The sequence below is a fragment of the Streptomyces sp. NPDC048172 genome, from assembly GCF_043202595.1.
Taxonomy (GTDB): domain Bacteria; phylum Actinomycetota; class Actinomycetes; order Streptomycetales; family Streptomycetaceae; genus Streptomyces.
The window spans coordinates 1-57138 of sequence record NZ_JBIDAT010000002.1 but is presented as its reverse complement, the minus strand read 5'-3'; the positions used below and the strand labels follow the sequence as shown (position 1 = coordinate 57138).

The window sequence follows — 57138 nt, the reverse complement described above, 5'->3', positions numbered from 1 at the left end:
CGTAGGAGCGTTGTCGAAAAGCAGGGCTGAATTCGGCCTTTTTGGGGTGCCACATCCTCGCCCCGAGGGGAATCCGGACATGGAAAGGCCCCCAAGTCCCGCGCCGACCGAATGGCAGCACACCAGCCCCGAACAGGGCGCTGTTCCCCGCCGCTTCACCGGGCATGTTTCCTACCTCACCGGCGCCGAAGGCGAACGCCTCCGCGCCGACCTCGCCCTCGTCCTGCGCGACCTGCTCGCATGGGCCGAGGGCGCTCGCGCGTCCCTCAAGAGGTGATCGTGAACTTCACCGCGAAGCTGTCCGACCTCGCCGTATCCCCGTTCGCCCTGCCCACAACCCTGCTGCGCGGCGAGGTCCGCGCGGCCTGGGTGGGCCGGACCTCCACCGAGGAGCAGCAGGACCCGCGTCAGTCGATGATCCGGCAGTTGGAGCGTGCCAGGTCGGCGCTGCCGGAGGCATGGGTGCTGGTCTGCCACTTCTACGACGTCGAGTCCGGCCGCCTGGAGTTGGAAGCACGCGGCCACGGCACCCACTACGAGCGCTTCAACATCCCGATCGCCCGCGACGGCGGAATCGCCGACCTGCTCACCGAGGCACAGCACCCCGACCGCCGCTTCGACGTCGTCATCTGCGAGAGCACCTCACGCGTGGCTCGGCGCATGTACGAGAACCTCACCGTCGAACGCGCTCTGGAACGAGCCGGAGTCCCCCTCTTCGCCTGGAACGAGCCCATCAAGCTCGACGGTGGCCGCGCGCAGCAGATCCTTCAGCGCCGCATCAACCAGTCCGTGGCCGAGTACGAGGTCCTCAACGCCCTGGAGATGTCCTGGGGCGGCCTGTGCACCCATGTCCGCGAGGGCTGGAACATCGGCAAGCCGCCGTACGGCTACGCGGCGAAGACGTACCGCCACCCCAACCCCTCCCGGGCGGCCAAGGGCGCCACGAAGACCCGACTCGAACCGGACGGCGTACGGAGCGCGGCCGTGACCCGGATGGCGTGCTGGCGTCACTACGAGCGGCTGGGCTACGGCGCCATCGCCGACCGCCTCAACACCGACCCGGAGCGCTGCCCGCCACCCGAACCTCCCGGCGGGCCGGAACGGGCACGAGGGGCCTGGAGCAGGTCCACGGTCGCCGACATCCTCCGCAACCCGAAGTACACCGGCTACCAGGTCTTCAACCGCCGCGCGACGAAGTCCCGGCACGGCGCCCACAACGATCCAGCCCTGTGGATCTGGTCCCCCGAACCCGCCCACGAGCCGCTGATCCCGAAGTGGATGTTCGACGCGATCAACGCCCGCAGCCGCGAGCTGGAACGCTCCCGGCAGGGCGGCCGCCCCAATCCGCACCCGCTGACCCGTCGCACGTACGTCTTCCAGGGCCGCGTCCGCTGCGCCTGCGGACGCCGCATGTCCGGCAGCCACCGCCCGCGCCGTACGTACTACACGTGCTGGCCGAAGGGGAACAACCGAGGCCGCGCGACCCGGGGCACCCGAAGACCGTCTACGTCCGCGAGAACGCCCTGCTGGACGCCGTCTCGTCCTTCCTCGCCGACCGCGTCTTCGGCCCGCACCGCCGCGCCCTGTACGCCGCAGACCTCGCCGCCCTCGACGAGCGCGCGGCCCGCGAACGCGGGACCGAACGAGAACGCCTCCGGCGCACACTCGCCGACCTCGAACGGCGCCAGCGGAACGTACGGGGACAGGCGTCGGAATGCGCCCCGGGCGACCCCTTCGGAGCAGCGCTGCGCGCCGAGTACAACGAGTTGGAAGCCGAACGCCGACAGGCACGGGAGGACCTCGGCGCCATGGAGGAGACCGCACCCGAGCCGCCGAATCCCCGTAGCGTCGAACTCCTGGACGCGCTGCCCTGCCTCGCCCTGAACTTCGCGCGAGCTCCCGCATCGCACCAGCGGCGGCTCATCGAGACGCTTCAGCTCACCGTCCGCCTCAGCCGCGATCTCGACGAGGCCATGATCAGCATCACACTCCCCGCAGCACGCCTCGACGCGGCGACGGACGACGCGGAGCGCATGAGCGAGGGACCCCGAAACGCACGCGAGCCCGTCTCAACGCGGAGAACGGGCTCAAGTGTGGATCTGAAAGGTGCCCCCAACGGGATTCGAACCCGTGCTACCGCCTTGAAAGGGCGGCGTCCTGGGCCACTAGACGATGAGGGCCGACGGCCCACCTGGCGCTTTCGCAAGCGCTTCGGGGACCTGAGCAGCATATGGGATGTGGCGACGGTTCGCCAAAACACTTCTGGCCCCCGTCAGCGCTCCGATGGCGACGGTGACGGGGCGGCGCCCGGTTTGACCTCTTCGGGGAGGTGGCGGGCGACCTCGGCCGTGGAGAGGCCCAGGCCGCCGAGGGTGATCTCGTCCCAGGCCTGGAGCTTGTCGGAGTCGCGGTCCAGGTAGAGGACCGAGGCCTGGACCTTCTGGGGTTTGTCGCCCTCGACCGCGCGGAGGCCGCCGCCGCCCGTCGAGCCCTCGATCTTGAGGCGGGTGCCGTCGCGCATGACCTCGTCGCTGCGGTGGTGCTTGTGCCCGGCGAGGGCGAGCGGGGCCAGGCCGTCCGTCTGGCGGGAGAGCTCGGGGTTGTGGGCGACGGCGATGTCGACGGGCGTACCGGCGGCGCGCTGCGCGCGCAGGGCGCCCGCGAGCTTGCGGCCGTCCTCGCGCTCCGCCTCGTCGCCGCGCGCCTCCGTGGAGCGGTCGGGCGTGAACTGGGGGTCGCCCCAGCCCGCCAGCCGCAGTCCGGCGACGTTCACGGGGACGCCCGAGTCCAGGACGTGGACGCCCGTCTTCCTGCCGGGCCGCGTCCGGTCGCCGAGCTTCTCCATCGCCTCCTGGGTGGTGAGGGAGTCGTGGTTGCCGCGTACCCAGACGTAGGGGGCGCCCAGGTCGGGGATCGGGTCGAGGAAGCCGTTCTCGGCGCTCGTGCCGTGGTCCATGGTGTCGCCCGTGTCGATGATCACGTCGATGCCGTACTGCTCGACGAGCGAGCCGATGATCTTCCACGCGGCCGGGTTGAGGTGGATGTCCGAGACGTGCAGCACGCGGGTCGTCGAGGGGTCGGGCTCGTACGCGGGGAGGGTGGAGGCCGTGTCGTAGAGCTTGGCGACGTTGGTGACCAGGCGGGCCAGCTCCTGCTGGTAGACGTCGAACTCGGTGGCGATGCTGCGCGCGTTGCCGACGACCGACGGCGCGCTGGCCAGCAGCCCGGAGAACTTCGGCTCCAGCACCGACTTCGGATTCCACGTCGCGAAGGCCGTCGCGCTCGACGCCACCAGCAGCGCGAGCGCCAGCCCGCCCGCCGCGAGCGCGCGCCGCGGGCGCCGGTAGACCGCGAGCCCCAGTGCCAGCGGGCCCGCGACGACCGCGATCGCCGAGCGCAGGGCCAGGTCGAAGGTGCCCGAACGTACGTCCGAGGCGATCTCGTTCCGGAAGGTCTGGCCCTGGAGCCGTTCCGGGTGGTCGACGAGGGCCGAGGCCCGCTCCTGGTCGAGCTGGTTGACGTCGACGTCGAGCCGCAGCGGCGCGTCGTGGCTGCGCAGCCGCAGCGCGCCCAGGGGCGAGACGTTGATCTTCGTACCGCCCGTGAACGACGGACGTAACGTCATCCTCGTGTCCATCGGCCCCACGGACGCGTGCACGCTCCCCACGATCAGCAGCCCGAGCCACGCCCCGAGCAGCGTCACGGCGATCAGCCCGAGGCCGCGCCAGTACGGGTGCGGGGGGTGCGTGAGGGAGGCGGTGGGGGTCGTGTGGTGCGCGCGGTACCGGCGCACTACGGCCGCGGCCAGGATCCGGCTCCAGCCCGCCGCGGCGTGGAACGGCTTCGTGGCTACGCGGGCCATGCTGCGAGTGTTGCCGTTCCGCGCCACCCCTAAGCGCCGCCGGCGCCCCCGTGCCGCGCACAGGCGCGTGCTGCACGACAATGGCCGGGTGCTGGAGATGACGCGCGAGGAGTTCGAGGAACTGGTCGCCCAGGCGCTCGACCGTATTCCGCCCGAGCTGACCAGGCTGATGGACAACGTCGCGGTGTTCGTCGAGGACGAGCCCCCGGCCGAGGACCCCGAGCTGCTCGGCCTCTACGAGGGGACGCCGCTGACGGAGCGCGGCGAGTGGTACGCGGGTGTCCTGCCGGACCGCATCACGATCTACCGGGGCCCGACGATGCGCATGGTCGCCCGGGAGGACGGCGACCGTGACCTGGTCGTCGAGGAGGTGGAGATCACCGTGGTCCATGAGATCGCCCACCACTTCGGCATCGACGACGACCGCCTCCACGCCCTCGGCTACGGCTGAGTCCCACAGGCCTCCGCCCCACAGGCCCTCGCCCGGCGGGCCCGGAGCGGGCCCGGAGCCCTGCGGAGAGCGTCGTACGAGGTTCGCGCCGTGCGGAGTTGCGCGTGCGCCGTGCTGTGCGCGGTGGGCGCCGTGGGGCGTGACCTGTTGGGGTGAAGGGGAGTTGGGCAGGGAAGCCGGGTGCGAGGCACCCGCCCTTCCCCCGCGCCTGGAGGTCCCGCCGTGAGCCGTCAGCGTTCTTCCGGTCAGCGCTCGTCCCGTGCCGCCCGAACCACCGCCGGCGCGCTGATAATCGCGGCCGTCTCCACGCTCACCGGCTGCATGACCGTGCACGGCGCCGACGACGCGGGTGACGGGACCGGCACCTCGCCCGTGGGCAGCCGCTCCGACGAGCACGGCAGCGGGGCCGAGCCCGAGGGCGGCGTCACCCGGCCCGGGTACGGCGGGCACGGCGGGGACGACCGCGCGCGCGAGGGGCGGAAGGGCGGCAAGGGCGAGCACGGGCGGCAGAAGTCGGACAAGCGTTCCCGCGACGACGACGGAGACGGGCACGGGCACGGGGGCCGCGACAGCGGCGGCAAGGGCGGCGCGGGCGGCGGTACGGGCGACGGCTCCTCGTCCGGCCCCTCCGGCTCCCCCTCGGGCGGTACGGGCGGCGAGCCCGACGACCCGCGCCCCCCGGAGCCGACCCGCCCGCCCGGCGGGGGCTCCGGCGGCGCGGGCGGGGGAGCGGGCGGCGGCTCCGGCGGCGGTTCCGGCGGCAGCTCCCCCTCGGATCCGCCCCCGACGGTCACGCCGACGCCCAGCGACCCCGAGCCCTCGCCGACCCGTACGGACGCCTCGCCGTCCTGGACGGGCCCGTCGCCCACGCCCCGGCAGGCGTGAGGAGTGCGCTCCGTCCCCCTCGCCCCCTGCCCTGGCCCTCTCCCCCTCCCCCGTGGGCCAGGGCACCTCCATTTGCGCTGCCTCGGAGGGGCCGAGTATGCTGGTAGATCGTTTGATCCCATTTGCCCGGCGCCGTTATCAGAGCGCGCCGCGTGGCGCGTTCTCTCTGGCCGTGGCTGACCGCACTGAGGCGGTCGTTTGCGAATTCACGGAGTTCTGGGCGCGTGCCGAATGACTCCGGAAGGTTCGCATTTCGCATGTCCGTTGCCACCCCTGAAGCCGTCTCCGTTCTGCCCGAGGACGAGGAGACCGTCACCTTCGCCGACCTCGGTCTGGCCGACCCCGTCGTCCGTAAGCTCGCGCAGAACGGTGTGACGACCCCGTTCCCGATCCAGGCCGCGACCATCCCGGACGCGCTGGCGGGCAAGGACGTCCTCGGCCGCGGCCGTACCGGCTCCGGCAAGACCCTCTCCTTCGGCCTCCCGCTCCTGACCCGCCTCAGCGGCGGGCGCACGGAGCGCAAGCGCCCCCGTGGCGTGATCCTCACGCCCACCCGCGAGCTGGCCATGCAGGTCTCCGACGCGCTCCAGCCGTACGGGGACACGCTCGGCCTCCGCCTCAAGGTCGTCTGCGGCGGCACCTCGATGGCCAACCAGATCTCGGCCCTGGAGCGCGGCGTCGACATCCTCGTCGCCACCCCGGGCCGCCTGCGCGACCTGATCAACCGCGGCTCCTGCTCGCTCGACGACGTGCAGACCGCGATCCTCGACGAGGCCGACCAGATGGCCGACCTGGGCTTCCTGCCCGAGGTCACCGAGATCCTCGACCTCGTCCCCGAGGGCGGCCAGCGCATGCTCTTCTCCGCGACGATGGAGAAGGAGATCGACTCGCTGGTGAAGCGTTACCTCGTCGAGCCGGTGCTGCACGAGGTCGACGCGGCGCAGGGCGCCGTCACGACCATGACGCACCACGTGCTCGTCGTGAAGCCGCGCGACAAGGCCCCGGTCACCGCCGCCATCGCGGCGCGCAAGGGCCGCACCATCATCTTCGTCCGCACCCAGCTCGGCGCCGACCGCGTCGCCGAGCAGCTGCGCGAGTCGGGCGTACGCGCTGACGCGCTGCACGGCGGCATGACCCAGGGCGCCCGTACGCGCACGCTGGAGGACTTCAAGGGCGGCAAGGTCAACGTCCTCGTCGCCACCGACGTCGCCGCGCGCGGCATCCACGTCGACGGCATCGACCTGGTCCTCAACGTCGACCCGGCGGGCGACCACAAGGACTACCTCCACCGCTCCGGCCGTACGGCCCGCGCGGGCGAGTCCGGCACCGTCGTCTCGCTGGCCCTGCCGCACCAGCGGCGCCAGATCTTCCGGCTGATGGAGGACGCGGGCGTCGACGCCACGCGCCACATCATCGGCCGCGGCGACGTCTTCGACGAGGACGTGGCCCGCATCACCGGCGCCCGCTCCCTCACCGAGCTCCAGGCCGAGTCCATCGCGGGCTCGGCGCGCCAGGCCGAGCGCGAGGCCAAGCAGCTCGCCCGCCAGCTGGAGAGGCTGGAGCGCCGCGCGACCGAGCTGCGCGAGGAGGCCACGCTCCTCGTCGCCCGCGCCGCGCGCGAGCGCGGCGACGACCCGGACGAGGCCGTGGCCGCCGCCGCCGAGGCGGAGGCTGCTGAGGCCGCCGCCGAGGCCAAGGCGGAGGCCGAGCGCCGCGAGCGTGCGGAGCGCGCCGAGCGCGAGAAGCGGGAGCGCCGCGAGCGCGACGGCGACCGCGGTGACCGTGGCGGCTACGACCGCCGGGACAAGCGCCCGTACAACGACCGCGGTGACCGCGGCGACCGTCGCGACAACGACCGCGGGGGCTTCCGCCGCGACCGCGACGACCGCCCGTACAACCGCGACCGGGACCGTGACCGCGACCGTCGCTCGTACGACCGCAACGACCGCCGTGACGACCGCGGTGACCGTGGCGAGCGCCGTGACGACCGTGGCAACTTCCGCCGCGACCGTGACCGCGACGACCGTGGCTTCCGCCGGGACAACGACCGTGGCGGCTTCCGCCGCGACGACCGCCCGTTCACCCGGAGCGACCGCGACCGCCGCGACGACCGCCGCCCCCAGGGCCGCGGCACCTCCCACGGCCCCAGCCGCAACGGCGCTCCGCGCAGCACCTCGGACCGCCGCGCCGACAAGCCCCGTTGGAAGCGCAACGGCTGACCGACCACCCCTCGGCGGTATCGAAGGCAGCTTCGAAGGCGGAATGCCTTCGAAGCCCGCCGGAGGCCCGGGCTATGCTGCTCGGTGCGGGCCGTTAGCTCAATTGGCAGAGCAGTGGACTTTTAATCCATTGGTTGTGGGTTCGAGTCCCACACGGCCTACTGCCAGCAGGGAGGGAATCCCCCTCTGACCTGCTACTTCGCGTCCGGGTCCACTTCGGTGGGCCCGGGCGCCGTCGTTTCCGGGGCGCGGCGCAGGCGGAGGCAGAAGGTGGCGCTCGTTCCCGAGCCGGGTTCGTACCAGGCGTCTCCGCCGCCGGCCCGTGCGAGGTTGCGGACGATCCACAGGCCCAGGCCGGTGCTCGGCTTCTGGTGGTCCCGGCCGTGCGTGCGGCTCGCGGGCGTGAAGCGTTCGAAGAGGTGCGGGACGGCTTCGGGCGGGACGCCGGGGCCGTGGTCGCGGACGCGGATGTCGATGTGCTCCGCGGACTCGGTGACGTGGACGCCGACGGGCGGGCTGCCGTGGGCGAAGGCGTTCTCCAGGTAGTTGACCAGCATCTCCCAGAAGTCGGTCCGGTCCACGTGGGCCACCGCGCCGGGCGGGCAGACCACGTCCACCCGGGGCGCGCCCTCGTCCAGCGCGCCGATCTGTTCGAGGACGAACTCCAGGACGGGGACGGGCCGCGGCGCCGTGCGGGTCGCGTGCGCGTCGATCCGGGCGGCGGTCAGGTGCCTGCGGATGAGGGTCTGGAGCCGCTCGGTGCGTTCGATGACGCGGTTCGCGAGGTCGGTGCGCTGCTCGCCGGTCAGCCGTTCGCCCGCGTCCCGCAGCGTGTGGGCGAGCACGTTGATGGTGGCCAGGGGGTTGCGCAGCTCGTGCGCGGTGACGGCGACCACGGTTCCCTGGCGTTCCAGGGCCTCCTCCAGGGCGCGCTGCTCGCGGCGCCGCTCGGTGACGTCCCGCAGGGTCGCGATGTGGAGGCGCAGGCCGGACGCCTGGGTGGCCGTGACCCGCATCTCGACCACGCGTCCCGTCCCCGAGGGCGGGACCAGGTCGATCTCCGTCGCTCCCCGGGCGGCGACCACCGGGAAGCCGAAGGGGAGCCCGAGGAGTTCGTCCGCCGGGCGGCCGAGCAGGTCGGCGGCGGCCGGATTGCACAGCCGGATGATCCCTTCGCCGTCGACCACGACGATCCCGTCGGGCACGGCGGCCAGGGCCGCCTCGCTCGGGTGTCCGTACGGCTGCCCGTACGGCGGCCCGTGCGACGGCTGTCCGTACGGCGGCCCGTGCGACGGCCCGTACGGCGGGCGTTCCGGCTCTTCGGAGTCAGTCATCGTCGTCGGAGGGGGCCGCGCCGGGGTTCCGCGTGTTCCACAGGCTCTGCGGGGCGTCGCTGCCCGCGGGGTCGTCGTGGGGCAGGCCGCCGGACTGCGGATAGGCCGTGCTCAGGACGTTGGACAGGCCGCGCATGGGTTCGCCGATGCGCATGCCGGTGTTGTCGATGTCGAACCGGCGGATGCTGTGGTCGTGCGCCGAGCCGCGGGACTGGAGGACGGCGATGCCGCGCTGGATCTCGCCCTCGGACTCCACGTAGCGCAGCAGGATGGTGACGTCGGTGAGGCTGGCGACCTCCATGGCGATCGCGGGGGTGACGGTGGGGGTGACCCGGCCGGTGGGGGCCGAGGTGAGCAGAGTGGTGATCTCGTTGTGCCGCAGGACGGCGCCGAGCGCGATGACGAAGTCGAGGAGCGCGCGGGAGCTGACGATGCGTTCGAGCGCGGAGAGCGTGTCGATGGCCACGCGGGTGGGCCGGAACTCCTCGATGACGCGCCGCACGCGCAGGAAGTGCTCCTCCGGCGAGGCCACTTCGGGGTATTCGGAGACGACGTGCAGCAGCCCGGAGTCCTCCATGGCCTCCAGGTCGAGCCCCCAGCTGGCCGCGTTGCGGCCGAGCTGCTCGTGGGTCTCGTCGAAGGTCTGCAGCAGGCAGCGCTCACCGGCCTCGACGGCGGCGGCGGCGAAGAACAGGCTCGTGAGCGTCTTGCCGGTGCCGGTGGGGCCGGTGAGCAGCACGATCGAGTCGCGGAAGAACCCGCCGCCACACATGGCGTCCAGGCCGGTGTTGCCGGAGGAGACGCGCTCGGTCGAGGCGCGCTCGCGTGCCTGGAGGAAGGCGAGCGGCATGATCACGATGCCCTCGCGGGGGCCGATGGTGAACAGCCATTCGCCGGTACGGTGGTTGGTGCCGCGGAACTTGACGATCTCGACGGTCCGACGGCGCCGCTCCTGCCGCAGCACGTTCCGCAGGATGATCACGTTGTCCACGACGAACTCCTCGACCCCGAAGCGCGACACACCGTCGTACTCCCTGGGCCGTTCCGCGGTGACCACGGTGGTCACCCCGAGCGCGTTCAGCGCGGAGACGATCCGGTAGAGCTCGTGGCGGATGATTCCGACGGTGCCGAGGCTCGTGAGCACGGCGCCGATCGAGTCGAGCGCGACCCGGCGGGCGCCGCTTCTGCGGACCGCGTGCGCGATCCGCGCCGTCAGCGCGCCCAGGTCGTACGCGCCGATCGTCGGCGCCTCCTGGCCCAAGCCCGCCGAGGCGTCGACGAACGTCCACTTCCCGGCCGCCTCCCACTCCGTGATCGGGAAGCCGAGCGAGGTGACGTTGGTGCGGATGTCCCCGGGGTCCTCCTCGAAGGTGACGAACACGCCCGGCTCGTCGTGGCCCTGCACGCCCCGCGCGAGGAACTCCATGGCGAAGAGGGTCTTGCCGCTGCCCGTCGTCCCGGTCACCAGCGTGGAGCGCCCTCCTGGCAGTCCTCCCAGCGCGATCTGGTCGAAGCCGTTGATCCCGGTGGGGGTTCTCCGGATGCCGTCGATTCCGTCGTGGCCGTCGTGGCCGTCGTGGCCGTCGTGGCCGTCGTGGCCGGAGATGCCGTCGCTGCCAGTCATCGCCCCTGCCTCTTGTGGGACAGTGCGTCCGAGTCCGCCAGACCGAGCGCGAGAGCGGCGCGCTCCTAGTCGGACAGGTCCCCGATGACGCGCCGTTGCGGAAGGGGCGAGTGCCGGATGACGGTCGGCGTCGCCAGGATGTGGTGTTCCTCGGCCAGTTCGGGCTCGTCGACGACGTCGATCACCTCGATCTCGTAGACGCCCAGGTGCCGGGCGTCACACAGGGTCCGCAGGTTCGACCGCGCGGCGTCGGAACGTTCCGTCGCTCCCGCCACGAAGAGCGTGAAGGAGAATCTCACCGGGTCGCGGCTCATCGGCGGCCCCCGGGGCCACCCCGCACTCGTGGGTCGTCGGCGCTGCACATCGCGAAACCTCCGCAATATGGCTCTTCGTACCTAATTTACGCAGGAGGCACGACGCCCGCCAGAACTGTTCTGGCTACGATCGGACCACGGGCGCGGAGAGGCCCCACGAGGACTGCCCATGATCCGAGTACTCGTCATCGAGGACCAGCGGACGCTGGCGGAAGCGCTGGAGATCGCCATCGGCGCGCAGCCCGATCTCGCCTGCGTGGGCGCGGTGGCCACGGTCGAGGAGGCCGTCCCGCTCGCCCTCGCGCGCACCCCCGACGTGGTGCTGATGGACATTCATCTGCCGGGCGCCGACGGCATCGAGGGCACTCGGCGGATCAGAGTCTGCCACCCGCACGTACGGGTCCTGCTGCTCACCGCGGACACCTCCCCGCGCCAGCTCGTGGCCGCCGCCTCGGTCGGGGCTGCCGGATTCCTGGCCAAGGACAGCGCGTTCCCGGCCGTCCTCGCGGCGATCCGGGCCCCGGCCGAGGAGCCGATGTTCATCGAGGAGTCCACCCTGGGGCTGCTCGTCGAGGCCCTCGGCGCGCCGTCCGACGGCCCCGAGCCGCCCTCTCCCGCCAGCGGGCGGCGACCGCGGCTCACGGAGCGGGAGCTGGAGGTCCTCCGGCTGATGGGCCAGGGCCTCGGCCCCGGGCCGATCGCCGAACGGCTGGTGGTGAGCCCGCACACCGCGCGCGGGCATGTGAAGCGGGTGATGGCGAAGCTGGGCGCGCACAGCCAGCTGGAGGCCGTCGTCAACGCCGCCCGGTCCGGCCTGCTGCACATGACGCCCCGGGAGGACTGAGCGCGCACGCCTGGCGGGGCCTGGCCAGGCCTGGCGGGGCCTGGCGGGACGGTCCGGCCCAGCTCATCCGGGCCGCGGCATCGGCCCACCTGGGGGTCGAAAGGGCCGTACGTCTCCTCCTACCGTCGAAGGCAATCGGCCGGCGCCTCCCGGCGACGCCCTGCGCCTCCGGCGTCGGCCGACCAGCCGTCACGGCGCCGGACCCGCGCGGGCCGGGGCGTCACCCCTCGGGGTCGTCGAGGCGTTCGGCCTCGCGGGCGAGGGCCGCGTTCATGGCGCGGAACTGCGGCAGCGTGTCGGACTTCAGGGTGCCCTGGGCGAAGGGGACGGCGATGCCGGTGAAGCGTTCGCTCTGGGTCAGGCGGACGCGGCCGGGGCCGGTCCGCTCGATGGTGAAGCGGTGCTGTCCGTCGGCGATCCAGCCCGGTCCCATCCTGCCCAGCCAGCGCAACTCCTTGCCGGGGACGGCCGCCTGCACCTGGGGGGTGAAGGTCATGTCGCCCGAGTCGTCGTGCAGGACGATGCGCATCCTGGCGCCTTCGGCGAGGCGGGCTCCGGGCGACGTCACACGGGCCGAGGTCATGAACGGATTCCAGTCGGGATAGGCGTCGAAGTCCGCCAGTACCTGCCAGACCTGTTCCGGCGTCGCCCTGATCTCCACCGAGGCGGTGAGCCGGACGGCGTGGACGTTGGCCCACACCGTGTACCCGGCGACCAGGACCACCAGCGCCGAGAGGGCGGCGAGCAGGCGGTGCCGACGGCGGCGTCTTCGGGGGGCGGGTGGCGACGGCGTGGCGGCCGTCGGGTCGAGAGGGTCGAGCGGGTCGAGCGTGTCGGTACCGGTCATCGTGGGGCCTCTCTCGCTGCGTTCAGGGGGTGACGCCGTCCAGGGCGGTGGCGACGAGCCGGTCCACGTAGGCGGCGTCGAGGGGGCGGCCGGTGATGAGCAGCCGGTAGTACAGCGCCCCGGCGAGCTGGTCGAACAGCACCTCGGGGTCGGCGTCGGCGCGCAACTCGCCCTGGTCACGGGCCTGTTCGAGCAGGGTGAGGACGAGCGCGTTGCGGCGGGCGAACAGGCCCTGGACGGCGGCGCCGACGTCCGGGTGACGGGCCGCGGCGGCGGCGACCTCCGCGACCAGCCCCGCGGACGTGTCGCCGGGGTCGGCGGGATCGGCGGGATCGGCAGGGGCCGCCGGGGCCGGGCGGCCGATCCGGCGCATGCGGTGGAGCCCGTCGGTGATCGCGTTGAGATAGCCGGTGAGATCGGCGCGTACGTCGCCCGTGTACCGCACGGGCACGCTGTCCTGGACCCGCGCGACCACGGCGACGATCAGATGGTCCTTGGTGGGCCACCGCCGGTACAGCGTGGTCTTCGCGACACCGGCCCGGGTCGCGATCTCGTCTACGGAGAACCGGTCGTAGCCCCGGTTGAGCAGGATCTCCAGCGCCGTGTCGATGATGCGCACGTCCGCCTCGTCGTTACGCGGACGGCCCCGTCGGCCCGGCGCTTCCTTGCCCACTCCGCCCACTCCTCTTTTCGCTACGACCGTTGCGTAAAGGAGAGTAGGGGCGGCCGCGCATTTACGCAACGGCCGTAGCGAAATGGGGGAGCGGCGCCCGGGGCGGGCGCCCGAGGCGTCAGCCGTCCAGCTCCCGGCGCAGCACCGACATCTCCGCCGGGTCCAGGCTCGCCGCGGCGAGGTCGGCGAGCGAGTGCTCCAGGGCGCGACCCGCGTCCTGGAGCACCCGTTCCGCGCCGTCACGGTCACGGACGACGACCACGCCGCCGGACACCACGATCTCCACCGCGTCGGCCGGGCCGCCGGTGATCCGCAGGCCCCGGTAGCCGAGCCCCTGGAGCGGTACGGCTCCGGGGGGCGCGGGCGGCAGCGCGGCGAGACGGGACATCACCGCTTCCCCGGCTTCCGGCGTCAGGCTGAACGCCGGGTTCCGCCGCCCGCTGTAGAGATCGATCTCGACGTCCATACGGTCATTCTCCGCCGTCGGCGTGACGTGATCCGTGACTTGATCCGTGACCGGATCCGTTACCTGATCCGCTGCCTCTGCGAGTTGCACCCGTAGAAGTACCCGGCGAAGATCGTGTACGGACCGCGGTTCGCGGTCTCGGGGTTGTAGATGACGTTGTTGCTGTTGTCCGTGTTCCTGGCGGCGGTGCCGCCGGGCTTGTGGCCCCAGAAGCCTTCCTGCTGCTTCCGGTACCAGTGGTAGTCGATGAATCCGGGTCCCGGGGCGATGACCAGCGCCACCAGATAGCGCGGCTTTTCGGAGTCCGGGAAGCAGTCGAACCGGCGGTGCATTCCGTCGCACAGCGCCGCGCGTGACACTTCGGCTGCCGTGATGGATTTGTACATGCTTCCACAACCACGCCCTGGCTGGGCGAAGGTGTTCGTCCGCCAGTTGCTCGCGTAGTTGTAGCAGTTGTTGTTCAGCCGGACGGTCGAGTCGTTGTTCCAGAAACCCGGGTTGAACGCGCCGAGTTCGATGGTGCAGGTGACCGCGGCGGAGACTTCTTCCCCGCCCTGCTCGGATTCCGCCTCGGTGCCGGATTCGGCTTCCGCTTCCGCCTGTGCCACGGCGTTCCGGTCCGTGACGGTGAGGCGGCCGGAGGTCGACAGCTGCGAAATCACGAAGTTGCGCAGCGAGGCGTCCACCGGCTGTGCCGCTTCACCTGCGGCGACGGGATCTCCCCGCTCCATCACGGTGACGAGCCGCTCGCCGATCTCGGCCGCGCGTCCGCCGCGTGCCAGTGCGCCGACGGGGAGGTACTTCCTCGGCTCGGTGCCGAATTCGACGGAGAACTCGTCGTTGAGCGGTTCGATCCAGAAACCACGGACGCCGAGCACGCCGTCGTCCGGTGCGTCTTCCGCGAACAGGCTACGGTTCGTCTCCACCTCGCGGAGAATCGCCCTTACTTCGTTCGAGTCGGTGATGTGGGAGACCGGGTCTGGACGGCCGGAGAATATGTCTGCCGTGATGCGGAGCATATGTGCGTCCCCCCTTCTTCTCGCAGCAGCGGATTACCGGAGGACTCCTTTGCCCCCGGTCGGTGGTCTCGATCACTCCGCTGTGCCGGTTGCAATGAAATGGGGTTTAGTACGCATCGCGGCATGCGTCAACAGCGGGAAAAGCTCACTGGAACCAATCGCCCGCCAACTACGGCACTTGCAGCCGATCAGTACGCCAAAACCGCTATCACGTCCGGGGGCGGTGGGCCCGGACGTCCACCGCCCGTCCGTCGGGATCGCGAGCCGTCATCGTCCACTGCGTGGGCAGCGTTTCGATCTCCCCGGCCCCGCCGACGTCGAGGACCGCGATCCGGGAATCCGAGGCGGTCGCCGCGCGCTCGAACGCGAGTCTCGCCCCGAGCAACTCCGGGTAGAACGCGGCGACGCCGCCCTCCGCGTCCCCTTCGTATTCCCGCACTGCAAGATCCCGCACCCCTCGGAAGTCCTGCCCGCGGCCGGAACTCCTGCAGGATCATCCGCACGGAGGGGCCGCACCACTCGCCCAGCCGCTCTCACTCATTCTCCGCTCGGACATTTCCTCATGGGGGAACGCACATGAAGCTCAAGAGGGCCCTCGCCCGCCTCGCCCCGGTCGCTCTCGCCGCCGCGGCGGCGAGCTTGCTCACCGCCTCACCGGCCTCCGCGATCAGCTGGGACTGGGGCCCGTACTACGACAGTTCCAAGGGTGTGAAGGTCTACTTCGAGGAGAAGGGCGACCGCCTCAAGGTCTGCGACATCAAGTCGGACGGCAAGTGGGTCATGGCCTGGGTGGACGTCCAGGGCGGCAAGTCGATCTACCTCGCCGATACCAAGAACGACGGCAAGTGCCGGTACTCCAAGGCCTCGGACAGCAGTTACTACAACCTGCCCGAGAAGAAGTGGATCGAGATCACGCCCTGCACCTCCACGGGCAACATGTGCGACACCACGGGCAAGACGCGGTCCTTCTACAACGACCACTGACGAGCGGGTACGGCGGGGACCGAAGCCGCGGCGGGGTCAGAGGACGTCGCCCGTGCGGTCCAGGATTCGGCGGGCTATGACCGCCGTGGAGACGCCGTCGCTGAACGCCCTTGCCTTGATGAGCGCCAGGGCGTCCTCGACGGAGCAGCCCGTACGGCCGGAGTGGACGCCCGCGGCCTGGTGCACGGTGTCGCGGTGGTCCGTCCCCCCGTACAGCTCGGGGTCCGGGTCGGGGCCGAGCAGCACCGTGTCGGTCAGCGCCTCGGCGACCTCGGCGCAGCGCACGGAGTCCACCGGCCCTGGGCCGGGCTCGTACAGGGTCAGGGCGCCGAAGCAGCCGCCCGTGGCGGAGAGCGGCACCGCGACGACGCCGGTGAGCCCGAGGTCGGTCAGCTCCGGTCCGTACCCGGGCCAGCGGGTCTCGATCGCCGAGCGGCCGGTGGCGCTGATCGGGCCCTCGCTGTCCAGGATGTCCCTGGCGGGCCCCTCGCCGAGGATGAACTCCAGCTCCTGCGCCGCCCGTGACGCCTCGTCGGACGCGGCGACGGCCAGCTGTGTGCGGTCCCGCCCGACCAGCGTGAGGGCGGCGCTCCGCGCGCCGCACGATTCGGCCACCCCGGTCATGAAGAGCGGGCGGGGGTCCCGTGAGAGCGACCACTCGGCCACACGGCGGGCGTACGCCTCCTGGAGGCGTGCCGAGGCGATCTGACGCGCCGCCATCCGGCGGTGGGAGGCGGCGACGCGCAGATGGATGTCGCGTCCGCTGCGCGCGGCGAGCATCTCCTGCGCGTCGGCGGACGCCTGGGCGCGGCGTGCCCGGTCGCGGGCGAGAGCGGCCCGCCGCCAGGCGACGGCCGCGGTGCTCACAGGGTTGTCCCCCCGGCTCATGCCCGTAGCCTACGCCTCGGCGTCGGAGGGCAGATCCTCCTTGGGGGGCTGTTCCTCCATGAGCAGGACGACGCCGCCGTTGTGGCCGTAGAAGGGCGTGCACACGACGCCGCACGTGATGGATCTGCCGAGCCGGTTGATGGCGGGGATGTGGACGGGACCGGCGCGCCTGCCGGTGTCGAGGCACTCCTGGACGACCGCGTGCAGCTCGTCCACGGGGAGCCCGAAGTCGAGGCTGAAGAAGTTCTCTTCCATGGTCTCGTCCGGGCGCAGCCCCCACAGGTCGACCGCGCCCCGGTTCCAGCACTTGACCAGCTTGCCCGTGTCCAGGACGACGACGCCCGCCGCGATGCTCCCGACCACGGCCTCCAGGAACGCGCGGGCCTCGTCCAGCTCCGAGGAGCGCACGCGCATCTCCTCGTTCATGGTCTCCAGCTCCTCGTTCCCGGACTGGAGCTCTTCGTTGGTGGTCTCCAGCTCCTCGTTGGTCGACTGGAGTTCCTCGTTGGTGGTCTCCAGCTCCTCGATGCTGGACTGGAGTTCCTCGTTGGTGGTCTCCAGCTCCTCGTTGGTCGACTGGAGCTCCTCGTAGGCCGTCTCCAGGTCCTCGCGCACCCGCTTGACCTCGGACTTGAGCTGGGTCGTGACGGTCACGTCGGTGAAGGTGATGTGCGTGGCGACCGGCAGCCCGTTGGGCCCGGTGAGGGGGTGGATGAGGATGTCGAAGAACTGCACGTCCTCGCCCACGCGCCGCTCCACCCCGTTGACCCGCAGGGTGCGGCGCTCGTGCACGGCCTGCTCGATCAGGGAGCGCAGTTCGACGGGGCGGTAGGAGATCTCCAGGTCCTGGAAGGGCCGCCCGACGTCGTTCGGACTGAGGGCGAACTGCGTACGCGCGCTGCTGTTGATGAGCACGACCGAGCCGTCGCTGTCCACGGCGACGGACGGCGCCGGGGTGGAGTCGGCGAGCAGGTCGCGCAGCTGGCGGTGCCGGGCCGCCGTGCCGACCTCGGCGGCGGTACCGGCCCGGTTCTTCAACGGGTGCGGCTGGTAGGGCGGTCCGGCCTCGCCCGGGCGCCTGCGGAAGACGCGCTGGCGCATGCTGACGACGTCGAAGCGGTCGGCGTCGTTGAGCAGCATCTCGGCCTTGCCGAGGAAGAGATAGCCGCCCGGGCGGAGCGCGAAGTTGTAGCGGTCGACGATCTGGGTCTGCGCCTCGACGTTGAAGTACATCAGCGTGTTGCGGCACACCAGCAGGTCCAGCCGCGAGATGGGCGCGTCCCGGGTGATGTCGTGCCTGCCGAAGATCACCCGCCGCCGGAGGTCGGAGCGGAAGCTGTACTGCGCGCCGTTCTTCTCGAAATACCGCTCGCGCAGCTCCGGCGCGAGCCGTTCGAGCACCTTCGCCGGGTACAGCCCGGAGCGGGCCGTGCGGAGCGCCTCCTCGTCGACGTCCGTCCCGTAGATCTTGACGCGGTTGAGGGCCTCGTCCTCGCCGAGGGACTCGGCGAACATCATCGCCAGCGAGTACGCCTCCTCGCCGCTGGAGCATCCCGCGCTCCAGACCCGGATCTCCTCGTCGGCGCCCGACTGGGCCAGCAGCTCGGGGAGGACCTCGTGCTCCAGGAAGGTCCACGCGTCCGGGTCGCGGAACATCGAGGTGACGTTGATCAGGATGGTGTTGAAGAGGAAGCTGAACTCCTCCGAGTTCGCCTCCAGCCGGTCGCGGTAGTCCGCGTACGACGTCACTTCGATGTCGGCCATCCGCTTGCGGATGCGCCGCCCCAGCGTCGAGCGCTTGTAGCCCGTGAAGTCGAAGCCGCGTGCGTCGCGCAGGAAGACGAGCAGCCCTTCCAGCTCCTCGTCGGGTCCGGCGTCGGGGGCCTCGCTCATCATCGCCTCTTGGTCTCGACTAGTCCTCGGATCACCGCGGCGATCTCGTCCAGAGGCAGTACGTAGTCCACTGCTCCGGTACCCACCGCCGCGGTCGGCATGCCCTTGAATTCTGCCGTCTCCGGATCCTCGGCGATCACAGTGCCGCCGCGCGATTTGACGGCGTCCACGCCCATGGCCCCGTCGCGCCCGGAACCGGTCAGGACGCAGGCGACGGTCTGCGGCCCGTACGCCCCCGCGACCGACTCGAACAGCAGATCGGCGGAGGGGCGCAGGAAGTGCACGAGCTCCGAGCTGGAGAGGTTCAGGACACCGCCGGGGCCGACGAGCAGATGGCGGTCGGGCGGCGCGATGTAGACGGTGCCGGGCATGGCCCGCTCCCCGTCCTCCGCGAGCTTCACCCGCAGCCCGGTGCGGCGCGCGAGGATCTCGGCGATCACCGTGCGGTGCCGCGGATCGAGGTGCTGGACGACCAGCACCGGAACCGGCAGGCCGGGGCCCAGTCCGGCCAGGATCTTGCTGAGGCCCTTGATTCCTCCCGCGGAAGAGGCCAGGGCGACGATGGCGAAGCGATCGACCGCGAACTCGTCTGCCGTCACACGGCGAGCGTATCCAAGGACTCTGCCCCGCGGACCGGCCCGGCGGCGGGGCCACGCCCTCCGAGCGGCGGAGGTCAGCCGGGCGTCACCGGTACGCCCAGGCGGCGGGCCAGTTCGTCCAGCAGGCCGGGAAGCTCGTCCGCCGTCCCCGCCGTGCCGAAGACGTGGTGGTCGGGGCGGACGAGGACGGCCTCGGCGCCCGTCGCCGCGAACCAGCGGGCGTACGTCGCGTCCAGGTCGACCACCGCGTCCGGGGCGCCCGTCGCCGCGCGGCTGACATGGACCGTACGGGCGCCCAGCGCGGCCAGCAGGGCCCGGTGCCCGGCGGAGAGCGCGGCGGGGGCGTCGGCGCGGGCGCAGAGCAGCGTCCAGCCGGGGCCCAGCACGTCGTCGGCGAGGCCCGTGACGCCCGCGCGCAGGACGCGGCCCTGGACGCCGAGGCGGCCGACGACGTCCGCGCCTGCGCTGCCGCCTGCGCCGCAGCTCGCGCCGCCGCCCGTACCCCCGCTCGCGCCGCCGCCCTGCAGCACCCCGCGCTCGATCCACGGCGGTGCGGGCGGCGGCGGGGCCTCGCCCGCGAGCAGCGCCCGGTCGCGCTCCGCCGCGGCGTCCGGATCCAGCTCGCACACGACGCGGCCCAGCTCCATCGACGCGCGGATGTACCGCTCGACGTGCGGGCGCCGTTCGAGGGCGTACGTGTCGAGCAGCGCGTCCGGCGCGACGCCGCGCAGCACCAGGTCGAGCTTCCAGGCCAGGTTCGCCGCGTCCCGCACTCCCGAGCACATGCCCTGGCCCAGGAACGGCGGCATCAGATGGGCCGCGTCGCCGAGCAGCAGCACGCGCCCGGCGCGGAAGTCCTCGGCGAGCAGCGAGCGGAACGTGTAGACGGTACGGCGCACGAGCGCCGCGTTCGCCGGGGTGACGTCCCAGCGCGCGAGGAGCCGCCACACCGTCTCGTCGGTGTCCATCCCCGCCGTGTCCTCGCCGGGCAGCAGCATGAACTCCCAGCGGCAGTGCTCCCGTCCGAGCCAGCGGAAGAGCGAGACCGGGCGCGCCGGGTCGCAGATCTGGCCCGCGTCGGGCATGTCGAGCCGGGCGTCGGCGTCGTACGGGCGTACGTCCGCGACGAGCCAGTCCTCCGCGAAGCCGAAGTCCTCGCGGGCCAGCCCCGCGGCCTCGCGGACGAACGAGCCCGCGCCGTCGGCGCCGAGGACGTAGCGGGCGGTGACGGTGCGCTCGGCGCCCGACGCGTCGCGCACGGTCACCGCCGCGTGGTCGTCGTGCCGCGTGAGGCGTACCGCCTCCTGGCCGCGGTGGACGGTCACCGACGGCCGCCGTTCGACCGCCGCGGTCAGCGCGTCCTCCATGTACGGCTGGTACATGAGGTAGTCGGACTTCCAGCCGGACGGCGTCGGCGCGTCCCAGTCCAGGTGGAGCAGCAGCTTGCCGTCGGCGTTGAACCAGTCGTAGTCGGGCACGGGAATGGCCCGCCGTTCGACCGCGTCCGCGGCGCCCACGCTCTGGAAGACGCGCATGACCTCGTGGTCGACGTGCCCGGCGCGCGGCAGCGGATACGGGGACGGCCACCGCTCGAACACCCCCACCCGGTGCCCGTACCGCCCCAGCAGCGCGGCGGCGACCTGCCCCACGGGACCGAAACCGATCTGTACGACGTCGAAATCGAAGCGGTCTAAGCCGGAGTCAGACATGACCCGGAGCCTATTTCTTCCGGGAGTCCACCGCCGCCTTCGCGTCGACGACGCCGAGTCCGAGGCGGGGCTCGGCGCCGGGGTTCCGCGCGGTGTCCCGGATCGCCTCCGCGATCGCGTCGGGGTCGCGGCCCTGCTGGTGGAGGAGGGCGGCGACGGCGGAGACGTACGGCGCCGCCATCGACGTACCGTCGAGCTTCCCGTAGCCGGAGCGGTTCTCGGCGCTCTCCTCCGTCCTGTACGTCGGCAGCGTCGAGAGGATGCCGACGCCGGGCGCCGAGACCGCGTCCTTCGCGCCGAAGTTGGAGAAGTCCGCGGGCTCGCCGTTCCTGTCGCTGGCGCCGACGACGAGCACGGGGGTGTCGAGGCGGTACGGCTGCAGCGCCGTGCCCTCGTTCCCGGCCGCCCCGACGACGACCGCGCCCTTGTCGTGCGCCACGTCGATGGCCTTGTTCAGGATGCCGCCCTTCAGCAGCCGGGCCATGAGCCCGGACTCGCCGAGGGAGAGGTTGATGACGTCGGCGCCGTGGTCGGCCGCCCAGATGATGCCGCGGGTGATGTCCGCGTTACGGCCGGTGCCGTCGGGCCCCAGCACCCGTACGGGCATGATCTTCGCGCCGGGGGCACCGCCCGCGACGCCGACCCCGTTGTCGGTGTGCGCGGCGGCGATGCCGGAGACGTGGGTGCCGTGGCCGTTCTCGTCCCGGGGCTCCTTGTCGCCGTCCACGAAGTCGTAGCCGTCGGCCAGCCGCCCCTTGAGGTCCGGGTGGTCCAGGTCGGCGCCCGTGTCGACGACGGCGATGACGGTGTCCTCGCCCTCGGCCCTCTTCCACGCCCCGGGCAGCTTCAGCGCGTCCAGCGCCCACTGCCGGCTCCGCTCGGGGTCCCGCTTGTGCTCGCGCCCGTCGCCGGAGCCGCCCCCGCCGTCCCCGCCCCCGTCTCCGCAGCCGGTGAGGAGGAGCCCGGCGGCCAGCGTTCCGGCGAGGACACGGCGGGCGGTGGACGTCCGCGTCCGGGTCCGTGTCGGCGTCCGCGTCGGCGTCAGCGGCATGGAGGGTGCTCCGTTCCGGTGATGAAGGGCTTCGGCGGGCGCCTGCGTGCGCGTACGAGCCCGTCCGCCGTCATCACCGCCAGCGCGACCGAGGCGCCCAGGGCGAGGCCCGCGAACGCGTCGGTCGCCCAGTGCACGCCCAGGTAGACGCGGCTGGCGCCGACCAGGACCGAGCAGACGAGGGCCGCGCACCACAGCGCGGCCCGGACGGCGCGGGAGGCGAGCCGCTCGCCGATGACGTAGGCCAGGATCAGCAGCACGGCCGTGGCGATCACCGTGTGCCGGGAGGGGAAGCAGAAGCCCTCCTCGGGGATCGCCCAGAGCGCCGACGGGGGACGGTGGCGGTCGGTCGTCTCCTTGGCCAGCGTCGCCAGGGCGACGGAGAGCGCGCCCGTGCCGCCGACCAGCAGCAGCGGGCGCCAGGCCCGCTCCCGCCAGGAGACCACCAGGGCGCCCAGGACGGTGACGAAGAGGAGGGGGTACTTCGAGGCGTGCGTGACGACCTTCATCGGCCCGTCCAGCACGGCGGCCCGGTGCTCGACGGCCCCGTTCAGCACCGGCTCGTCGATGAATCCCGTCTCCCGCTGCAGCACGAGCCCCGCGCACACGGCGAACGTGACCAGCGAGACCAGCAGCGTGGCCACCACCAGAGGCACGGCTGAACGGGACATCGCGGGCATCGCGGACCACTCCAGACCTGGCACATCCGGGAAAGGGGGATGACGGGAGCGCTTCCACGCCGGTCGCCGCGCCACGCCGGACCGTGCGCCGCTGCACCGGAACGGAGTCCTCGGGACACCCGCAAGGAGGCAGGGGCGCGCGGCGCGCGGGGCGGGGGCCGAGTGGCCGTCGGGCCGCGCAGACGTCAAATTAGGACAGTGCAGGAGACGAGCGACCAACCGGACGGCGACGAGCATCGGCCCGCCGACCCGCGCTACCGCGCGCTGCGGCGCTGGGCGCGCGTGCTGCCCGCGGCCTTCCTCGTGCTCGGGACGGTGATCGAGATCCTCCGCCCCGGGCTGACGATCTCGGCGCTGTTCGCCGCGGCCCCCATCGCCGCCGCCGCGCTGCAGACGATGCGGGCCACGGTGATCACCGGGATCGTCTCGTGCGTCACGATCAGTCTGCTCGCGGCGTTCTTCGACCACGACGTGGAGGGCTTCGAGCGCGAGCTGCCCGCGCTCGCCGTCGTCGCCGTCTCGCTCCTCGCCGTCGGCATCAACTATCTGATCCGGCGCAACGGAGAGCAGCTCGCCAGCGCCCGTATCGTCGCCGAGGCCGCGCAGCTCGCGGTGCTGCCCGCGCCGCCCGCGCGCGTCGGCGGGCTCATCGTCGCCGCGCGCTACAAGGCCGCGCAGACCGACGCCAGCATCGGCGGGGACTTCTACGCCGTACAGCACACCCCGCACGGCGTCCGGCTCATCGTCGGCGACGTCCGGGGCAAGGGGCTCGGCGCCGTCTCCGCGGTCGTCATCGTGATCGGGGCCTTCCGCGAGGCGGCCGAGGAGGAGCCGACGCTGGCGGGGGTCGCGGCGCGGCTCGACCGCTCGCTGGAGCGCGAGGGGCAGCGGCGGCTCGGCATCCAGCAGTTCGAGGGCTTCACCACCGCCGTCCTCGCCGAGCTGCCCCCGGTCGCCGAGGGCGCGGCGAGCCGCACCCTGCGCCTGATCAACCGGGGCCACCCGCCGCCGCTCCTCCTCGACCACGGCGCCGTCCGCTCGCTCGACCCGCGCGTCCCCGCGCTGCCGCTGGGCGTGACGGAGCTGGGGGTCTGGCCGGACCGTGCCGACGAGTTCGCGTTCCCGGCGGGCGCGCAGCTCCTGCTCTACACCGACGGGCTCTCCGAGGCGCGCGACGAGGAGGGCACCTTCTACGACCCCGTACGGCGGCTGTCCGACCATCCGTTCGAGGATCCCGAGGCCGTGCTCGACATGCTCATGGGCGACGTCGAGGCGCACACGGGCGGCGGCACCTCCGACGACATGGCGCTGCTCGCCGTCGGCCGCCCGGAGCGCGCGGGGCGGACGCCCTCGCGGGCCGCGTCACGCGCCCGTGAGTAGTCACCCTCCGCGATCCTCCGCCTCAACTCCCGTGACCACGCGTCCCAATTGGGCGCACCTGTCCCGGAAAGTGCTGGCCATGGTGACCAGGAATTAACGGGAACGGCTTGGAATCACGGGCGCGCTTCTATTAACGTCCGATAACGCAGCGCGGTCGTCACTGTCGTCACGAGAGACGGCACCGTGCGCCGTCGCCGAATCCCGCGTGTGCGACACCCCCGAGCGACAACTCGACAGGCATCGCACGCACAGCGGGAACCGGGGAACCACCCCTTCGTGTCAGCCCAGACCCGGAGGATGGGGTGAATCGGGCCGGTTCGCGCCGTCCCGTAGGAGACCTTCCTGCTCCGAACCCGTCAGCTAACCCGGTAGGCGAGAGGAAGGAAAGGAGAACGCCCCCCGTGGCGTCCAGGTCGCAGAGGCATGCCCCCGAGGTCGCGTACGACCCGTTCCACGACGACGACGGGTCAGCGCCGTACGACGCGTACGGCCCCTATGACGCGTACGGCCCCTACGACGCCGCTCCCGGCGACAGGGGCGACGAGACCTGGGAGGAGTGGAACCCCACCGAGGAGTCCATCCGCCCGGTCCGCGGCCGTCACCGCGTCGGCAAGCAGCGCAGCGGCGGCATGGCGCGCAGCGGCGCCGTCCTCGGCGTCGGCATGATCGCCGCGGTGGGCGCCGGTGGCATGGCCACGGCCAAGGACAAGGACCCGGCCGCCATCTCCATGCCCGACCTGGGCTCCGTCGCGAAGGTGGGCGAGCACCTCCCCGACGCCAAGGACCTCCCGGGCGTCGGCGACCTCATATCCGACGACGGACCCTCCGGCGACGCCGAGACGCTGGCCGGTGCCCAGGGCGAACAGCCCCTCACCCAGGCCGGTCTGACGCAGGAAGAGGCCGCCGAGGGCACCAAGGACGCGGGCGAGGCGCTGCGCGCCAGGATCCTCGCGCAGGCCGAGACGCAGAAGCACAACGTCGAGGACGAGGCCCGCGAGAAGGCCGCCGCCGAGGCGACCCGCAAGGCCGCGGCCGAGGCGAAGCAGAAGGCGGACGCCGAAGAGGCCAAGCAGAAGAAGGCCGAGGCGGAGCGGAAGCGGAAGATCGCCGAGGAGAAGAAGCGGAAGGCGGAGGCCGAGCGCCGCGCCAAGCTCGCCCGGCAGTACGTCGTCCCCGTCTCCAACTACCAGCTCAGCGCCGGCTTCGGCCAGGGCGGCGGCATGTGGCAGAACGACCACACAGGCCAGGACTTCGCCGCCCCCAACGGCACCCCCGTCAAGGCGCTCCACTCCGGCACGATCAAGGAAGCGGGCTGGGCCGGTTCGTACGGCTACCGCATCGTGCTGGAGCTGGAGGACGGTACCGAGATCTGGTACTGCCACCTCTCCTCGATGACCAAGTCGGCGGGCGAGAAGGTCGGCACCGGCGACGTCGTCGGCCGCGTCGGCTCCACCGGCAACTCCTCGGGCCCCCACCTCCACGTCGAGGTGCGTCCCGGCGGCGGCGACCCGGTCGCCCCGCTGCCGTGGATGCGCGAAAAGGGCATGAAGGTCTGACGCGCGGCCCGGATGCCCGGCCCGGGTACCTGGCACCGGGTACCTGGCACCGGGTACCCGGCGGGCAGCAATTGGCAGGACCCACCCCCCCACACCCCCGCGGTCGTCGCCCCGCGCCGCCGAGGCACGCCGTACGCACGCGCATACGCACGTACTCGCGCTCCCGCCTCAGCACGTCAGGAGGGGACGGGGCGGCGACGGCAGGGACCCACAGACCCGGCGGTCCTGGCGGACCACCCCCCGACGCCAGGACCGCCGTCCGCCCGCGCCCCCTGCGGTTACGGTCGACTCATGTCACTGCGTACACACAAGGTGGGCCGGCTCTCGGTCTCCTCCCTCTGCCTCGGCGGCAACGTCTTCGGCTGGACGGCCGACGCCCCCACGTCCTTCGCCGTCCTCGACGCCTACGTGGAGGCGGGCGGCAACTTCCTCGACACCGCGGACACGTACGCCTCCTGGGTCGACGGCCTCCAGGGCGGCGAGTCCGAGACCGTCATCGGCGACTGGCTCGCGGCACGCGGCAACCGCGACCGCGTCGTCCTCGCCACCAAGGCGGGCGGCCACCCGGAGTTCCGGGGCCTGGCGCCGGACACGCTGCGCGCCGCGGTCGACGCCTCGCTCGGCCGCCTCCGCACGGATTACATCGATCTCTTCTACACCCACTTCGACGACGAGTCCGTCCCCGTCGAGGACATCGTGGGCACCCTCGACGAACTGGTCCGCGCGGGCAAGATCCGCGAGATCGCCGCCTCCAACATCTCGCCGGAGCGCCTGCGCGCCTCGCTCGCCGCCAGCGACGCCGAGGGCCTGGCCCGCTACGTGGCCCTGCAGCCCCACTACAACCTCGTCTCCCGCGACACGTACGAGGGTGAACTCCCGTCCCTCGCAGAGCGGGAGAACCTAGCGGTCGTGCCGTACTACGCGCTGGCCGCGGGCTTCCTCACCGGCAAGTACCGCCCGGACGAGCCGGTCCCGGAGAGCGCCCGCAGCGGCGGCGCGGCCCAGCACCTGGAGAGCGAGCGGGGCCGCCGAGTCCTGCGCGAACTCCTCGCGATCGCCGCCGAACGCGACGCGGCCCCGGCGACGGTGGCCCTGGCCTGGCTCGCCTCCCGCCCCACGGTCACGACCCCGCTGGCGAGCGCCCGCACCGTGGCCCAACTGGGGCCCCTGCTGGCCCTGGACGACGTGGAGCTGACGGAGGAGCAATGGACCCGCCTGACGGCGGCGTCGGCGTAGCGGAAACGCGTTACCGCGGACTCTGCCCGTAAACGCGCCCCACCCTGAGCCGTACGACCTGCCGCTGATCGGCGATCATCGCGGCCCGGTACTCGTCCCAGTCCGGGTGCTCGCCCTGGATCGCCCGATAGAGCTCGACCAGCTCCTCGACGGCGGAGTCGTACGGCTCACCGGCCACGGCCGACAGTTCGGCATCCCCCTCGACGACGGTCCAGGCCCACCCGTCCTCGGACGACACATGAAAACTGGCCCGGGGATCACGTAGCAGATTCCGAGTCTTGGCCCGCGAAGCGGTGACGGAAACCCGAAGGACCCGCTCGTCAGGCGCATAGTGGTAATTCACGTTGGACAACTGGGGCCGCCCGTCCCGCTTCAGCGTGACCAGCACGCCGAGCTGCCGCCGGGTCAGAAGAGAGAGCAGAGAGTCCTCATCCATAGGGCCCACTCTCCCGCACCCACCCCTCAGCGGCGAACACCTGAGCGCCCTCCTCCCGGGCATCACTGTCGGACGCGGCAACCCGCACCCAACTCTCGGGGGAGTCCCCGAAAATCCCCCGCAGCGCGGCGGAGCCCCGCAACAGCCCTCGAATCAGGGCAGGCTGCTCCTGAGCGACTAGGGGAACCCCGTCCGACGCCAGCAGCCCGCGCAGCGACACATACATCTGCGCCTCGCCCCCGGCCACGGGGACGGTGAGGCGCCGATAATTACGCCCCTCGCTCGCGTCCATCACGTCGAGCTGCGCGGGGTCGAGCCAGCTGAGCACCAGCGTGGAGGATTCCCCGCCGCCCATGACCGGCGCGGCGGCAACATACCCAGCAGGACTCACATGAGCAGAAACCCCCACGCTCACGCCTTCCACCAGGGTCGGCACCATAGGCACCACACAGGACACCCCAGCCCGAGCAAACTTGTACCGCACTTGAGCAGGCGCCCCATTGGACCCCACAGCAACCACGCCGGTACGCCCGTCCATCGACGCGGCCCCCCGCTCGGCGAGCAGCTCATCGAACCCTCCGGACTCGGCGCCGAGGAGCCGCTCCCCATCGAGCAGGGCGGAACGATCGAGTAGCCGCCCGGGATACGAAAGCGGATCGAGAAGGGGGACGGGTCCGAGTCCGGGCATGGCGAAGTCCTGTGCGGGTCGTGGACGCTGTCAGCGCTCCGTGGCCGCCACGGTGCGGCGCACCCTGGCTGCGATCTCTTCCGGCGCTTCATGCTCCCAGAATCGCAGGACCGTCCATCCGCATGCTTCCAGGTGAGTCGTCGTCTCGACGTCACGCGCGACGTTCTTGTCGAGCTTCGCCCGCCACCAAGCGGCGTTGGCCTTGGGACTGGTCGCATGGTCCGGGCAGCCGTGCCAGAAGCATCCGTCGATGAACACCGCGACCCGAATACCCGGGAACGCGATGTCGATCGTTCTGCGGGCCATACCGGGAACCCGCCGCTGCAGGCGATAACGCAGCCCGGCGGAGAACAGCAGCCGCCGTACCGCCAGCTCGGGAGAGGTGTCACGACGCCGTTGACGACTCATACGCGCGGAAACCGCGTCCGAGGAAGGCGGCGGATGACTGATCGGCACGGGCCCAGTGTGCACCCCCGAGGAGCGGCAGCAGCCATCCGGCCGGAACACCCACCGGGCAACCGCTCCCCCCGGGCCGCCCGATAGACGCCGCCGTGCGCTGGAGGGGCGGAGGTCAAGGGTGGGCGAAGCCCATCGCGAAGCGACGCCGAAGGCGCCCTTGAGGTCTGACCCGGAAGCGCCACACTCAACTGCTCCGGGCGGCCCGTCCGGCACGGTGACGGGAGAGGCTAACCGTTGAACCGCCCAGCACGTACGGCCGACACGAACCGCCCCCACTGCTCAGCGGAGAAGCAGAGCACGGGCCCGCGCGGGGCGACCTTGCTGTCGCGCACGGGCACGACCCCGGCGATCCCGTCCGCGACCTCGACGCAATTCCCTCCGGTGCCGTTGCTGTGACTGCTCTTGCGCCAGGTGACAGAGCGCAGGTCATTAGCTGTGACGTTCATGTCTCAAGTCCTCTGCCGCTGCCTTGATCATGGCTAGGGACGCCTCAGGCGACAACGCGGCGGCCCTGAGCAGATCGTACGACTTGCGGTACGCGGCCACGAGTGTGGGCTCATCGATGAGTTGGCCGCTGTGCAAGGCCTCGGTGTAGATGAGCGGTGGGGCGTCGGCGAAGGTCATCACCCGGGCCGCGCCCATCATGAAGGGGTGGGTGGTGACGTTCAGCGGGACGATCTGCAGAACGCTCCGTGTCCTGGTCACGGTCTCCACGATGTGGTCGAGCTGTGCAGCCATCTCCATCGGCGGGAGCGCGGGGCGCCGCAGGAACATCTCGTCCAGGATGGCCCAGTACTCGGGCGGATCGTCGGTGCGGAACAACTCAGCCCGAGCCATCCGCGCACCGACCTTGTCCTCAACCTCTTCGGGCGAAGCCCGGGGCATGGCGGCACGCATCAGACAGCCGGCGTATGCCTCGGTCTGAAGCAGTCCCGGAATCAGAAAGGGTTCCCACTCCTCAATGGTCGAGGCATCGGTCTCCATCTTGGCGACGTCGGCGAAGTACTCGGCATGCCCGGACCGCGCGGCCTTCCGCGCATCCTCCAGCCGCCGCTCGAAGAACCCGTCCGTTCCGAGCCGCTGGTCGGCGTAGCGGGCCATCTCGGGCGGCATGCGCCGCTCGCCCATCTCGATCTGGCTGATGAACGCGACGCTGTAGAAGATGCCGTCGGAGAACTCCTGAAGCGTGAGCCCCGCGGCCTCCCTCTTGAACCGCAACTCGGCACCGAAGAAGGCGGGAACACTGACGGACCCGTCAGGGTCCTTACGTGGAGGCACGAGATCTCACCCTTCACTTCAGCGGCAACTACCGCTAAATCCGGATCACTTCCACGCTAGACCCACCGACCGCACTGTGTAAGCGATTCATCACAGAACGCACAGGAAGACGGCGGGCCCATGCAGCAGGCGGACCGAACGCGCGCACCCCTCACCATCCCGACACTCGCACTCCCGAAGGCACTTCCGGACCTACGAGCCCAGGTCCGCGCCCACCTCACGGGCTGGTCTCTCCCACACCTGGTGGACACAGCGGAGCTCTGCACGAGCGAACTCGTCACGAACGTGATCACGCACGTAGGCGAAGCAACCCCCATCACCCTCCACCTCACCCACCCAGGCCCGCACGCCCGCCTGTCGGTCACCGACCCCGACCCCCGCGCACTCCCGGTCCTGCTCAAGGCAACACCGGACGCCGAATCGGGCCGCGGCCTGACCCTCCTCGACGCCCTCACCCTCCGCTGGGGCGTCGAGCAGCACGGAGAAGGCAAGACGGTGTGGTGTGAACTGGAGACGTAAGGTGCCCCCTATGGCGGATGAGACGAAGCCCAGAGTGGTGGTTGCCGGCGCGGTGTACGACCAGGGGAAGCTCCTGGCAGCACGACGTACCGCTCCTCCCGAGTTCGCTGGGCGCTGGGAGCTTCCGGGCGGAAAGGTCGAGCCGGGCGAGACGCCGCAGGAAGCGCTCGTCCGTGAGCTCAGGGAAGAACTCGGCATCGAGGTGGAGGTCCTGGACCGCCTCCCCGGCGAATGGAAGCTGAAGTCGGACCTGGTGCTCCACGCCTGGGAAGCCCGCCTGCTCAAGGGCGAGCCGCAGCCCTTGCAGGACCACGATGAGCTGCGGTGGCTCGCCCCTGAAGCGGCCTTCGACGTGGACTGGTTGGAGCAGGACGTCCCGTTCGTGAAGGAGACCGTGCGTCAACTCGGTGCACGGGATGGTCAATAGCGGTGCGAGAGTCGGACGCTATTATACCTGACCTGGTGAGTAGGTAAGAATTTCAGCCGGAGCCTCGTGCTGAAGCCGCCAGATGATCTGCATCGGCCTGTTTGAGACGTGACTCTTGTAGTCCGCCGGGCCGAGGAAGATGTATGGCGAAGTACCAGTCTCGTTCTCCTTGTATTTGCGTACGAAGGGGAATACGTGAGTGCCTCGCGCTTTGTGTTCGACGTACCGACGCCCCATGTCGGATGTATCTGATGTCTTCCCCGGCGACTCCCAGTGGAAGTGCCTCGCGTTCATGGCATAGTCGTTGTAGCGAACGTTTTCGTTGAAGTCCTTCTCTTTCTTCACCAGCGTGACGAAAAGGGCATCCACCTGTACTTCCTCACACCACTCGGCGCCTGCCTGGGTCCGTGAGGGTGTGCGGACCGTCAATGAAGTCAGCCCAAGGGCCGTGAGAATCTCTGCCCTGGTGTAGGTGGAGTGCACGCGCAGCGGTACGTGCGCGTGCGGAGCTGTCAAAGGAATCGAGGGGTGCTCGATCTTTTTCCTCACGTAATTGAGGATCTGACGTGCCTCGGACCGTGCGTCGGGCAGTTTGGCAAGCGCATCTAGCGCCTCCTGGTAGCTCTGGAAACCGCCTCCAGAGTCCCAGAGGTTGAGAATAAGCATGCGGGCGTAGAGCTGATCTGAGGGGGACATGGCGTCGTAGTCCGGCTCGTCAGTTGAGAGAACGCGGACGTACGCCTCGATGCGGTCGGGGTCATCGACGTGGAGGAGTTGAGACATGCGCACGGTGAACGCTTCTTCTCCAGCCGGTATGGCCGAGGGAAGAATATGTGCAGCCCGAAGAGCCTTGGTCCAAGAGTTCTTCCTGCCGCGGTAGATGTCAGTGATCTCGCGCATGCTCTTGTCCAAGAAGACTTCGATCGTGGAAGTTTTGCATTCCTGAACTTCCTTGACGATCTGTGGAAAGCGCAAGTTGAGCCGCGCCTCGATATTCTTGATGATGAGGTCCTTGGACTTACGGTCCAGGATGATCTCTGTTCCATCCGGCAAGCCGTATGAGTCGTCCTCAATCCCCTGGACGAGTCGATTCCTGCGGAGGCCCGTGATGGCGTGGAGCCGATCCTCGAAGCTGTACTCGCTGCGGTGATGTCCGACGAAGTCGAGAACTATGAGCCGGTCTTTATCAGCGGTTCGGCGCAGCCCGCGCCCAAACTGCTGAAGGTAGACGGTCACACTCTCCGTGGGGCGCAGGAAAAGCAGGGTGTCAACATCCGGAATGTCCAGGCCCTCGTTGAAGAGGTTGACTGAGAACAATACCTGGATGTGACCCGCGCGGAGAGCATTAAGTGCTGCATTGCGCTCCCCGGGCGGAGTCTCCCCGCTGAGAGCTTTAGCTTCGATGCCCTGTGCCTGGAAGTGTTCTGCCATATGTATGGCGTGGTTGATCGAAACGCAGAACCCCAACGCCTTTATCGATTTGGGATCGGCGACCTTGTTGTTGAGCTCTTTGAGCACAAGATTAACGTGCTCTTCGTCCCTTGTGAGTACGTCGGTCAGTTCTTTGGGGTCATAGCCTCCCGTCCAGCTCACGCGAGTAAAATCTGCTGAGTCGTCGGCGATTCCGTAGTAGTGGAACGGGCTGAGAAGGTTGCTGTCCATGGCCTGCCATAGGCGCATCTCGGCGGCGATCCGCCCTCCGAAGTGCGTGTCATGGACGTTTTCCCCATCGTGACGTTCTGGAGTAGCGGTGAGGCCGAGGAGCTGCTTCGGCGTGAAATGCTTGATGAGCTTTCGATAGGTCTTTGCTGCAGCGTGGTGAAACTCGTCAATGACGATGATGTCGAAGTCATCCTTGGCGAAGGACTCCAGGAACTTCTGGTTCTTGAATGACTGGATGCTGGCGAAGACGTGAGTCCGTGTGTGCGCCTTCTCCCCGCCTACATGAAGCTCGCCGAATCTGGGCAACTGCAGGATATTCCGATACGTCTTCTGGGCCTGCTCGAGGATCTCTCTTGTGTGTGCGACGAAGAGGAGTCGCAACTTCTCGCCATGTTGCTTGCGTAGGGCGCGGAAGTCCAAGGCTGCGATGACTGTCTTGCCCGTGCCGGTGGGGGCCACTAGGAGAGCCCCGCGCTTGCCGTAAACATCTCGTTCAGCGGCGAGGCTTTCGAGCATTTTCCGTTGGTGCGGCTTGGGCTCGATCTTCGTGAGATCCGACTGCTGAGGGGTTCTCCTAGTGGCCGATTTGTACTTGTTAATGGTCGCTTCAAGACGCTCGTAGTCCTGGTCGGGGTCGTACGGCTCGAAATCCCCCGAAGCCCACTCGTCCTTGAAGGCGCGCTCGAATTTGTCCAAGACATAGGGAGCGGATATGGGGGAGACTCTGACGTTCCATTCCAGTCCGGTACTGAGCGCGCTCGCTGAGATATTTGAGCTTCCCACGTATGCTGTGTGGAATCCTGTTTTGCGATGGAACAGCCATGCTTTGGCGTGCACTCTGGATCGCTTGGTCTCATAGTTGATGCGGATCTCTGCGCCAAAGTCCCGAACGAGCCGATTGATAGCTTTGGGCTCCGTCGTTCCCATGTAGGTTGTGGTCAGGATACGGATCGGGGTGCCGCGCTCGGCTGCGTCGTAAAGAGCTTCCCTGATGGTGTTTGTGCCCGACCACATGATGAAGGAACAGAGGAGGTCGATGCGATCGGCTGACCTGATCTCCTGGCTTAGTTCGTCCGCCATATTGATGGCTTCTTGCCTGTTAGTGATGAGAGTGGCGTCAGAGACCGGGGTGCTAGGCCGGGGGATTTCTGAAGCCTCTCCCTTGTCTACGAGACCGAGGAGCTGACGCGGGCCTTCGACGATCCGGTGCGGGGAGACCCCCTCTTTCGCCAGCCGGTTCAGGATGAGATTGCTCTGCAGTACCTGCTCAAGTGGCGTGAGCGTGCCCAAATGTTGCTCTATGGCTGATGCTAGGTGACGAGCGAGGATGCGCGGCGCTGCACTCTCGTCGACCTCGACATCGTCAGCATCCCAACCGGCGTCCCGCAGCTCGTTGATGCGCTCGTGCAGGGTGCTGGTGATCAACTGCTCGTACAGGCCAGTGGCGAGGTGTTGCTGGGACGGCTCCTGCGGAGGCTCGAACAAGGCGGCTCCCTTGGCGACTTGGACACTGAACCCCCCGTTCTAGCACTAGCGGCTGACATGACGGGCGGGGTATCGGTACGTACAGCGAATCGAGTTGCAGACGTCAATCAAGCATTGACATCATCGACCTATGGCCAAGGCTCCTAAGAAGATCAAGTTCGGTACTCCTGACGGGGTCCAGGAGGGCGACGTCTTCGACAGTCATGCCGCGCTATACGCCGCCGGCCTCCACCGGTTCTTGAGCCGAGGCATATCGGGGACGGCGGCCACCGGGGCAGACTCCATCGTCTTTTCTGGTGGGTATCCAGACGACAAGGACCTGGGTGACGTCATTCTCTACACCGGTCAGGGGAAAGGTGAAGACCAGTCCTTCTCTGTCGGCGGGAACGCCGCCCTTGTGGTGTCGAAGGCGAAGGGTAAACCCGTCCGGGCCATTGAGGGGCTCGACATCAAGCAGGGGCGCGCGACGGGGGGTTACAAGTACCGCGGGCTCTATCGCGTCGCAGGCTTCTGGATGGCGGTGGGGCACGAAGGCTTCCAGATATGCCAGTTCGAGCTCCGCAAGCTGTCGCCAGGTGAGGCCCCTCAGCCCGAGCCAGTGGCGCCTGTGGAGGACGGCGACACGAACTATGAGGCGCAGGCTCGCCGCCTCGTGCAGAGGCTCGCACGCGCTCGCGACTCCAAAGTTGTGCGTGAGGTCAAGAAGATCTACGGCGATACATGCCAGATCTGCCATCTCCGACTGGAGGTTTCCTCCGAAGGAAATGCGTACAGCGAGGGAGCTCACATCCATGCCCTCGGGAAGCCGCACGATGGGCCGGACGTCATTGAGAATGTTCTATGCCTGTGCCCGAATTGCCACATTCTCTTCGATCGGGGTGTCCTGATGATCAATGATGATCTTGAGGTCTTCGACATGCTTCAGGGCACTCACGTATCGACGCTCACTCACGAAGAGCAGAAGCACGGGATCCTTGTGGAGTACCTGCACCAGCATCGAAGCCGCTGGCCTGATCGCGTCGTGCCGTAGCGACGATACGAGCCTTCAGCCCACCCCCACCCCCACCCCCACCAAGAACCCCGCCCCCAGCAGGATGAAGAGCGCCCCGACTCCCACGAACACCCAGTACACCCTCGTGTCCGTCGACGGCAGGGTCGCGTGGGCCGGGTTGTTGGGGTCGTAGAGGACCGTGAGGGAGGTGCCGGGGGCGGGGTTGGCGTGGTGGGGGCGGACGATGGGGGACCTGGTTTCCATGCGGCGGCCTTCGGCCGTGGCCCAGGCGACGATCGGGTAGTAGACGACGGACGAGGTGTTCCCGCCGGGCGTGCCCATCCTGGTGGCCTGCAGGCGCGTCACCACGCCCTCCGTTCGTACGCCGTTCCGGTGCAGGTGTCGGGACTTGCGCAGCAGGCGGGTCATCGTCGCGCAGAGGACGGTGCCGGCCAGTAGGAAGGCGGCCGAGAGGAGCAGGAGGATCTGGGACTGGGACATGAGGGCCTGCCGTACGGCTCGATTAGCGTCGGCCCGACAGCGTGAGGGCCGCACTCGTGGTCGGGGGCCCCGCCAAAGGCCGGCGGTGCCAGAGGTGGTGGAGGAGTTCCTGTTCGCGGGCCGGGAAGTCCGGGGGCGTGGCGCCATTGTCGGCGCGGGCTCGGAGGAGGGCCAGGGCCGTGGCGTAGTGCTGGTATTCCGCTACCGTGCGGGCGGCGGCCGGGCCGTGGCTGCGGCGGGCCGTCGTGCGGGCCAGGGCGCGGGCGCGCATGGAGGAGAGGGACCAGGGTTCCGGTTCGCTGAACCAGCCTGCCGCGGCGTAGGCCGGGAGCGTGTCGCGGACGATGCGCAACTCGTGCTGCCGGGACCAGATCGAGAGCCAGGTCAGGGCGCCGAAGACGGGGATCATGAAGAGGCCGTACACGGCCATGAACGTCAGGTTGGGGAAGGACGCCGAGCCGTTCCATATGGCGTGCAGCAGGATGCCCGTGAAGAGGCCGATCAGGGGGAGGGCCCAGCGCAGGGTCCGGCGGCGGTTGGGGAGCGTGGCGACGATGCCGAAGGCTATGCCCGTCAGCGCGGTGAAGAGGGGGTGCGCGAACGGGGCGAGGATTATTCGGATGAAGAACGTCGCGGCCGTGGCGCTGTCCTGGAGGCTGTCGGGGTTGAGGATCTCGTCCTCGCCGTACGCCGTACCGAGGTAGAGGACGTTCTCGGTGAACGCGAAGCCCGTCGCCGTGATCCCCGCCGCCGCTGTCGCCGAGACCACGCTGTCCATATGTCGGCGCCGGAAGAGGAAGAGCAGCATCAGCGCCGCGGCCTTCGTCGTCTCCTCCACCACCGGCGCCACCACCGTCGCGCCCAGCGTGTCCGCCTCGCCCGGAGAGTCCACGACGACCGAGCTCGCGAGCCAGTCCGTCGCGAAGCCGTTCGCGACGATCGCGACGAGCGTCGCCGCGCACGCGCCCCACGCGAACGCGAAGAGGTGCGTACGCCAGGGCGCCGGCTCCGCCCCGTCGAGCCAGCGGAACGCCGCCAGGAGCAACGGTACGGGGAAGAGCGACAGGCCGAGGCCGACCAGCAGTCCCTGGGTGCCGGTCTGCTCGCGGACGAGCGCGAGGATCATGAGGCCGCAGAGCGCGAGCAGCGTGACGAGGGTCAGCGCGCGCAGCGTGCGGTGGTGGCGGTGCAGCCAGGTGATCACCCGGGGTGACGGCTGGGCGGGTACGGAGCCGTGGGGCCCGTCCGCCGGGGCCGCGGGCATCGCCGGGAAGGCGGGGGCGATCGGGCCGCCCGTTCCATAGGGGGTGCCCGTGCCCGTGCCCGTTCCCGTTCCCGTTCCCGTTCCCGTACCTGTACCTGTACCTGTACCTGTACCCGTTCCCGTACTCGTACCCGCTGGCCAGCCCTGCTGTCCCGGGAACGCGGGCGCGGGCGTGGGCACGCCTGGTGCCGCGTTCGGCGGGGGTGCGCCTTGGGCGCCGCTGTCCTCGGAGTGCACCTGACGACAGTAACGAGTACGTGCGACAGCCCCGGAGGGGAACCGTGCGGAACGGGTCAGCGGTCAGCGGCGCCGGAACAGCAGGTCGTGGACGCCGTGCCCCTTGTCCAGGCCCTGCCCCTCGAAGCGGGTGAGCGGCCGGAACGCGGGGCGGGGCGCGAAGCCGCCGTCCGGCTGGGTGTTCTCGAACGCGGGGTGCGCGGTCAGTACGTCGAGCATCTGCTCGGCGTAGTCCTCCCAGTCCGTCGCGCAGTGCACGAGCGCGCCCTCGCTCAGCTTCGGGGCCGCGAGGTCGAGGAACTCGGGCTGGAGGAGGCGCCGCTTGTGGTGCCGGGCCTTGGGCCAGGGGTCCGGGAAGTAGATCCGGAGCCCGGCGAGCGCGGCGGGGGCGATCATCTCGCGGAGGAGGATGATCGCGTCCCCGTTGCCGACGCGGACGTTGGTCAGCTCCTGCTCGTCCGCGAGGCGGAGGAGATTGCCCTGGCCAGGGGTGTGGACGTCGACGGCGAGGATGCCCGTGCAGAGGTCGTCGGCCGCCATCTGGGCCGTGGCCTCGCCCATGCCGAAGCCGATCTCCAGTACGACCGGCAGCTCGGGGTCGTCGAACAGCTCGCCCAGATCGAGGCGCCGGAGGCCGTCGATGTCGAAGCCCCAGCGTGGCCAGAGCCGCTCCAGCGCGGCCCGCTGTCCCGCCGTGACGCGGCTGCGGCGCGGCTGAAAGCTGCGGATTCGGCGCTCGTGGTGCGAACCTGCCGGGTCGGCGGCGGGCCCGGCGCCATGGGGGAACATCGACGGTTTCTCGGACACAATGCCCACCATTTTACGGGCGCCGCGGTACGGGCCCAGGGCTGCCCCTCTCGGCCGCGCCGTCCGGCCATGCCCCCCGGCCACGCCCGCCCCCGGGCTAGCTCCGGCTCACCCGTACCGCCGCGAGCGCGCGCTGGGCGATCTCGCGGCCGATGGGGAGCGAGGCGGTCGCGGCGGGGGACGGGGCGTTGAGCACATGGATGGTGTGCGGGCCCTCCTCGACGAGGAAGTCGTCCACGAGCGTGCCGTCGCGCAGCACCGCCTGGGCGCGGACGCCCGCCGGTGCCGGGGTGAGGTCCTCGGCCGTGACCTCCGGGAGGAGCCTGCGCACCGCGTCCGTGAAGGCGCGCCGGGAGAGCGAGCGGCGCATCTCGCCCGCCCCGTACCTCCAGTGGCGGCGGGCGAGGCGCCAGCTTCCCGGGTACGTCAGCAGGCCGCCGAGGTCGGCGGCGCTGGCCACCCGCCACGCGTAGCCCTCGCGGGCGAGCGCCGGGACCGCGTTCGGCCCGACGTGGACCGTGCCCTCGACGCTGCGCGTGAGGTGGACGCCGAGGAACGGGAACGCCGGGTCGGGCACCGGATAGACCAGGCCGCGCACCAGGCCGCGGCGGTGCTCCGCCAGGTCGAAGAACTCCCCGCGGAAGGGGAGGATCCGCGCCGGGGGCTCGTCCCCGGCGAGCCGGGCCACGTGGTCGCAGTGCAGCCCCGCGCAGTTGACCAGCGCGCGGGCGCGCAGAACGGTGCCGTCCGCCGTACGCACCGCGATGCCGCGGCCCACGCGGCGGTCCATGGCCTCGACCGCGGCGCCGGGGCCGAACCGCAGCTCGCCGCCCGCGTCCTTGGTCAGCCGGGCCAACTCCCGCGCCACCGCCGTGAAGTCGCAGATCCCCGTCGTGCCGACATGGATCGCCGCCAGGCCCCTGACGTGCGGCTCGTGCTCGGCGATCTGGGCCGGGCCCAGCTCCCGTACGGGCAGGCCGTGCTGTCTGCCGCGCTGGATCAGGGCGTGCAGCCGGGGCAGCTCGGCGCGCTCGGTGGCGACGATCAGCTTGCCCGTGACCTCGTGCGGAATGCCGTGCTCCGCGCAGAACTTGACCATCTCGGCCGAGCCGCCCAGCGCGTACCGCGCCTTGAGCGAGCCCGGCGGGTAGTAGATCCCGCTGTGGATCACGCCGCTGTTCCGCCCCGTCTGGTGCCGGGCGGGGCCCGGCTCCTTCTCCAGGACGGTCACGCGCGTGCCCGGTGCGGCGCGCGTGAGCGCGTAGGCGGTGGACAGGCCGACGATGCCAGCGCCGATCACCAGCACATCGCAGTCGTAACGGTCAGCTCCCTGGCGCATGGTGGACACGTGCTCCATCATGACCCGGCCCACTGACAAACGGCAGCGGCCCCCGTCACCCCGGCGGCCACGCCGGACCGGACGGGCTTGACGCCGCACCGTACGGCCGTCACGTCGGGCCGTACGCCCGTCACGCCGCACCGTACGCCCGTCACGCCGCACCGTACGGCCACGACAGGCCCCTCGGCCGTGACCCGTCGCACGCTCACGCCGGGGCCACCAGCAGCGGTCGCGCCCGCTCGCGCAGCTCCGCCACCCGCGGCTCGTCCCCGTACGGCTCCAGACGGTGCAGCAGGTCCCGTACGTACTCCGTGGTGCGCGCCGAGGAGATGCGGCCCGCGACCTCCACCGCGCGCGTGCCCGCCGCGCACGCCGCGTCGAGGTTCCCCGACTCCAGTTCGGCCACGGCGGAGACCACCAGGCGCAGCCCGTGCGAGCGGACGAACTCCTCCGTCGGGCGCGAGAGCGCCTTCTCCGTGAACCGGCGGACCTGGCGCGGTGCCTTCAGGTCGCGGTAGCACTCCGCGGCGTCGGCCGCGAGGCGGTCGTAGGAGTAGAAGTCCAGCCAGCTGGGGTCGGCGTCGCCCTTGCGCGAGCGCTCCAGCCAGCTCTCGGCGGCGGAGAGCGCGGCGGCGCACGCGTGCGCGTCGTTCGCCTTCGCGTGCGCGCGGGCCTCGATGAGCTGGAAGAAGCTCATCGTGCGGGCCGTGGCCAGGCCCCGGTTGCGCTCCAGGGCCGCCTGCGCGAGGTCGACGCCCTCGTCGGCGAAGCCGCGGTAGGTGGCCTGGAGGGACATCGACGCCAGCACGTACCCCCCGAGGGGGACGTCGGCGGCGGCGCGGGCGAGGCGGAGCGCCTGGATGTAGTAGCGCTGGGCGGCCTCCTGCTGGCCGGTGTCGAAGGCCATCCAGCCGGCGAGCCGGGTCAGTTCCGCCGTGGCGCCGAAGAGGGAGCGGCCGACCTCGTCCGTGTAGGCGCCGAGCAGCAGCGGGGCCGCGTCGACGCGCAGGCACTCGGGGACCATGGACGAACGCCAGTCCCCTCCGCCGTACTTCGAGTCCCAGCGACGGGCCTCGTCCGCCGCCTCGCGCAGCTTGGAGACGTCGGTGTGGCCGACGCGGAGCGGACTGCCCGCCTCTTCCTCCTTGCCGCGCCTGCCGTCGCCGTTGGCGTCGGCGCCGCCGTCCCCGGTCCCGCTCGGGTCCCAGTGGCCGTCTCCGTCCGGGCCGTGCCCGTTCGCGATCCCGGCGATGGCGGCCGCGCCTCTCGGGCCGCCCGCGGCGCCCGTGGCCATCTCCAGGTCGCGTGCGACGGAGCTGTCGGCCGGGGTTATGAGCCAGCGGGACGCGGGCGTCGCGTACGCGCTCACGGCGAACGAGCCCGCGAGGGACTGCCAGATACTGCCGCCCCCGCGCCGACCGGCAAGATCCAGCCGGTAGAGATCCGTGGCCGATTTGACCGCCGCGCTCACGTCGCGCGGGAAGGCGAGGCCCACCTCGGGCGTCGGATCGGCGTCCGCGAGCCCGATCTCGTGCAGCGGGACCGGGCGGCCGAGCTTGCTGCCGATGGCAGCGGCGATCAGATGCGGGGCCGCTCCCTGCGGCACCATCCCCTTCGACACCCACCGGGCCACCGACGTCTTGTCGTACCGGAGCGTCAGACCGCGCTGCGCTCCCAAGTCGTTGACACGACGGGCAAGTCCGGCGTTACTGATTCCCGCGAGGGCGAGGACGGTGCCGAGCTTCTCATTCGGCCCGCGTGACTCCCTGGACATGCGCACCCCTGACACACACCGACGACCACCCCGCGACTCGCGCGGGGCCCCCTCCCGAAGAGCGCACGGCGGCGCGACGGGAAGCACTGCCAACCCAGCGTAGTTCGCCGGATCCCTACCGTTAAGAGGCGTCCTGCCGGATGGCGGGATCTATCTGCGCACGCGTGTACGTGCGGCGGTCACGTGCCAAGCGCGGCGAGCCGGACGGACGGCGGCCGGAATCATGTGCGAAAACCGGTGGGGTACGTGCTCCGGGTGTGTGGCCGTGCGCCCGCCCATGCGCCTGTGCGGGCCGGACCGGGAGCGCTTCCATGGGAGTTGCGTGGGTCGGCCCGCTGCTCAGGAATCAGTGGGCTGGGGGACACCGCCGCCTCATTCCCCGCGGGCGGCGGTTCGGCCCGGGGGGCGGTCCCGCCTCCCGGGCTGACAAGTGCCGCACGGCCCTCGCCCGTTGGCCCCGTCGAGGAGTACGGTCCGCGGAAAAGGGGCCCGCAAGGGCCCTGCAACGGCCCCGCAAGGGCCCCGAAAGGGCTCCGTAAGGGCTCCGTAAGGGCTCCGTAAGGGCTCCGTGGAGGTCGGGAAGGGGCTCCGCCACCCCTGTTCCGCCCCCGGACACCGGCGCGGAGCGGCGCTCGGGCGCCCCCTGCTCGTACGGCGACGCGCGTGTGCGCACTCCTTCGCGCCGCCGTTTCAACCCCTGCGCCCGTTCCCCATATTTGGCTGAATGACGTCGGTCGCCTCGGTCGCACATCGGACGCGCGTGCGGTGCCGGATGCGGACGCCCCCGGTATATGCGCCCCCGCGCTCCGGCGCCTCCCGGCGCACCGACGGCGCCCTCGGGGGTGCGAACCCCAGCGCATTTTGGTGAGCTTTGCGCCCCTTACACGCCTCTCGCGCGCCACTCTCGTGGCAACATAGCCGCTAACGACACGGCGTTCAGGCGGCGTTCACGCGGCATCGAGCGGCCCCGGAGCCATCCCGGGAGCGGCGGGCGTCGGCGGCAGCGGAAGAGCGAAGGCGGGCGGCGATGCGTTGGTTGGTGGGGTGGAGCAGCGCCGCGGTGGGACCCCAGGGGCAGGGAGGCCGCGGCGGCACGCCCCGCGGTCCCGGCGGGCCCGGTAACCCTGGCGGTCCTGGTGGTCCTGGTGGCCCCCGCGGTCACGGAAGTGGCGACGCGTACGGCACGTACGGGGACGACGGTTCGTATCGCGACCCGTACCGCGACGGCAGCGCGTACGGGGGCTACGGGAGCAACGGCGGCAACGGCGCGTACCGCTCGAACGGCGGCCCGGACCCCGGCGCGGGCCCCGGCCCCGGCCCCGGCGCCCGCGACCCGTACAGCGGCTTCGGCCTCGACGGCGCCCCGTACGGCGACTACGCGGAGGGCGTGCCCTACGCCGAGGGCGACGGCGTCCTCCAGCCCGTCGGCGCGCAGCCCTTGTGGTCCGACCCCGACCCGCTGTGGGCCGTCGGCGACTGGCGGCCCGACGAGGTCCGCGTCGTCGAGGCCGAACCGGGCAACAGGCTCGCGGTGTTCGGCTGCTGCGGCGCCAGCGACGAGGAACTGCGGCTCGGCCTGGTCGCCGCGCGCGGCGGCGCCTTCCGCCACCTCACCTCCTGGCCCGGCAGCTACACGGCCGTCGCCTGCATCGGCCGCAGGATCACCATCCCGGCCGACCTCGCGGGCGCCAGACCCGTCTTCTACGCGCCCTGGGCGGGCGGCACCGCCTACGCCACGGCGGCCCTTCCCCTCGCCGACCTCATCGAGGCCCAGCTCGACGTCGGCCACCTCGCCGCGCTGCTGGCCTGCCCCGACGCGCCCGAGGCCCTCGGTGACGGCACCCCGTACGCGGGCGTCCGCCGCGTCCCGCCGGGCCACGCGCTGATCATCCGCGAGGGCGGCAGCCGCGAGATCGCCAGCTACGAGTCGACGTCCTCCCTCGTCGTCGCCGCGCCCCCGCTCGACACGGAGGCGGCACTCGCGGGCGTACGGGACGCGCTCGTGGAGTCCGTGCGCGCCCGTTTCGCCGCCCCGCGGCACGCGGCGGAGCACGACTTCGACGTGCGCGACCCCGGCCCCGTCCCCGGCATGGGCCCCGCCGACCGGCGCGCCCGGCGCGGCGGCCCCGCACCCGGCATAGGCGCCGACCTGTCGGGCGGCGCCGCCTCCGGCACGCTCGCGCTCCTCGCCTCCGGGCTGCCCGGCATGCCCGGCACCGTCTTCGGCATGGGCGCCTCCGAGGCGGGCCAGCGCCTCCTCGCCGTCACCTACAACGACCTCACCGTCGACGAGTCCACCGGCGGCAAGGGCGCCGAGCTGGAGCGGGCCCGCGAGATCGGCGAGAGCCCCCGCCTCCACCACGTCGTCGTCACCGGCGCGGAGGAGGCCCTTCCGTACGCCGATCTCGCCAGCGGTCCCCTCACCGACGAGCCGGGCCCGTCCCTCGTCACCGCCGAGCGCCACCGCTACCGCCTCTCCGCCGGCAGCGCCGACCACTTCGTCGGCCTCGGCGCCCGCCACGTGCTCGACGCCCACCCCGCCCGCCTCGCCGACCTGCTGCTCGACAGGCGCCGCCGCCACCTCGTCCGGCCCGTCGCCGCGCTCGCGAAGTCGGAGGGCACGCAGCCGGGACGCTCGCTGATGGTGCCGGTCACGATCTACCGGGCGGCGCGCAAGCTCGCCCGTACGCCGTACCGGGACGGGGTCGAGGAGGTCGCGGCACAGCTCCGCGACGGAACCTTCCGCGACCGGGACGGTGGCTGGACGGACGGTGCGGGCGAGAGCGCCGTGGACGCCTCCGTCGCCGCGCTCACCTGGTGCCGCCCGGGACCGGCAGCGCGCTGGCTGACGGGCGAGGCGCTCGCCGAAGTATCGCTTCGCCTGGAGGCCGCCGCCGCGACCCGGCCCACCGTCGAACGGCCCGGGGAGCGCCGCGCCCGCGCGGCCCTCGCCCGCCGCGCCGCCGACCACCGCGTCTTCGAACAGGCAGCCGAGATCCGCAACCAGCGCCTGCACGCGCCCTTCTACGACAACCAGGTCGTCCGCGCCTCCCGCGCCCTCCCCGAGGCCCTGCGCGTACGGCCGGGAGCCCGGGCCTCCGTACTGCGGGCCGCGCTCGCGGGCGCGGGCGTCCACGACCTGCCCGGCGGCTGGGGCGCGCCCTCGCACGCCGTCCACACCGCGTCCGTACGCGCGGGGCTGCGCGTCGCCGCCGACGACCTCATCCAGCTCTTCTCCGCGCCGCTGCTCGCCGACGCGGGGCTCATCGAGGCCCGTACGGTGCGCAAGGCGCTCCGCGCGGCGGCCGAGGGGAAGCCCCTGCCGCTGGACGGGCTCGCTGACCTCGTCTCGATGGAGCTGTGGCTCGGCCGCCTGCTGGCCCGGCGCGGCACGTGCTGGACCGGCTCGCAGGCGCCCAGGCAGCGGGCCGCGGCGGGCGGGGTCACCCCGGCACCGCAGCGCCCGGCGCTGTAGCCGTCGGGGACGGCCGTGTTCCGGGGTGTCCCTGCGCTTTCGGGGGCGACTGAGTTCTGGATGCCCGGCGCTGTCGGGGTGTCCTCTTCTCCTGTGCCGAGGCGGGGGTGCCACTGGCTGTGCGCGGCGGGCCGCGGGTGATTCGTGGCCGGGCGCGCAGTTCCCCGCGCCCCTGGGCGGCGTTCTCGCACGGAACGTCCCTGGGCGGCGGCCTCGCGCGGGACGCGCCCCCGGACGGCGCCTCCACACGAGGAGCCCTGTGGGCGGTGCCCTCCCGTCAGGAAAAGCGCGGGCGGTTTCACCCGTCCCAGGGACAATGGCCCGGTGCGGTATCTGATCCTGGGCCCGACCGAAGTGCGGGACGCGAGCGGCAGCCCCCTTCCCCTGGGCGGTCAGCGGCTGCGTTCCCTCCTCGCCGCACTCGCGCTCCGCGCGGAGAGCCCGGCGCCCGTCGCACCCGAGACGCTCATCGGCGAGGTGTGGGCGGACGCCGACGCCGACGCCGATTCCCTGCCGGAGAACGCGCCCGCCGCGCTCCAGGCCCTCGTCGGCCGCCTCCGCAGAGCCCTCGGCAAGGAGGCCGTCGAGTCCCACCCCGGCGGCTACCGGCTGGCGGTGGACCCCGGCGACATCGACCTCTTCCGCTTCCAGCACCTCGCCCACGAGGGCGAACGCGCCCTGGAGGCGGGCGACCCCGCCACCGCCGCCGCCGTGCTCCGCGAGGGCCTGGCGCTCTGGCGCGGCCCCGCGCTCGCCGATCTCCCGGACCGCGCCTCGCCCGCGCTCCGCGCCGAGGCCCTGCGCGCCACGGCCGTCCAGCGCCGCCTCGCCGCCGACCTGGAGCTGGGCCGCGCGGCCCGGATCCTCCCCGAACTGCGCGAGCTGGCGCCGCAACGCCCGCTCGACGAGCCGCTGCAGGCGCTGTACGTCCGCGCCCTGCGCGACAGCGGGCGTACGGCCGAGGCGCTGACCGCGTACGAGGGCGTGCGCAAGGAGATCGCGGGCCGCCTCGGCACCGACCCCGGCGCCGAACTCCGCGCGCTGCACGCCCAGCTCCTCTCCCCTGACGGCCAACCGGTACCGGGACCGGGCCCGAGACCGAGACCGGGCCCGAGACCCGGGCCGGAGGGCTCCCGCGAGGACACGTCCGGCACCGGCGACCCCCACGTCAGTACGCCGCCCGGCAATCTCCGGGCCCGCCTCACCAGCTTCGTCGGACGCGAGGGCGACATCGACGCCATCCGCGGCGACCTCACCCGCGCCCGCCTCGTCACGCTCACCGGACCCGGCGGCTCCGGAAAGACCCGCCTCGCCGAACAGACGGCGACCACCCTCACGGCCCCGGGCACGGACCTCGGCACGGCCCCGGGCACGGCCCCGGACCTCGGCACGGGTAAGGGCGCGGCCCCCGGGCCCTACCCCGACGGTGCCTGGATCGTCGAACTGGCCTCGCTCGAACACCCGGCGGCAGTCCCCGGCGCGGCCCTCAGCGCGCTCGGCCGCCGCGAGACCGCCCTCGCGACGTCCGCGACGGAGGCCACCCGCGCGCTGGGCGGCGACACGCTGGGCAGCGAGGTCGCGGACGACGCCACCGCGCGCCTCGTCGAGCACTGCCTGCACCGCCGCCTGCTCCTCGTGCTCGACAACTGCGAACACGTCATCGACGCCGCCGCCACCCTCGCCGAGACCCTGCTGACGCACTGCCCGGGGCTCACCGTCCTCGCCACCAGCCGCGAGCCGCTCGGCGTGCCCGGCGAGGCCGTGCGCCCGGTCGAGCCGCTGCCGCCCGGTCCCGCGCACCGGCTGTTCACGGACCGCGCGGTCGGCGCGCGCGCCGCGTTCCGTACGAGCGAGGATCCGGCGGCGGTCGAGGAGATCTGCCGCCGCCTCGACGGTCTGCCGCTCGCGATCGAGCTGGCGGCGGCCCGGCTGCGCTCGCTCACGCCGCGCCAGATCGCGGACCGCCTGGACGACCGCTTCCGCCTGCTGACCAGCGGCAGCAGGACCGTACTGCCCAGGCAGCAGACCCTCCGTGCCGTCGTCGACTGGTCCTGGGACCTGCTGGACGAGCGCGAACGGACGGTCGTACGGCGGCTGTCCGTCTTCTCCGGCGGCTGCACGCTCTCCGCCGCCGAACACGTCTGCGGCGAGGGCACGGACCGTACGGACGGGACCGGGATCCCCGCGGACGACGTGCTCGACATCCTCGGCTCGCTCGTCGACAAGTCGATCCTCGTCGCCGACCAGCCCCCGGCACTCTCCGGCACCGGCGTGCGCTACCGGATGCTGGAGACCATCCACGAGTACGCCCGCGAGCGCGCCGCCGAGCACCCCGGGGACCGCACGGCGGCCGAACGGCGGCACACCGCGCAGATCCTCCGCTTCGTCACCGCCGCCGAGCACCGCATCCGCTCAGCGGAGCAGCTCACCTGGCTGCCACGCCTCGAAGCTGACCTCGACAACATCCGGGCCGCCCTCAGCCGCGCCTTCCAGCGCGGCGACCGCGACACCCTGGTGCACGTCGTCCGCGCCGTCGGCTGGTTCTGGTGGGTGCGCAACTACCGGGACGAGGGCTACCGCTGGATCGAGCGCGTCCTGCGGCTGCTGCCCGCCGAGGCCGGGGACCGGGACAGGGAGGAGGAGCTGGTCTACCGCGAGTTCCAGCTGCTGGGCTACTTCCTGCTCAGCGAGGAGTACACGCAGGAGATGCTCGACGCCCCCTCCCACCGCGCGATCGCCGTCGAACTGCGCGACGCGTTCAATGTGCCGGGACCCGAGAGCGCCCGGTTCCCCGGCATGCTCTGGCCGTTCACCGGCTTCCTCATCGAGGGCAGCAAGGGCGTCGCACGCTTCATGAACCTGTCCGTCGAGAACTGCCGCCGGTACAGCGGCGGCTGGGAGCTGGCCGTCGCCCTCCTCCTCCGCGCCCACATCCACCTGGACATCCCCGGCGGCGTCCTCGGACGCGCCGGGGACCTCGCCGAGATCGAGGCGCTCGCCGACGCCAGCGGCGACCGCTGGCTGCTCAGCCAGCTCTGCGGACTGCGCGCCGAGGTCGCCCTGCAGCGCGGCGCGTACGACGACGCGCGCAGCGAGTGCCAGACGGCGCTCCGCTACGCCCAGCAGCTCGGCGCGCTCACCGAGATGCCGGTGCTCCTCGGCCGTATCGCCGAGATCTGGTACCGCCAGGGCGACAGCGAGCAGGCCGAGAAGCTCGCCCTGCGCGCGATCGAGGACGCCGACCGGCTCGGCATCCGCGACGCGCAGATCTTCGCCTGCTTCCTCCGCTCGGTGATCGCGTGCGAGAACGGCGAGACGCGCCGCGCCCGCGCCCTCCACGACGAGACGGTCGCCCACGCGGCCGTCGGCACGCCGCCCACCATGTTCACGGTGCAGTGCCGCGCGCTCGACGCCCGGATCGCGGTGGCGGAGGGCGAAGCCGATACGGGCACCGGTACGGGCACGGGCACCGGTACGGGCACGGGTACGGGTACGGGCACCGCTACCGCCCTCGTGCGCGCCCTCGCGACCGTGCGGGACGCGCTGCGCATGGGCATCGACACGAGCGCGCCCGAACACGTACTCGCCCACGTCGGCCTCGTCGCCGCCCGCACCACGCAGGTCCTCGGCCGCCCGTACCTGTCCCTGCGCCTCGCCGACGCCGCCCGGGGGCTGCGCGGCGAACTCGCCGCGAGCGTCCCCGAGATCCGCTTCGACGGCGCGATCCGCGCCGACGTCCCGCCGCACGTCCAGCAGGAGGCCGCGCAGGCGCCCCCGCTCACCCCCGAAGAGGCGCTGGCGGCGCTGGAGGCGCTGCACCGGGAGATCAGCGGCACGGTCAGCGGCACTTGATCGCGGACTGCGCCCAGTCGGCCAGTCCCGCCGTACGGTCGGCGAACGTACGCGGCTCCACGACCAGCTTCATCGTCTTCACCCCGGACAGCGGCACATGCACCGGCACCGGCGGCTGCCCGCGCTCCACGAACCCGGAGCGCCACAGCCGCGCCCCGTCGCCGAACACGGAGAAGCGCACGGCGCGGTGCCCGAACGCCATGTCGTCGACCCCCGCGACCGCGTCGTACGCCGTGCACGCCCGGTTGAGGTCGATCGTCACGGACGAGGGCGCGTGCACGGTGACCCCGTGCCCGAAGCGCCGGCCGTCCATGCTCAGCCCCTGGCGCTGCCAGACCCAGCTGCTCCCCAGCGAGCGGATGGTGGGGCCTTTGCGCTTGGCGCCGGGGTCGATCAGGTCCCACTTCAGCTCGTTCAGCTGGTGGTCGGCGGGCGGCGCCGGAGGGGGCGGCGGCGGCTTGGGAGGCGGAGGCTTCGGCGAGGGCTTCTCCGGGGGCTCCGGCTCCGGGGGAGGAGGCTTGGGCTTCTCCTTCTCCGGCGGCTTGGGCTTCGGCTTCGGCTCGGGCGCCGGGGGCTTCGGCTTGGGCTCCGGCTTCTTCTCGGCGGCCTGCGGCTTCGGCTTCGGCTTGGGCTTCGGAGCGGGCGGCTCCGGCTGGGGCGCCGGGGGCTCGGGCTCCGGCTTCTCCGGGGGCGCCTCGGGGGCCGCCGCCGGGGGCTTGGGCTTCGGCTCGGCCTTGTGCGCGGGCTCGGGCTCGCTGCCCGCCAGCGCGTACGCGAGGGCGGCGGCCGCCACCGCGGCCACGCCCACGCCGATCCCGACCTTCGCGGGCGTGCCCAGCCCCTCCGAGGCGGCGCCGCCGACGCCGCCCGCGCTCGACCCGGCGGCGCCACCGGCCGCGCCGCCCGCCGCACCCGCACCCGCGGCCGCACCGGCGCCTCCGGCCGCCGCCGCGGCGCCCGTACCGGCCATCAGCGCGCCGAACGCCTTCGCGCCGCCCGTCGTCGCGAACCAGCCGATGAGCGCCACAGGCACCAGCAGACGGATGTGCTCGTTGAGGTCCTTGACCTCGACGGCCGCCTGACTGCACGCGGTGCACTGCTCCAGGTGCCGCTGCAGACCGCGCTCGGCGCGCATCCGCAGCCCGCCGCGCGCGTACGCGCCGAGCCGGTCGGCGAAGCGGGCGCAGTCCCCGCCCGTGGTGAGGGCCTGGCTCACATGGGCCTGGAGATACGCCTGCTTCAGGTTCTCCCTCGCCCGGTGCGCCGCCGTCGCCGTCGCGCCGGAGGACTTGCCGAGCAGCGGCGCGACGTCCTGGGGCTTGGAGCCCTCGACCGCCGTGTGCCACAGCAGCATCTGGTCGTCCTCGGAGAGGCTCTTGAACGCCTGCAGGACCAGCGTCTGCTCCGCCTCGTGCATCGCCCGTACGTCCGCGCCGAGGTCGAGCGTGTCCTCGTCGGCGGCCGTGGGCCCGGCGCGCTCGGCGGACTGCACGAACACCGCGAAGTCGTCGACCAGGTGCTCGCGCTTGCCCTTCTTGGACCACGACGCCGCCACGTGCCGCACCGAGGTCAGCAGATAGGCGCGTACGGACGTCTCGGGACCCTTCCCGCCCCGTACGGCCTGGAGGGTGCGCGCGAACACCTCGTTCGTGAGGTCGTCCGCGGTGTGCGAGTCCCGGCAGCACGTCCGCGCGTAACGCCGCACGGCGTCGGCATGGCGCCGGTACAGCTCGTCGTACGCCTCTGCGTCGCCCTCCCGCATCCGGGAGATGAGCCACGCGTCGGAGTGCTGCTCCCCGCCACCGGACGCGTCGGAGCCGGAGGAAGCGTCGGAGCCGGAGGAAGCCGCGGCGCCCGCGCTCCCCGACTTCTCCGCGTGCCTGCCCAAGCCGCGGCGCTTCCGCTGCGGCGGGACCCCGGGCGTCTCCGAGGACTCGGCGCCCGGCGGACCGCCCTGGCCCGGCACCTGGCGTGACGGCAGCCCGGCATCCTGCTCGGCCGGGCCCCGGTCCTCGGACCCGCCGGACCGGTCGCCTCTGTCAACACCCATCGTGGCAGCCCCCGAACACACAGTCGCGGCAAACGCAGCGGAACACCGCGACAGCGTGTCACAACGGCTACGAGCGAGAACCGGACAAGCACATCAACCACTCGTCCGAGGGGAGTTCGCACAATTCTCCAGCGAACTCCCCCCGTACGAGGGAAAATGGGCCGGATCTGAGCAGGCTCGCTCAGATCAGAGCACGGTCGCTCACCATGAGAGCGCCTTCAGCGCACCTTGTGACCTGGCCCTCAGCGCGAGGGCCGGGAGCGCAGGCCCTCCAGCAGGATGTCCAGCAGCCGGGTCGAGGCCGCCGCCTGCTGCGCCGCGTCCGGCAGCGACGGAGCCGCCGTCGCGATGACGAGCAGCACGTCACCGACAGTCACATCGGCCCGCAGCTCACCCGCCTCCCGCGCACGGTCCACCAACTGCCCGACGACCGCCAGCAGTTCCACCGCGCCCGGGTCCTCGTCCAGCCCGTCCGCGCCGGGTCCGCGCTCGGCCTCCGGCGCCGGGCGCTGCTCGATCAGCCGCAGCCCCGGCCCCTCGCCGTCACGGACGCCCTCACGGCCGCCGTCGAGTCCGTCGCGCTGGACGGCCTGCCGCTGCTGCGGCACCCGCACCGCGCTGTCGTCCACCCAGCCTTCCGCGCGCAGTATGCGCGGCGGCAGCAGGCGTCCCGCGCCCGTCGCCACCGACGTCCGCAGGAACCGGGAGAGGGCCGACCACGGCTCCTCCTCCTGCCCCAGCGCTGCCCGCGCCTGCTCGGTCAGCCGCGCCGTCTCTTCCTCGGCTATCCGCCTGACCAGCACGTCCTTACTCGGGAAGCGGCGATAGACCGTCCCGACGCCGACCCGCGCCCGGCGCGCCACGTCCTCCATCGGCGCGCCGTAGCCCAGCTCGCCGAAGACTTCGCGCGCCGCGCGCAGCACGTGCTCCAGATTGCGCTGCGCGTCCACGCGCAGCGGTGTCGTGCGCCCTGTGGCGCCCGTGCTCCCACCCGTGGCCGTCCCCCCGCCCGCGCCGGCGGACACGCCCGTTCCGCTGCTCGGCTCTGCCGGGCTGGTCGCGCCCGACGCCGTCGCAGCGGCCGGAGCGGCCGATGCGGTGGGTCCTTCCGGGACGGCGGAGACCGCCGTCGGTGCCAACTGAGAGCTGTGAATCCCCTGAATGTGCATACTCGTTCCCCCGGTTATCAATGTCTCCCCCCGGAGACCCCCGCCTATTTGCGGCCGGGATGCGGTGCACTGGTCGTCACATGTCGCACCCCGCTGGGATACGAACATAGTTGAGCCCAGGACGTGAGAGAAGGGGGCGGTTCCGCACGGACCGCCCACCGATCGGAGTGCCGGACCGGTCCGTCCGGTTTCACCTCTTCTCACGCCCCCCGTACGCCCCATGTGACCTGCGCGATTACTCTCCAGCACCCCCTCTGGGGCACATCATGCGCGTAGCGCGCGTCAGTCATACGAATCCCGGGACCTGTGGACAAACCCGTGGCTGAGGGTGCGTCATGGACGAGTGACCGAGGCGACGAAAGAACCCGCGATGGCCGAGAGGGAACCCGCGCGCATTCTCGTTGTCGGAGGCGGCTATGTCGGCCTCTACACCGCGCTGCGGCTCCAGAAGAGGCTGAAGTCCCAGCTCAGGCGCGCCGCGCAGGGCCAGGACGGTGGCGTACGGATCACGGTCCTGGACCCCGATCCGTACATGACGTACCAGCCCTTCCTGCCCGAGGCGGCCGCCGGATCCATCTCCCCGCGCCATGTCGTGGTGCCGCTGCGCCGGGTGCTCAAGGACTGCCAGATCCTCATCGGCGAGGCCCGCTCCCTCGACCACGAGCGGCGCGTTGCCCACGTCAGCACCCTGGCCACGGTCGAACAGACCGGCGGCAGGGGCGGCACCGTCGAAGTGCCGTACACCGAGCTCGTCCTGGCGCCCGGCTCGGTCTCGCGCACCCTGCCCGTCCCCGGCCTCGCCGAGCACGGCATCGGCTTCAAGACGGTCGAGGAGGCCATCGGGCTCCGCAACCACGTGCTCGAACAGCTCGACATCGCCTCCTCCACCCGCGACCCCGCCGTCCGCGACGCCGCGCTCACCTTCGTCTTCGTCGGCGGCGGGTACGCGGGCGTCGAGGCGCTCGCCGAACTGGAGGACATGGCGCGCTACGCCTGCCGCTACTACCACAACGTCAGCGCCGACGACCTGCGCTTCCTCCTCGTCGAGGCCAGCGACCGCATCCTCCCCGAGGTCGGCGAGGCCATGGGCCGGTACGCGCTGCGCGAGCTGCGCGGCCGCAACATCGACGTCCGCCTGGAGACCCGCCTCGACTCCTGCGAGAACCGCGTCGCCACCCTCAGCGACGGCTCCCGCCACCCGACCCGCACCCTCGTGTGGACGGCGGGCGTCAAGCCGCACCCGATCCTCGCCGCCTCGGGACTCCCGCTCAACGAGAGGGGACGTCTCGTCTGCACCCCCACCCTCCGCGTCGCGGACACCGGGCACGCCTGGTCGGCGGGGGACGCGGCGGCCGTGCCCGACCTGACGGCCGACGCCGAGGACGCGCTGTGCGCCCCCAACGCCCAGCACGCCGTACGCCAGGCCCGCCGCCTCGCCGACAACCTCGCGGACGTCGTCGAGGGCACCCCGCCGGGGGAACTCACCCCCTACCGCCACTCGTACGCGGGTTCCGTCGCCTCTCTCGGCCTCCACAAGGGTGTGGCACATGTATACGGTCGTAAGCTCAAGGGCTATCCGGCGTGGTTCATGCACCGCGCCTACCACCTCAGCCGCGTCCCCACCTTCAACCGCAAGGCACGGGTGCTCGCGGAATGGGTGCTCTCCGGCCTCTTCAAGAGGGAGATCGTCTCGCTCGGCTCCCTCGAACACCCGCGCGCCGAGTTCGAGATGGCGGCGGGCTCCGTTCCCCCGCCCGACACGAAGTGACCAGGTATGAGGAACTCCCCGCGGGGCAGGGGCGTCTGACGAATGTCAGCACGGTGGGCCACACTGGACGTGTGACCATGGGTGCGCCCGCATCTGCGAAGAGTGACCCCTAGGCAAAGCCAGCGGCCGCGAGCGGCCCCCGAGCCAGCACAGCGAACAGAGCGAACAACACGAGGATTCGGACGACCGTGAACTTCACGCGCTGGAGCGCCCGACTGCCCGGCACACAGCGGCGCACCGCTGCCGCTCAGGCGGCGATAAAGGCGCGGCAGCCGGCGTCCGAAGCCCCCGAGCCGACGGACGCCGGCCCCGGCCCGCACGGCACGGGCACCCCCGGCACCTCGCCCGCCCCCGACGGCCCCGGCGCCACGGACGGCGCCGCGGACGGGCCGGACGGCGACGGCTCACCCGTTCCCCACGCCCGTACGGCCGGAGCACCGTCCGCGCCCGAGGACGGTCCCGAACCCGGCGGTACGGACGGCGACGACCCGCACGGCCTCGGAACCCTCTCCGCGCGGGACCTCCTCGGCCTGCTCGGCCAGGTCCCCGCGCTCGCCGCCGTCGTGCACGGCCCCGACCACCGCATCGCGTTCGTCAACGAGGCGTACGAGTCGGTCTTCGGCCCCCGCCCCTCCGGCGCCGCCGCCCGCGACGCCCTGCCCGAGCTCGTCGAGCTGGGCCTGCTCCCGCTGATGGACCAGGTCCTGCGCAGCGGCAAGCCCCGCACCGTCAAGTCCCGCCGCGTGCCCGGCGGTCACGACGGCGCCGACGCCAGGAACGGCACGACGAAGACCGGCACGACAAAGACCGGGACCGCCAAGAACGGCGCGCCCCGGGACGGGTACTACACCTTCACCTGCACGCCCATCACCGCGGCGCGCGACAGCGGCGTGCTCATCTTCGCCGCCGACGTCACCGACCAGGTCGAGGCCGCCGAGCGGCTGCGCACCAGCGAGCGGCGCCAGCGCGAGGCCGCCGTCACCCTCCAGCGCAGCCTGCTGCCCCAGGAGCTGGAGCAGCCCGACGACCTCTGCGTCGCCGCCACGTACCAGCCGGGCGGTACGGAGGCGGCGGTCGGCGGCGACTGGTACGACGTGATCACCCTCGGCGCGGGCCGCACGGCCCTCGTCATCGGCGACGTGATGGGCCGCGGCGTCCGCGCCGCCGCCGTCATGGGCCAGCTCCGCACGGCTGTACGGGCGTACGCACGTCTGGACCTCCCGCCCCACGAGGTGCTCCAGCTCCTCGACGGCCTCGCCGCCGAGATCGACGCCAACCAGATCGCCACGTGTGTCTACGCGGTCCACGACCCGAACGAGGGACGGCTCAGCTATGCCTCGGCGGGGCACCTCCCGGTCCTCGTCCGCGACGAGGAGGGCGTCGTCCACCGCGCGACGGACCACACGGGCCCGCCCCTCGGCACCGGCGGCTGGCTCCACACGACCGGCACGATCGCGCTCCAGCCCGGCTCGACAGCTGTCCTCTACACCGACGGACTGGTCGAGCGCCGCGAGTCCGACATCGAGGAGGGTGTCGCGGCCCTGGAGCACGCCTTCGCGGGCGCCACGGGCTCACCGGAGATCATCTGCGACCGTCTGCTGCGCGCCCTCGGCGTCACCGCCGAGCACGACGACGACGTCGCACTCCTCGTCCTCCAGCACCCGGTCCGTACGGGCGCCGACGCGGAGCTCTTCCACAACGCGGCCCTGGACCTGCTCGGCGGCACGGAGGCCGCACCCCGGGCCCGGGCCTTCGCCTCGGGGGTCCTGGCCTCCTGGCGCTTCCCGACGGAGCTCCACGACCTGGGCGTCCTGGCCGCCAGCGAGCTGGTGGCCAATTCCCTCCAGCACGGCACCCCGCCCATGCGGCTCCGGCTCCGCCGTACGAACCGCCGCCTGATCGTCGAGGTCACCGACGGCGACGACCACCTCCCGCGCCGCCGCCGCGCCGAACCGGCCGACGAGACTGGCCGCGGCATCTCCATCGTCGCCACCATCGCCTCGGCCTGGGGCTCGCGGAGAACCCCGGGCGGAGGCAAGGCGGTCTGGTGCGAGTTCGCGCTGCCCAAGCGCTGAGACCAAGGGGTCAGGCCGCAGTGGTGACGGAACCGGCGTCCTCCGAGTCGCGGCTCGGGGCGGCACCGCCCCGGGCCACGATCAGCGACGGCCGGTCCTCGACGGCGGAGAGCCGCCGCCCCAGCGCCACGGCCAGCACGCTGATCGCCAGCGAGCACAGCACCAGCATCACGATGTAGGCGCTGTACGCCCCGGCCGCGGCCATGAGCCCGCCGATCGCGGGACCGACGGCCAGCGCCATCTGCTTGACCAGCGCGAACGCCGAGTTGTACTGCCCCACGAGCCGCGCGGGCGCGAGGTCGGCGACCAGCGGAGCCACCGTCGGCGACAGCATCGTCTCCCCGACGCCGAACAGCGCGTAGGTGGAGATGAGGAGCGCGGTCGCCACGGCCTGCGCCCCGTGCACAAGCCCGGAAGCCCCCGCGAGCAGCCACGCCACGGTCCAGATCAGCCCGACGACGGCGACCACCCGGCTCCGGCGCCGCCGCTCGACGATCCGCAGCACCACGAACTGGGCCAGCACGATCACCGCGGTGTTCGCGGCCAGCGCCACACCCAGCGTGGACGTGGAGATCCGCGTGACCTCGACGGCGTACGCCGACAGCCCGGACTCGAACTGTCCGTAGCAGGCGAAGAAGACCACGAACCCCAGCACGCACAGCAGCACCATCGACCGGTCCCGCAGCAGCACCCGCCAGCCATTGCCCGACGCCGCCGCACCGGCGTCCGCCGACAGCTCCTCCACGGGCCGCGCCACCCGCACCGTGACCAGCACGGCGAGCAGCACCATGAACATGGTCGCCTCGATGAGGAACAGCATGGTGAAGCTGGACGGGTCGTGCTCGTTCACCAGGAAGCCGCCGATCAGCCCGCCGACGCCCAGCCCCAGGTTGTTGAGGAAGAACTGCGTCGCGAAGGCGCGCGAGCGCGTGGCCCGCGTCGAGCACCAGACGATCAGCGTCGCGAGCGCGGGCTGCAGCACCGCGATGCCGCCGCCCATCAGCGCGGACGAGGCCAGCGCAGCGGGCGCGGTGCTGGCGAGCCCGAAGCTCAGCGCGCCCAGCGCCGCCGAGACGGCACCGATCACGACCATCACCATGGGCCCACGCCGGTCGATCACCCGCCCGGTGAAGGGCAGCACGGCGAGCGCCGCGGCGGCGAACGCGGCCAGCACGGCTCCCGCAGTGCCGTCACCGAGATCTCGCACCCGCGCCACATAGACGAACAGGAACGGAACGGTGAAGCCGTTGCCGAACGCCGCGAGGGCGTTCCCGAGCTGGATCCGGCGCAGCGCAGCGCCCATCGCGGTGGTCACACTCACCTACCTAGGTAGTAGAAGGGGGAGGGCTTCGAGAGTTCGAAGCTAAAGTTCGATACTAAAGAGTACACAGGGCAAGGGTTCAACGCGAACGACTTCACGTGCCATACTCCGACCCATGCCGGACCGACAACCGACGCTCGACGAGCAGATCGCCATCTACCAGCGCGAGTACCGCGACCTGGACCCCCAGGTGGAGAAGGTGGTCAACGCCCTGAGCCGCCTCGACCGCCGCATGAGCGTGGCCTACGGCCGCCACCTCGGGACCCTGGACCTGACCAACCCCGAGTGGGAGGTCCTCAAGGAACTGGTCATGGCCGGCGAGCCCTACCAGCTCTGGCCCGGCACCATCGCGAAGCGCCTGGGCCTGACCCCCGCCGCGATGACCCACCGCATCGACCGCATGCTCACCCAGGGCCTCGTCACCCGCGAGCAGGACCCGGACAACCGGGTCCGCGTGATCATCGGCCTCACCGACACGGGCCGCGAGAAGTGGCTCCAGGTGATGCGCAAGGCGTCGGTCTTCGAGGAGGACCTCCTCCAGGACCTCAACACCGAGGAGCGAGGCCACCTCGGCGAGCTCCTCACCCGCCTCCTCCGCCGCGTCGAGGACGCCCAGCCGGACGCGGGTGGACGGCTGACGGACCTGGAATGACGCGCAGTTGACACGCGCTTGGGTGATCCGTAAGGTTCCCCGGGTTGCCAGCGAGCCCTCAGGGCTCACTTCGGCGGAACTCCACTTCAGCAAGATCTCCCTTCGCAGGGATGAATTTGGCGTGCCAAATTCCGATGCGAAAGACTCGATTTTGAGTCCACGGGGAAATCCCCTAAAGTAGAGACCACGCCGAACACGGCGCCCCCGCCGACAGGGGAAATCAGGACCGGGTCCGGAAACGGAAAAGGATCTGATAGAGTCGGAGACACACCGAAGGGAAGCGCCCGGAGGAAACCCGAGAGGGAATCCGAAGGAAGCGTCCGTTCCTTGAGAACTCAACAGCGTGCCAAAAGTCAACGCCAGATATGTTGATACCCCGACCCACTCTTGTGGTG

49 protein-coding genes, 2 tRNA genes and 1 riboswitch (1 of these 52 only partly in view) are annotated in these 57138 nt (G+C 71.6%); of the genes, 20 read left to right on the top strand and 31 right to left on the bottom strand.

Annotated features, from left to right (window positions below; genetic code table 11):
- From ACGF3A_RS08735 to ACGF3A_RS08725, 3 genes are all read left to right on the top strand, one after another.
- Nucleotides 1-5: the 3' end of a hypothetical protein gene (locus ACGF3A_RS08735; RefSeq protein WP_393727343.1), read on the top strand. Its footprint begins 343 nt before the window's first position; the window shows 5 of its 348 coding nt (coding positions 344-348); the start codon falls outside the window, past its left edge; the stop codon is at nt 3-5.
- 74 nt (nt 6-79) lie between these two features.
- Nucleotides 80-277, top strand: coding sequence for a hypothetical protein (locus ACGF3A_RS08730; protein ID WP_393727341.1), 198 nt, complete (start codon nt 80-82; stop codon nt 275-277).
- A gap of 2 nt (nt 278-279) precedes the next feature.
- Nucleotides 280-1884, top strand: a complete 1605-nt coding sequence (locus ACGF3A_RS08725) for a recombinase family protein (protein ID WP_393727339.1) — start codon at nt 280-282, stop codon at nt 1882-1884.
- A 223-nt stretch (nt 1885-2107) separates the two neighbouring features.
- On the opposite strand, the gene ACGF3A_RS08720 is transcribed toward ACGF3A_RS08725, so the two are convergent.
- Together ACGF3A_RS08720 and ACGF3A_RS08715 are read right to left on the bottom strand one after the other, a co-directional pair.
- A tRNA-Glu gene (locus ACGF3A_RS08720) sits at nt 2108-2180 on the bottom strand.
- Nucleotides 2181-2272: 92 nt separating this feature from the next.
- Complete coding sequence (locus ACGF3A_RS08715; protein ID WP_393727337.1) at nt 2273-3862, bottom strand: metallophosphoesterase; 1590 nt, start codon at nt 3860-3862, stop codon at nt 2273-2275.
- An 88-nt stretch (nt 3863-3950) separates the two neighbouring features.
- Between ACGF3A_RS08715 and ACGF3A_RS08710 the strand changes: the two genes are divergently transcribed.
- The 4 genes from ACGF3A_RS08710 (at nt 3951) to ACGF3A_RS08695 (ending at nt 7578) form a co-directional block, all read left to right on the top strand.
- Complete coding sequence (locus ACGF3A_RS08710) at nt 3951-4313, top strand: metallopeptidase family protein (RefSeq protein WP_393727335.1); 363 nt, start codon at nt 3951-3953, stop codon at nt 4311-4313.
- Between the two features lie 222 nt (nt 4314-4535).
- Nucleotides 4536-5198, top strand: coding sequence for a hypothetical protein (locus ACGF3A_RS08705; protein ID WP_393727333.1), 663 nt, complete (start codon nt 4536-4538; stop codon nt 5196-5198).
- Between the two features lie 257 nt (nt 5199-5455).
- Nucleotides 5456-7417 carry a DEAD/DEAH box helicase gene (locus tag ACGF3A_RS08700; RefSeq protein ID WP_393727331.1) on the top strand — a complete coding sequence of 654 codons (1962 nt, stop codon included), beginning with the start codon at nt 5456-5458 and terminating at the stop codon, nt 7415-7417.
- 88 nt (nt 7418-7505) lie between these two features.
- Nucleotides 7506-7578 (top strand) — tRNA-Lys (locus ACGF3A_RS08695).
- Nucleotides 7579-7611: 33 nt separating this feature from the next.
- On the opposite strand, the gene ACGF3A_RS08690 is transcribed toward ACGF3A_RS08695, so the two are convergent.
- The 3 genes from ACGF3A_RS08690 to ACGF3A_RS08680 form a co-directional block, all read right to left on the bottom strand.
- Nucleotides 7612-8751, bottom strand: coding sequence for an ATP-binding protein (locus ACGF3A_RS08690; protein ID WP_393727329.1), 1140 nt, complete (start codon nt 8749-8751; stop codon nt 7612-7614).
- Nucleotides 8744-10375, bottom strand: coding sequence for a circadian clock protein KaiC (kaiC, locus tag ACGF3A_RS08685; protein WP_393727327.1), 1632 nt, complete (start codon nt 10373-10375; stop codon nt 8744-8746). The genes ACGF3A_RS08690 and kaiC overlap by 8 nt, the downstream gene beginning before the upstream one ends.
- Before the next feature lie 65 nt (nt 10376-10440).
- Nucleotides 10441-10674 carry a circadian clock KaiB family protein gene (locus ACGF3A_RS08680; RefSeq protein ID WP_393727325.1) on the bottom strand — a complete coding sequence of 78 codons (234 nt, stop codon included), beginning with the start codon at nt 10672-10674 and terminating at the stop codon, nt 10441-10443.
- A 184-nt stretch (nt 10675-10858) separates the two neighbouring features.
- Between ACGF3A_RS08680 and ACGF3A_RS08675 the strand changes: the two genes are divergently transcribed.
- Complete coding sequence (locus ACGF3A_RS08675; protein WP_393727323.1) at nt 10859-11533, top strand: response regulator; 675 nt, start codon at nt 10859-10861, stop codon at nt 11531-11533.
- Nucleotides 11534-11753: 220 nt separating this feature from the next.
- Here ACGF3A_RS08675 and ACGF3A_RS08670 read toward each other — a convergent pair whose 3' ends face one another.
- The 5 genes from ACGF3A_RS08670 to ACGF3A_RS08650 form a co-directional block, all read right to left on the bottom strand.
- Nucleotides 11754-12380, bottom strand: coding sequence for an SRPBCC family protein (locus tag ACGF3A_RS08670; protein ID WP_393727321.1), 627 nt, complete (start codon nt 12378-12380; stop codon nt 11754-11756).
- A gap of 22 nt (nt 12381-12402) precedes the next feature.
- Entirely contained in the window at nt 12403-13053 is a 651-nt protein-coding gene (locus ACGF3A_RS08665; protein WP_393727319.1) for a TetR/AcrR family transcriptional regulator, read from the bottom strand.
- 118 nt (nt 13054-13171) lie between these two features.
- Nucleotides 13172-13519, bottom strand: coding sequence for a hypothetical protein (locus tag ACGF3A_RS08660; RefSeq protein ID WP_393727318.1), 348 nt, complete (start codon nt 13517-13519; stop codon nt 13172-13174).
- A gap of 59 nt (nt 13520-13578) precedes the next feature.
- Nucleotides 13579-14538, bottom strand: coding sequence for a hypothetical protein (locus ACGF3A_RS08655; RefSeq protein WP_393727316.1), 960 nt, complete (start codon nt 14536-14538; stop codon nt 13579-13581).
- Between the two features lie 208 nt (nt 14539-14746).
- Entirely contained in the window at nt 14747-14977 is a 231-nt protein-coding gene (locus tag ACGF3A_RS08650; protein WP_393727314.1) for a hypothetical protein, read from the bottom strand.
- A gap of 137 nt (nt 14978-15114) precedes the next feature.
- Here ACGF3A_RS08650 and ACGF3A_RS08645 point away from each other — a divergent pair, with 137 nt between their 5' ends.
- A complete protein-coding gene (locus tag ACGF3A_RS08645; RefSeq protein ID WP_393727312.1) occupies nt 15115-15522 on the top strand; it encodes a hypothetical protein in 408 nt (135 codons plus the stop codon).
- Between the two features lie 36 nt (nt 15523-15558).
- Here the strand turns inward: ACGF3A_RS08645 and ACGF3A_RS08640 are convergent, their stop codons facing one another.
- The 6 genes from ACGF3A_RS08640 to ACGF3A_RS08615 all read right to left on the bottom strand — a co-directional run bounded on the left by ACGF3A_RS08640 (nt 15559) and on the right by ACGF3A_RS08615 (nt 22318).
- Nucleotides 15559-16410, bottom strand: a complete 852-nt coding sequence (locus ACGF3A_RS08640) for an ANTAR domain-containing protein (RefSeq protein ID WP_393727310.1) — start codon at nt 16408-16410, stop codon at nt 15559-15561.
- Nucleotides 16411-16419: 9 nt separating this feature from the next.
- Nucleotides 16420-18303, bottom strand: coding sequence for a CheR family methyltransferase (locus tag ACGF3A_RS08635; RefSeq protein ID WP_393727308.1), 1884 nt, complete (start codon nt 18301-18303; stop codon nt 16420-16422).
- A complete protein-coding gene (locus ACGF3A_RS08630) occupies nt 18303-18902 on the bottom strand; it encodes a chemotaxis protein CheB (protein ID WP_393727306.1) in 600 nt (199 codons plus the stop codon). The genes ACGF3A_RS08635 and ACGF3A_RS08630 overlap by 1 nt, the downstream gene beginning before the upstream one ends.
- A gap of 74 nt (nt 18903-18976) precedes the next feature.
- Complete coding sequence (locus ACGF3A_RS08625) at nt 18977-20611, bottom strand: bifunctional 3-(3-hydroxy-phenyl)propionate/3-hydroxycinnamic acid hydroxylase (protein ID WP_393727304.1); 1635 nt, start codon at nt 20609-20611, stop codon at nt 18977-18979.
- Nucleotides 20612-20621: 10 nt separating this feature from the next.
- The gene (locus tag ACGF3A_RS08620; protein ID WP_393727302.1) at nt 20622-21662 is read right to left on the bottom strand and encodes a S8 family peptidase; all 1041 of its coding nucleotides are present in this window, start codon (nt 21660-21662) and stop codon (nt 20622-20624) included.
- Complete coding sequence (locus tag ACGF3A_RS08615) at nt 21653-22318, bottom strand: phosphatase PAP2 family protein (protein WP_393727300.1); 666 nt, start codon at nt 22316-22318, stop codon at nt 21653-21655. The genes ACGF3A_RS08620 and ACGF3A_RS08615 overlap by 10 nt, the downstream gene beginning before the upstream one ends.
- Nucleotides 22319-22540: 222 nt before the next feature.
- On the opposite strand from ACGF3A_RS08615, the gene ACGF3A_RS08610 reads away from it, so the two are divergent.
- The 3 genes from ACGF3A_RS08610 (at nt 22541) to ACGF3A_RS08600 (ending at nt 26514) form a co-directional block, all read left to right on the top strand.
- Nucleotides 22541-23722: a PP2C family protein-serine/threonine phosphatase gene (locus tag ACGF3A_RS08610; protein ID WP_393727298.1), complete on the top strand. Its 1182-nt coding sequence runs from the start codon at nt 22541-22543 to the stop codon at nt 23720-23722.
- Nucleotides 23723-23950: 228 nt separating this feature from the next.
- Nucleotides 23951-24111, top strand: a riboswitch (cyclic di-AMP (ydaO/yuaA leader).
- A gap of 12 nt (nt 24112-24123) precedes the next feature.
- Nucleotides 24124-25278 (top strand): peptidoglycan DD-metalloendopeptidase family protein, encoded by a 1155-nt coding sequence (locus tag ACGF3A_RS08605; RefSeq protein WP_393727296.1) that lies wholly within the window; start codon nt 24124-24126, stop codon nt 25276-25278.
- Nucleotides 25279-25569: 291 nt separating this feature from the next.
- A complete protein-coding gene (locus ACGF3A_RS08600) occupies nt 25570-26514 on the top strand; it encodes an aldo/keto reductase (RefSeq protein WP_393727294.1) in 945 nt (314 codons plus the stop codon).
- A gap of 10 nt (nt 26515-26524) precedes the next feature.
- On the opposite strand, the gene ACGF3A_RS08595 is transcribed toward ACGF3A_RS08600, so the two are convergent.
- From ACGF3A_RS08595 to ACGF3A_RS08575, 5 genes are all read right to left on the bottom strand, one after another.
- Nucleotides 26525-26950, bottom strand: coding sequence for a PPOX class F420-dependent oxidoreductase (locus ACGF3A_RS08595; protein WP_393727292.1), 426 nt, complete (start codon nt 26948-26950; stop codon nt 26525-26527).
- Nucleotides 26943-27638 (bottom strand): hypothetical protein, encoded by a 696-nt coding sequence (locus tag ACGF3A_RS08590; protein WP_393727290.1) that lies wholly within the window; start codon nt 27636-27638, stop codon nt 26943-26945. Before ACGF3A_RS08590 ends, ACGF3A_RS08595 begins: the two co-directional genes overlap by 8 nt.
- 30 nt (nt 27639-27668) lie before the next feature.
- Nucleotides 27669-28046 carry a very short patch repair endonuclease gene (locus ACGF3A_RS08585; protein WP_393729044.1) on the bottom strand — a complete coding sequence of 126 codons (378 nt, stop codon included), beginning with the start codon at nt 28044-28046 and terminating at the stop codon, nt 27669-27671.
- Between the two features lie 278 nt (nt 28047-28324).
- The gene (locus ACGF3A_RS08580; RefSeq protein WP_393727288.1) at nt 28325-28543 is read right to left on the bottom strand and encodes a DUF397 domain-containing protein; all 219 of its coding nucleotides are present in this window, start codon (nt 28541-28543) and stop codon (nt 28325-28327) included.
- Complete coding sequence (locus ACGF3A_RS08575; RefSeq protein WP_393727286.1) at nt 28527-29375, bottom strand: helix-turn-helix domain-containing protein; 849 nt, start codon at nt 29373-29375, stop codon at nt 28527-28529. Before ACGF3A_RS08575 ends, ACGF3A_RS08580 begins: the two co-directional genes overlap by 17 nt.
- 120 nt (nt 29376-29495) lie before the next feature.
- Between ACGF3A_RS08575 and ACGF3A_RS08570 the strand changes: the two genes are divergently transcribed.
- Together ACGF3A_RS08570 and ACGF3A_RS08565 are read left to right on the top strand one after the other, a co-directional pair.
- A complete protein-coding gene (locus ACGF3A_RS08570) occupies nt 29496-29894 on the top strand; it encodes an ATP-binding protein (RefSeq protein ID WP_393727284.1) in 399 nt (132 codons plus the stop codon).
- Between the two features lie 10 nt (nt 29895-29904).
- Nucleotides 29905-30321: a (deoxy)nucleoside triphosphate pyrophosphohydrolase gene (locus ACGF3A_RS08565; protein ID WP_393727282.1), complete on the top strand. Its 417-nt coding sequence runs from the start codon at nt 29905-29907 to the stop codon at nt 30319-30321.
- Between the two features lie 21 nt (nt 30322-30342).
- Here ACGF3A_RS08565 and ACGF3A_RS08560 read toward each other — a convergent pair whose 3' ends face one another.
- On the bottom strand, nt 30343-33468 hold the full coding sequence (locus ACGF3A_RS08560) for a DUF3427 domain-containing protein (protein WP_393727280.1): 3126 nt from the start codon (nt 33466-33468) through the stop codon (nt 30343-30345).
- Nucleotides 33469-33598: 130 nt separating this feature from the next.
- On the opposite strand from ACGF3A_RS08560, the gene ACGF3A_RS08555 reads away from it, so the two are divergent.
- The gene (locus ACGF3A_RS08555) at nt 33599-34498 is read left to right on the top strand and encodes a YDG/SRA domain-containing protein (RefSeq protein ID WP_393727278.1); all 900 of its coding nucleotides are present in this window, start codon (nt 33599-33601) and stop codon (nt 34496-34498) included.
- A gap of 15 nt (nt 34499-34513) precedes the next feature.
- Here the strand turns inward: ACGF3A_RS08555 and ACGF3A_RS08550 are convergent, their stop codons facing one another.
- The 6 genes from ACGF3A_RS08550 to ACGF3A_RS08525 form a co-directional block, all read right to left on the bottom strand.
- Nucleotides 34514-34960, bottom strand: a complete 447-nt coding sequence (locus tag ACGF3A_RS08550; RefSeq protein ID WP_393727276.1) for a DUF3592 domain-containing protein — start codon at nt 34958-34960, stop codon at nt 34514-34516.
- A 22-nt stretch (nt 34961-34982) separates the two neighbouring features.
- Complete coding sequence (locus ACGF3A_RS08545; protein WP_393727274.1) at nt 34983-36224, bottom strand: PrsW family intramembrane metalloprotease; 1242 nt, start codon at nt 36222-36224, stop codon at nt 34983-34985.
- Nucleotides 36225-36524: 300 nt separating this feature from the next.
- Nucleotides 36525-37307, bottom strand: a complete 783-nt coding sequence (gene trmB / locus ACGF3A_RS08540; RefSeq protein WP_393729042.1) for a tRNA (guanosine(46)-N7)-methyltransferase TrmB — start codon at nt 37305-37307, stop codon at nt 36525-36527.
- Nucleotides 37308-37365: 58 nt separating this feature from the next.
- Nucleotides 37366-38607 carry an L-2-hydroxyglutarate oxidase gene (gene lhgO / locus ACGF3A_RS08535; protein WP_393729040.1) on the bottom strand — a complete coding sequence of 414 codons (1242 nt, stop codon included), beginning with the start codon at nt 38605-38607 and terminating at the stop codon, nt 37366-37368.
- 17 nt (nt 38608-38624) lie between these two features.
- Nucleotides 38625-38816 (bottom strand): hypothetical protein, encoded by a 192-nt coding sequence (locus tag ACGF3A_RS08530; RefSeq protein WP_393727272.1) that lies wholly within the window; start codon nt 38814-38816, stop codon nt 38625-38627.
- Nucleotides 38813-40381 carry a sporulation protein gene (locus tag ACGF3A_RS08525; RefSeq protein ID WP_393727270.1) on the bottom strand — a complete coding sequence of 523 codons (1569 nt, stop codon included), beginning with the start codon at nt 40379-40381 and terminating at the stop codon, nt 38813-38815. Before ACGF3A_RS08525 ends, ACGF3A_RS08530 begins: the two co-directional genes overlap by 4 nt.
- 1027 nt (nt 40382-41408) lie before the next feature.
- On the opposite strand from ACGF3A_RS08525, the gene ACGF3A_RS08520 reads away from it, so the two are divergent.
- Together ACGF3A_RS08520 and ACGF3A_RS08515 are read left to right on the top strand one after the other, a co-directional pair.
- Nucleotides 41409-43856, top strand: a complete 2448-nt coding sequence (locus tag ACGF3A_RS08520; RefSeq protein WP_393727268.1) for an asparagine synthase-related protein — start codon at nt 41409-41411, stop codon at nt 43854-43856.
- A 324-nt stretch (nt 43857-44180) separates the two neighbouring features.
- On the top strand, nt 44181-47708 hold the full coding sequence (locus ACGF3A_RS08515; RefSeq protein ID WP_393727266.1) for a BTAD domain-containing putative transcriptional regulator: 3528 nt from the start codon (nt 44181-44183) through the stop codon (nt 47706-47708).
- Here the strand turns inward: ACGF3A_RS08515 and ACGF3A_RS08510 are convergent.
- Nucleotides 47695-49758 (bottom strand): sigma-70 family RNA polymerase sigma factor, encoded by a 2064-nt coding sequence (locus tag ACGF3A_RS08510; RefSeq protein WP_393727264.1) that lies wholly within the window; start codon nt 49756-49758, stop codon nt 47695-47697. The two genes, ACGF3A_RS08515 and ACGF3A_RS08510, sit on opposite strands and share 14 nt — an antisense overlap.
- Before the next feature lie 242 nt (nt 49759-50000).
- Nucleotides 50001-50927, bottom strand: coding sequence for a TetR/AcrR family transcriptional regulator (locus tag ACGF3A_RS08505; RefSeq protein WP_393727262.1), 927 nt, complete (start codon nt 50925-50927; stop codon nt 50001-50003).
- 370 nt (nt 50928-51297) lie between these two features.
- Between ACGF3A_RS08505 and ACGF3A_RS08500 the strand changes: the two genes are divergently transcribed.
- Together ACGF3A_RS08500 and ACGF3A_RS08495 are read left to right on the top strand one after the other, a co-directional pair.
- A complete protein-coding gene (locus tag ACGF3A_RS08500; RefSeq protein WP_393727260.1) occupies nt 51298-52695 on the top strand; it encodes an NAD(P)/FAD-dependent oxidoreductase in 1398 nt (465 codons plus the stop codon).
- A gap of 188 nt (nt 52696-52883) precedes the next feature.
- The gene (locus ACGF3A_RS08495) at nt 52884-54770 is read left to right on the top strand and encodes a SpoIIE family protein phosphatase (protein ID WP_393727258.1); all 1887 of its coding nucleotides are present in this window, start codon (nt 52884-52886) and stop codon (nt 54768-54770) included.
- Between the two features lie 10 nt (nt 54771-54780).
- On the opposite strand, the gene ACGF3A_RS08490 is transcribed toward ACGF3A_RS08495, so the two are convergent.
- Nucleotides 54781-56073 carry an MFS transporter gene (locus ACGF3A_RS08490; protein ID WP_393729038.1) on the bottom strand — a complete coding sequence of 431 codons (1293 nt, stop codon included), beginning with the start codon at nt 56071-56073 and terminating at the stop codon, nt 54781-54783.
- A gap of 133 nt (nt 56074-56206) precedes the next feature.
- On the opposite strand from ACGF3A_RS08490, the gene ACGF3A_RS08485 reads away from it, so the two are divergent.
- Complete coding sequence (locus ACGF3A_RS08485; protein WP_393727256.1) at nt 56207-56743, top strand: MarR family winged helix-turn-helix transcriptional regulator; 537 nt, start codon at nt 56207-56209, stop codon at nt 56741-56743.
- Nucleotides 56744-57138: the final 395 nt, after the last annotated feature.

Coding starts and splice junctions, on each gene's coding strand:
- ACGF3A_RS08620 (WP_393727302.1), bottom strand. CDS start 21,662: ATGCCGCTGACGCCGACGCGGACGCCGACACGGACCCGGACGCGGACG.
- ACGF3A_RS08580 (WP_393727288.1), bottom strand. CDS start 28,543: ATGAACGTCACAGCTAATGACCTGCGCTCTGTCACCTGGCGCAAGAGC.
- ACGF3A_RS08700 (WP_393727331.1), top strand. CDS start 5,456: ATGTCCGTTGCCACCCCTGAAGCCGTCTCCGTTCTGCCCGAGGACGAG.
- ACGF3A_RS08595 (WP_393727292.1), bottom strand. CDS start 26,950: ATGGATGAGGACTCTCTGCTCTCTCTTCTGACCCGGCGGCAGCTCGGC.
- ACGF3A_RS08655 (WP_393727316.1), bottom strand. CDS start 14,538: ATGCTCCGCATCACGGCAGACATATTCTCCGGCCGTCCAGACCCGGTC.
- ACGF3A_RS08545 (WP_393727274.1), bottom strand. CDS start 36,224: ATGCCCGCGGCCCCGGCGGACGGGCCCCACGGCTCCGTACCCGCCCAG.
- ACGF3A_RS08550 (WP_393727276.1), bottom strand. CDS start 34,960: ATGTCCCAGTCCCAGATCCTCCTGCTCCTCTCGGCCGCCTTCCTACTG.
- ACGF3A_RS08675 (WP_393727323.1), top strand. CDS start 10,859: ATGATCCGAGTACTCGTCATCGAGGACCAGCGGACGCTGGCGGAAGCG.
- ACGF3A_RS08590 (WP_393727290.1), bottom strand. CDS start 27,638: ATGCCCGGACTCGGACCCGTCCCCCTTCTCGATCCGCTTTCGTATCCC.
- ACGF3A_RS08490 (WP_393729038.1), bottom strand. CDS start 56,073: ATGGGCGCTGCGCTGCGCCGGATCCAGCTCGGGAACGCCCTCGCGGCG.
- ACGF3A_RS08500 (WP_393727260.1), top strand. CDS start 51,298: ATGGCCGAGAGGGAACCCGCGCGCATTCTCGTTGTCGGAGGCGGCTAT.
- ACGF3A_RS08715 (WP_393727337.1), bottom strand. CDS start 3,862: ATGGCCCGCGTAGCCACGAAGCCGTTCCACGCCGCGGCGGGCTGGAGC.
- ACGF3A_RS08570 (WP_393727284.1), top strand. CDS start 29,496: ATGCAGCAGGCGGACCGAACGCGCGCACCCCTCACCATCCCGACACTC.
- ACGF3A_RS08520 (WP_393727268.1), top strand. CDS start 41,409: ATGCGTTGGTTGGTGGGGTGGAGCAGCGCCGCGGTGGGACCCCAGGGG.
- ACGF3A_RS08510 (WP_393727264.1), bottom strand. CDS start 49,758: ATGGGTGTTGACAGAGGCGACCGGTCCGGCGGGTCCGAGGACCGGGGC.
- ACGF3A_RS08600 (WP_393727294.1), top strand. CDS start 25,570: ATGTCACTGCGTACACACAAGGTGGGCCGGCTCTCGGTCTCCTCCCTC.
- ACGF3A_RS08565 (WP_393727282.1), top strand. CDS start 29,905: ATGGCGGATGAGACGAAGCCCAGAGTGGTGGTTGCCGGCGCGGTGTAC.
- ACGF3A_RS08625 (WP_393727304.1), bottom strand. CDS start 20,611: ATGTCTGACTCCGGCTTAGACCGCTTCGATTTCGACGTCGTACAGATC.
- ACGF3A_RS08670 (WP_393727321.1), bottom strand. CDS start 12,380: ATGACCGGTACCGACACGCTCGACCCGCTCGACCCTCTCGACCCGACG.
- ACGF3A_RS08525 (WP_393727270.1), bottom strand. CDS start 40,381: ATGTCCAGGGAGTCACGCGGGCCGAATGAGAAGCTCGGCACCGTCCTC.
- ACGF3A_RS08505 (WP_393727262.1), bottom strand. CDS start 50,927: ATGCACATTCAGGGGATTCACAGCTCTCAGTTGGCACCGACGGCGGTC.
- ACGF3A_RS08730 (WP_393727341.1), top strand. CDS start 80: ATGGAAAGGCCCCCAAGTCCCGCGCCGACCGAATGGCAGCACACCAGC.
- ACGF3A_RS08635 (WP_393727308.1), bottom strand. CDS start 18,303: ATGAGCGAGGCCCCCGACGCCGGACCCGACGAGGAGCTGGAAGGGCTG.
- kaiC (WP_393727327.1), bottom strand. CDS start 10,375: ATGACTGGCAGCGACGGCATCTCCGGCCACGACGGCCACGACGGCCAC.
- ACGF3A_RS08485 (WP_393727256.1), top strand. CDS start 56,207: ATGCCGGACCGACAACCGACGCTCGACGAGCAGATCGCCATCTACCAG.
- lhgO (WP_393729040.1), bottom strand. CDS start 38,607: ATGCGCCAGGGAGCTGACCGTTACGACTGCGATGTGCTGGTGATCGGC.
- ACGF3A_RS08585 (WP_393729044.1), bottom strand. CDS start 28,046: ATGAGTCGTCAACGGCGTCGTGACACCTCTCCCGAGCTGGCGGTACGG.
- ACGF3A_RS08660 (WP_393727318.1), bottom strand. CDS start 13,519: ATGGACGTCGAGATCGATCTCTACAGCGGGCGGCGGAACCCGGCGTTC.
- ACGF3A_RS08640 (WP_393727310.1), bottom strand. CDS start 16,410: ATGAGCCGGGGGGACAACCCTGTGAGCACCGCGGCCGTCGCCTGGCGG.
- ACGF3A_RS08555 (WP_393727278.1), top strand. CDS start 33,599: ATGGCCAAGGCTCCTAAGAAGATCAAGTTCGGTACTCCTGACGGGGTC.
- ACGF3A_RS08645 (WP_393727312.1), top strand. CDS start 15,115: ATGAAGCTCAAGAGGGCCCTCGCCCGCCTCGCCCCGGTCGCTCTCGCC.
- ACGF3A_RS08690 (WP_393727329.1), bottom strand. CDS start 8,751: ATGACTGACTCCGAAGAGCCGGAACGCCCGCCGTACGGGCCGTCGCAC.